The following is a 57,671-nucleotide window of genomic DNA, read 5'->3' as shown; positions in this document are numbered from 1 at the left end:
TGCGCGGGCACGACGTCGTGCGTGTCGTCCGCGCGCAGGACCTCGCCCTCGTCCACGGCGAGCGGGTCGACGACGCGCGGTCGCCGCGCGCCCCGGCCGCTCAGGTCGGGCGACCAGTCGCCACGATGCCCGGTGTGCGGACGTTCGTCGCGAGAGGCTACGGCGCGGGAGGTGCCGGTGCGCGACGACCCCACCTCCCTCCCTGCCGAACCCACGTCGCCCGACCCCCACAGGCGAGCCTTCTCGGCGTCCTTCTCGGCGGTCTTCGTCGCGATGGCGACCTCCTTGGCCTTCCGGTCCGCCGCGGGCGACGACGGGTCGGGGCCGCGCAGCGACCCCCAGCGCTCGATGGACTTGCTCCACGCGTCGGCCTGCCCGACGTCGTACCCGAGCGCCCGGGCCGCGTCGCGCACGGCCGACTTGGGCCGGTAGGAGATGACGTTCGCGACCTGCGCGGCGTGCGTGCGCCCGAACGTCGCGTAGACGTGCTGGATGACCTCCTCGCGCCGCGCCGACTCGATGTCGATGTCGATGTCCGGCGGCCCGTCGCGCTCGGGCGCGAGGAAGCGCTCGAACAGCAGCCCGTGCTTCACCGCGTCGACGGCCGTGATGCCGAGCGCGTAGCAGACCGCGGAGTTCGCGGCCGACCCGCGGCCCTGGGCGAGGATCCCGTTGACCCGGCAGAACTCGACGAGGTCGTAGACGACGAGGAAGTACCCGGGGAAGTGCAGGTCCTCGATGACCTCCAGCTCGTGGTCGATCTGCGCCCACGAGCCCGCGACGGTCTCCCGCCCGCGCGGGCCGTACCGGTCCTCGCCGCCGCGCCGCACGAGCTCGCGCAGCCAGGTCGCCTCGGTGTGCCCGGCCGGAACGGGGTACGGCGGGAGGTCGGGCGCGACGAGGTGCAGGTCGAACGCGCACTCGTCCCCGAGCGCGGCCGCGGTCGCGACGGCCTGCGGGTGCCGGTGGTGGCGCGCGAGCATCTCCGTCGCGGTCCGCAGGTGCGTCGTCGGGGCACCGGGCAGCCACCCGTCGAGGTCGTCGAGCGACGAGCGGGCGCGCACCGCGGCGAGCGCCCCCGCGAGGTCGGCGTCGCGCGGCGACGCGTAGTGGGCGGCGGTCGTCGCGACGAGCGGCAGCCGGGCCTCGGCGGCGAGATCGGCGAGCGCCGCGTGCAGGTCGGCGTCGCGCGGGTCGTCGGTCGCGGTGATCTCGACGGCCACGTTGTCCGCGCCGAAGACGGCGACGAGCCGGTCGAGCTCGCGGCGCGCCGCGGCGCGGCCGGACGTGACGAGCGCGCGGCGCACCGAACCCTTGCGACAGCCGGTGAGCACGAGCCACTGGCCCGCGGCCTCCTCGCCGAGCCGGTCGAGGCGGTAGTCGGCGGCCCCCTTGGTCCCGGTCGCGAGGTGCGCGGTGGCGATGGCGCGCGACAGGTTGCGGTAGCCCTGCGTGCCGCGCGCGAGGACGAGCAGGTGGGTCGAGCGCGGGTCGGGCACGCCGGTGGGCGGGTCGAGCACGGGCGCGCCCGTGGCCGTGGGCGCCGGCAGGTGCAGCTCGGCGCCGAAGACCGTGGGGAGCCCGACCTTGCGCGCCGCCTCGGCGAAGCGCACGACGCCGTACAGGCCGTCGTGGTCGGTGATCGCGAGCGCCGACAGCCCGAGCCGCGCGCCCTCGGCGGCGAGCTCCTCGGGGTGGGACGCGCCGTCGAGGAAGCTGAACGCGGAGTGGGCATGGAGCTCGGCGTACCGCGGCCCTGCCGTCCGGTCAGTCATAGAGGCCCTCCACGGTCCAGCGCCCGCGGGTGCTCGCGAGGAGGAGCCCGCGGCCGTCGTCGAGCAGGACCTGCACGTGCACCCGGCGCCGCGACGCGGGTGCCCACCAGCGCTCGGCGAGCGGCCACGGCCCGGCCCAGTCCACGACGGCGCGCCCGGCCCCGGCCCCGGGGCCAGTGCCGGGGCGCAGCGCCTCCCGTCCGGAGGCCCCCGCGCGGCGCGCCTCCTCCTCGGGTGCCGGGGCGACCCACCGCACGGTCGCGGGCTCGCCGCTCATCGCGAGCCGGGCGTCGACGACGACGGGCCGCCCGGCGGCGTCGAGCACGACGACGTCCTGCGGCTCGACGGGCACGACCGCCGGCGCGGGGCTCGGCAGCGCGCCGGGCCACGGCAGGGCCGGGTCGCGCGGGCGGGCGACGTCCTCCCCGAACGGCACGAGGTGCACGCGGTCGGTCGCGTCGCGCCCGCCCTGGACCTGGACGCGCAGGACGGCGTCGCCGCCGAGGATGCCCTGCACGCGCCCGAGCGCGCGGTGGGCGCGCGCGTCCTCGCCGCTCGACGCACCCCACAGGCGCGGTTGCTCGGCCCCCGCGGGGACGACCTCCTCGGCCGTGAGGGACAGGCGGGTCAGCGGCGCGACGTCGGGCACGACGTCGGCGCCGCCGGGCGAGCCGCCTCGCTCGCCACCACGCCTGCCACCGCGCGCGGACCGGGCCGCGCGCGCGGAGCGGATGCTCGTCGTGGTGAGCCAGCCCTCGAGCTGCCACCGGACCTTGTCCGTGAGGCGCGCGGGGCTCATCGCACCCGGCCCGTCGAGCCGCCAGGTGCGCTCGAGGTCGTCCCCCTCCGTGGTCCGCGCGGTGATGCGCAGGCGCCCGGCGACGAGCGAGCGCGCGACGAGCTGGTCGTGCAGGTCCTCGGAGAGCCGCCGCGCGGCGAAGGTCGCGACGTCGACGCGCTCGGCGGGCGGGTCGAGGTCGGCGCCCACCGCGACGTCGGGCTCGACGCGGCGCCGCGCGGGCGGGCGCAGGTCCTCGCCGCGCGCGAGCCGGTGCGCCCACGCGCCGAGGTCGCCGAACCGCCCCTCGACGGTCGCGGGCGGCAGTGCCGCGAGCGCCCCGAGGGTGCGCACGCCGAGCCGGCCCAGGAGGTCGACGAGCTCGTCGACCGCGACGGCGGCGTCGGGGCGGGCGGCGACGTGCGCGAGGTCGCGCGCGGGCCGCGGGGCGAGGAACGCGGCGGAGCCGCCGGGCGCGACGACGGCGGCGTCCCGCGCTGCGAGCACGGCCGCGAGGATGCCGTCGGCGACGCCCACCTGGCTCTCGTGCCCGGTGCGCTCGGCGACGCGCGCGACGAGCGCCTCCGCGAGCGCGACGTCCGACCCGTGATAGCGGCTCGCCCCGGCGGCCGGCAGGAGCAGGAGGCCGGGCCGGGTGATCTCCAGCCCCGCGACGACGGTCTCGGCCGCGAGGGCGACGGGCTCGAACTCGCGGGCGTCGCGCGCGTCGTCGACGTCGAGCAGCTCGAGCTCCGGGCAGCACTCCCGGGCCCGACGGCGGCGCATGCCCCGGCGCACGCCGTGGGCCCGCGCGGTCGCGGAGACGGCGACGACGCGACGGCCGTCGTGCGTCGCGGCGGGGACGTGCGCGGGGACGTCGCGCACCGCCATCGCCGCGAGCACCGGCCAGTCCGGCACCCACAGGGCGGCCGTGCGGGTCGGGCTCGTGCTCATCCGACGAGCCGGAGCCGGGAGGGCCGGTCGGGGTCGTCGACCCGGGCGGGGCCGACGGCGGTCCCGTGGGCGGTCTCATGGGCGGTCGCGGCGGTCTCGGCCACGGTGGCGCCGGTCCCGGCCGCGGGCCGGGTGCCGCGGGCGTCCTCGGCGAGGAACGCGGGCCAGTCCTCGTGGGCGAACGGGAGCTCGACCTCGACCCGCACGGGGCGCGCGGCGCCCCCGCGACCCGCCCGCTCGACGACGAGCGTGCGCCGGCGCAGCCAGCCCGCCCCGCGGTCGGCCCCGGACCAGCCGCCGCCCGTCACGGTGAGCACGACGTGCGCGCCCGGCCACGCCGTGGCCGCGACGAGCAGCGCCCCGCGCTCGCGCGCCCGGGCGGTGAGGCGACGCCGGTCGGTGTCGGTGAGGGCGGCGTCGGGCCCGACGACCACGACGTCCAGGCCGTCGACGAGCGCCGAGATCGCGAGCGCCGCGTCGGGGCCGGGGCGCGGGACGAGCACGACGCGGTCGAGGTCCGCGCCGACGTCGGCGGCCGCGAGCAGCCCGACCGCGGGGAACCCGACCGCTGCGGTCCATGCCCCGGACCGGGAGGGCCGCGCGACGAGCGCGAGCAGGAGGCTCGTCGAGCCGCGCACCGCCAGCGCGGTGCCACGCTGCAGGGCGCCGAGCGGGAGGAGCGGCGCGAGCGCGTCGTGCACCGGCCACACCCGCTCGTCCGTGCCCGCGTCCCGGCTCGGGTCCCGCATCGCGACGTGGCGGCCGCGGGCGCGCGCCGGGCGCTCGGCCGGCACGACAGGGGTCGGCCGGGCGACCGTCGGCGAGGAGACGTCGGCGAGCGGGACGTCGGCGCGCGGGACGTCGGCGCGCGGGACGGCGGCCGGTGCTGCCGGGACCGCGGGGGCGGCGACCGTGCGGTGTCGGCGGACGCCCGTACGCTCCTCCGCACGGCGCAGGACGGCGCGGGCGCGCTCGGCCTTGTCGACGGCCGCGACCGTCGGGTCTGGTGCCCCCGCCCGTTCGGCGGGGTCGGCGAGAAGGGTCATCTCGCCTCCCGGGATGCTGCTCGGACGGGACGCGCACCGCGCGTCGACTGCTGGGGGCGTCGTTCTGCACCCACCATCGTTCGAACAGGCGTTCGAACACTTCCAGTGAACGACCGCCGTCGCGGGGTGTCAACTCCGCAGGTGAGAGCCGTCGGCTTCGTCCGAGATGCCCGCCGCAACCCTCGACCGTCGCTCGAGGGTTGACCCGAACCCTCGACCTCTACCTGAACCTCTTCCTCCCGCCGAGCACGGAGTCGCAGCCCGTGCGGCGTGCAGAGCGAGCCACGACCGCATGCTCGGCAGCCGGTCCTCGCCGCACGATGCCCCGCCGGATGGCAGGCTGGCGCCATGGACGCCCGCACGACCCTGCCCACGCTCGGCTCGCTCACCTGGGAGCCCGCGCTCGACCACCTCGACCTCGTCGCCCCCGTGACCGCCGACGCGCTGCGCCGGTGGGCCGAGGCCGACCCGGACGTCGCGGCGCTCGTCGCCGTGACGGAGATCGACCCCGACCTCGCGGACACCGCGACGCTCAACGCCGCGTTCGACCTGCCCGTCGAGGCGTCGGCGAACTGCGTCGTCGTGGGCGGCGCGCGGGCGGGCGACGAGCGGGTCGCCGCCGCCGTGGTGCGCGCGCACACGCGCGCCGACGTCAACACGCGCGTCCGCAAGCTGCTCGACGTGCGCAAGGCGTCGTTCCTGCCGACCGACCGTGCGACGGCCGAGTCCGGCATGGAGTACGGCGGCATCACGCCCGTCGGGCTCCCGGACGGGTGGCGCGTCCTCGTGGACTCGCGCATCGTGACCGACGGCGCGCACGCGCTGATCGGCAGCGGCGTGCGGCGCTCGAAGCTGCTGCTTCCCGGCGACCTGCTGGGCCGCCTGCCCGGTGTCGAGGTCGTCGAGGACCTGGCCGTCCCGGTCGCCTGACCCGCCCAACCCGCCGAGCACGACATGAAGGTCGCCACAAGCTCCTTGGCGACCTCCATGTCGTGTTCGGCGGGCGATCGTCAGCGATCCAGGACGACGAGGCGCTGCGTCGCGCGCGTCATCGCGACGTAGCGGTCGACCGCGCCCTCGACGCCGTCGCCGAACGTCTGCGGGTCCACGAGGACGACGAGGTCGAACTCGAGTCCCTTCGCCGTCTCCGGCGTGAGCACCTGCACGCGCGACGCCCCGTCCTCCCCGAGCCGCGCCGCGACCGACTCGGTCGACGCCGCGACGGACCCCGCGCCGCCGATCACGCAGGCCGTGCCCTCGGCGTGCTCGGCGAGCCACGCGTCGAGGATCCCGTCGAGGTCCGCGACCGCCCCGTGGGCGACCGGCACGCCCGTGCTGCGCACCGACGTCGGGACGTTGGCGTCCGGGAGCGCCGCCCGGATGACGGGCTCCGCCGCCGCCATGACCTCCTGCGGCGTGCGGTAGTTGACGCTCAGCGACGCCTCCGCGACCCGGTCGAACCCGACGCGCCCGAGCCGCTCGCGCCAGCCCTCCGCGAACCCGTGGCGGGCCTGCGCGCGGTCCCCGACGACCGTGACGCTGCGTGACGGGCAGCGCCTCAGCACCATCTGCCACTCGGCGTCGGTGAGCTCCTGCGCCTCGTCGACGACGACGTGCGCGAACGGACCCGCGAGCCGGTCGGGCGTGGCCGTGACCAGCGCGCCGTCGTCGACGAGCGCGTCGCGCAGGTCCTGCCCCTTGAGCATCGTCATGACCATGAGCTCGCTGTCGTCGGACGCCACGAGGTGGTCGACGACGTCGTCCATCCGGGCCCGCTCGGCCGCCGCGGCGGCCTCGTTGCGGCGACGGCGTCGCGACGCCTCCGGGTCGCCCAGGCGCTGCCGCGCGGCGTCGAGCAGCGGCAGGTCCGCCGTCGTCCAGGCCTGCGCGTCCGCGCGCTGGAGCGCGCGCACCTCCGCGGGCGTGAGCGACGGCGCGCACAGGCGCAGGTAGGCGGGCACCGACCACAGGTCGGCCACGAGGTCCGTCGCCTCGACGAGCGGCCACGCGCGGTCGAACGCGGCGCCGAGCGCGCGGTGGCTGCGCAGGGCGCGGCGCACGTCGTCGGCCGACAGGTCCCCGGCGTCCTCCGCGGTCTCCTCGCCCACCGTCTTGTCCACGAGGATCTCGACCAGCGCTGCCCAGACGTCGTCACGCGCCTCGTTGTGCGGGGTGCCGGGGTCCACGGACTCGAACGCCTCCGCCCAGTCGGCGGTGGAGAGCCAGACGTCGGCCCACGGCGTCTCGACCTCCATGCCCTCGGTGGGCGGGCGCTCGGAGAACCGCACGGCCGGCTCGATCGCCGCGACGAGGTCGGCAGACGCCTTGAGCCGGGCGACCTCGGGGTCGGTCTCCGCGCGCGCCGTCGCGCCCTCGGGGACGAGGTCGCGCAGCGTGCAGGTCTGCACGCCGTCCTCGCCGAGCCCGGGCAGCACGTCGGCGACGTAGGAGAGGTACGGGCGGCTCGGCCCGACGACGAGCACGCCCCCGTGCCCCGCGCCCACCTGGGGGTCGGCGTACAGGAGGTAGGCGGCGCGGTGCAGCGCCACGACGGTCTTGCCCGTGCCGGGGCCCCCGTCGACGACGAGCGCGCCGCGCGAGCCCGCGCGCACGATCGCGTCCTGGTCCGCCTGGATCGTGCCGAGCACGTCGCGCATGCGCGGCGACCGGCTCGCGCCGAGGCTCGCGACGAACGCCGACTGGTCGTCGAGCGCCGCACCCGACCCGGCGCCGTCGGGCACGAGCTCCTCGTCCCAGTAGTCCGTGACGCGACCACGCGCCCACCGGTACCGACGGCGCGCCGCGAGGCCGAGCGGGTGCGCGGGCGTCGCGGCGAAGTACGGCTCCGCGGCGGGCGAGCGCCAGTCGACGAGCAGCCGCTCCCCCGCCGGGTCCGTGAGGCCCACGCGCCCCACGTAGACCGGGGCGGAGCCGTCGGCGAACGTCATGCGGCCCAGGCACAGGTCGACGCCGTAGCGCTGCAGGAGGTGCAGCCGCCCGCTGAGCCGGTGGATCTCCTGGTCACGCTCGAGCGCCTCCGTCCCGCTCCCGCCGGGCGCGCGGCGCGCCGCGTCGAGGCGCTGCGCGAGGTCCGCGACGGAGTGCTCGAGGCTCGCCGCGATCGCGGCGAGGTGCCGCTCGTCGGCGGCGACGAGCGCGGGGTCGGCCTTCGCTGCCAGGCGGTCGGGGAGGTCGAAGATCCGGGCGCCGCCCGGGGTCGGACGGGCGGTCGGGTCGGTCGTGCGGTCGGCGGTCACGGGGGCGTCGGGCAACGTCATCAGCTCCGGTCCGAGGTCGAGCGGGACGGCGCGGACCGACGACGGCCCGCGCACGAACGGAGATTCTGCGCCCCCAGGGGGCTCTTGCCGCAAGACCCCCCGTGCGCTATACCTTGGAAAGGGAGGCCGCTAGACCTCCTTTTCCGTTCCCCGCCGTCGACGGGCGGTGGCCCGGCCCGTGCGGCCGCGCCCACCAGCCGAGATGCGAGAAGTGGCCCGTCACCGCGCTCGGCGAGGGGCCACTTCTCTCGTCTCGTGGAACGTCAGCTCTCGGCGCGGCCCTCGCGCCAGTAGCCCATGAACGCGACGGCGCGTCGGTCGACGCCGAGGTCGGTGACGAGGTGGCGGCGCAGCGTCTTGATCGCGCTCGCCTCGCCCGCGAGCCAGGCATAGAGGACGGTGTCCTCCTCGAGCAGGCCGGGGACCTCCCAGAGGATCGACGCGTCGACGTCGACGTCCTCGAGGTCCTCGGCGGTGCGGCACTGGGCGGGCGGGTCGGTCCCGAGGACCCCCGCACCGAGGATGCGCGCGGCGGCCTCCTGGACGGCGGGCACGAGGCGCGCGCCGTGCGCGTCGTGCGCGTCGTGCGGACCGCCGGGGACGTCGTCGCGCGCGAGGAACGTCACGCGCACCCCCGGCGGCGTGACGAGGTCGCGCGCGTCGCCCACGTGCGGCACCTCGACGTAGACCTCGCCCCACGCGTCGGCGGGCAGGTCCTCGCAGATCGCGGCGATCGCGGGCAGCGCGGTCTCGTCGCCGGCGAGCAGGAGCGCGTGCGGGCGCGTCGGCGGGCGGAACTCGATGCCGCCGACGGGACCGTCGAACGACGCGTCCGGGCCGAGCAGGACGAGCGGCGTGCCGACCTCGGCGGCCAGGGCCCAGCGCGAGGCGGGACCGGCGTCGCCGTGCAGCACGACGTCCACGACGACCTCGCGCGCCTCGGGGCGCACCGCGACGGTCGTGTAGGTGCGCAGCGGGTTGCGGCGCTCCTCGGGCTGGTCGCGCCACGCGGCGTACCAGGACTCGGCGTCGCGCACGAGGTGCTCGTAGCCGCCGTCGGGCGCGGGCAGGACGAACTTGATCCGCACGTCGAGGCCGGGGTCGCCGAAGAGGTCGAGCTCCGGGCCGGTGAACGTGAACCGGCGGAAGCTGGGCGTGAGCTGCTCGACGCGCGCCACCTCGACGTCGAAGAAGCGCCACGGCGCGGTGGCGCGGGCGACGGGACGACGAGCGCGGGTGCGGGGTGCGGCGACGGTCTGGCTCACACAGGTGAGGCTAACCTACGCACCCTCGCCGGGGTCAACCCGTCCGGACCTCGGATCGTGCCCCGGCACGGTGAGACGCGTCACGCTCCCCGGCCGCGGCTGCGCCACAGCAGGTAGACGAAGTACGGCGCGCCCAGGAGCGCCGTGCCGAGGCCCGCGGGGATCTGCTCGGGGGCGATGACGACCCGCCCGAGCGTGTCCGCGACGGACACCAGGAGGGCGCCGAGCAGCATCGCGACGGGGACGACCCGGCCGTGCCGCGCCCCGACCAGCGCCCGGGCGGCGTGCGGCGCGACGAGCCCCACGAACGCGAGCGCCCCGATGGCGCACACGGCGGCGGCCGTGAGCAGCGCGGCGGCCGCGAGCAGGAGCAGGCGCGTGCGGTCGAGCGCGACGCCGAGGACGCGCGGGGTGTCGTCGTCGAGCGCCAGGACGTCGAGGTCGCGGCGGTAGACGGCGGCGAGCGGCGTGAGCACGAGCAGCGCGAGCGCGACGGGGATCAGCTGCTCGAGCGTGCGCCCGTACGTGGAGCCGGAGAGCCACGTGAGCGCGAGGTTCACGTCCCACGGCGCGACGACGACCACGAGGAGCGTGATGAGGGCCATGACCCCGGCCTGGGCGCCGATGCCGATGAGCACGAGCCGGTCCGAGCTGAGCCCGCCGCGGTAGGAGAGCCCGTAGACGAGCCCGAACACCGCGAACGCCCCGATCGCCGCGGCGGCGGACATGGGCCAGATCCCGACGCCGGGGACGAGGAGGATCATCGTCACGGCCCCGAGCCCGGCGCCCGACGTGACGCCGAGCAGGCTCGGCTCGGCGAGCGGGTTGCGGCACACGGCCTGCACGATCGTGCCGGCGAGCGCGAGCGCCGCGCCGGCGAGCAGCGCGGCGAGGACGCGCGGGAAGCGCTGGTCGAGGACGAACGTCACGTGGCGTCCGGCGAGGCCGTTCCACCAGTTCGCCACGTCGCCCAGCAGCACGACCCGGTCCCCGAGCAGCAGGCCCGCGACGGCGGCCGCGACGACGGCGAGCGCCAGCACGGCGACGACCACGAGCACGGCGCGCGACGAGCGCGGGCGGCTCAGCGCGCCGTGCGCGCCGCGCGACGACGCCGGCCCGGAGTCGCGCAGGCGCCGCGCGAGCCAGATGAGCAGGACCGCGCCGAGGACGGTCGTGACGATGCCGGTCGGCACGGCGATGGACAGCGTGCCCGGCAGCAGCAGGCGGAGCAGGACGTCGGCGCCGAGGACCACGATCACGCCGACGATCGCCGCGAACGGCAGGAGCAGCACGTGCCGGCCGAGCCCGGGCACCCGGCGCGCGACGAGCCGCGCGACGACCGGCGCCGCGAGGCCGACGAAGCCGACCGGTCCCGCGACCGTCACCGCGATCGAGGCCAGGAGGACGGCGACGAGGACGGACAGCACGCGCGTGCGGCGCACGTCGACGCCGAGCACGGTCGCGGCATCGTCGCCGAGGCCGAGGAGGTCGAGGCGGCGCGAGAGGAGCAGTGCGGCGATGACGCCGACCACGACGACGGGAGTCGCCAGCGAGACGGTGCGCGTGCCCGACTGGACGATGGACCCGCTCCCCCACGCGAACAGGCCCATCGTCTCCTGCTCGAACAGCACGAGGAGGACCATCGTCAGCGAGTGCAGCGCGAGCATGATCGCCGACCCGGCGAGCACGAGGCGCGTCGGGCCGTCGGCGCCGCCGCGCGCGAGGACGAGCACGAGCCCGGCCGCGGCGAGGCCGCCGAGGAACGCGAGCCCGCCCTGGAGGTAGAACGGGATCGAGATGCCGAACGCGGCGACGACCACGACCGTCAGGTACGCGCCCGCGTTGACCGCGAGCGTGTCGGGCGACGCGAGGGGGTTGCGCGCGACCGACTGCAGCACGGCGCCGGCGACGCCGAGCGCGACGCCGAGCAGGAGGCCCGCGAGCAGCCGGGGCACGCGCGAGGCGACGAGGACGGCGACGGTCTGGTCGACGCCGTCGCCGCCCGTGGCCAGGCGCAGCAGGTCGAGCGGGCCGACGTCGGCCGTGCCCTGGGTGAGGTGCACGGCGGCGAGCACCGCCGCGACCACGACCGCGACGACGAACACCCCCACGATCCCGAGGCGCGACGTCCGCACGCGGGGCGCGACCGCCGTCAGGCCCGCGGGCGCGCCGTCCCCCGCACCGGCGTCGCCGGTACCGCCCGGTCCCGGGACGACGGCCGGAGCCGGGTCCTCCAGGAGGAGGGTGTCCGGCTCCGCCGTCGTGCGCTGCTCCGGCCGCGTCACGATGTCCTCGTCAGCACTGTGGTTCTCGTCAGCCTTCTCGTCGGCCCGGGCGCAACCGCGCCCGGTGGTGGTGCGGACCGGTGTCAGGCCGCGGTGAGCGCCTCGACGACCGCGTCGGCGTAGGCCGCCGCGGACAGCGGGCCGCCGAACATCCAGATGCCGTCGGGCAGGCGGTGCACGTTCCCGGCCGTGACGAACGGGAGCTGCTCCCACACCGCGTTGCCGGCGAGGCCGTCCGTGAACGGGTCGGCCTCGGAGTCGCTCGCGACGTAGAGGAACTGCACGTCGCCGAGCTGGGTCAGGCCCTCGACGTCGGTCTGGGCGAGCCCGTAGTCGGGGTCCCCGCCCTCGGTCCACGCGTTGACGAGCCCGATCTCCTCGCCGATCGCGCCGAAGAACGAGCCCGGCGTGTACATGCGGACCGAGACGGCACCGTTGGTGACCCAGCCGTCCGCCATCGTGAAGTCGGCGCCGGCGAGCCCGGCCTCGTCGAGCGCCGCCGTGGCGTCGGCGATCTTCGCGTCGTAGGTCTCGAGCGCGGCGGCCGCCTCGTCCTCGTGACCGGTCACGGTGCCGAGCGTCTCCACCGTGGAGCGCATGTAGCCGATCGGGTCCTCGCCGTCGGAGCCGCGCAGCGCGAGCACCGGCGCGACCTCCTCGATCTGCGCGATGACGTTCTCCGGCAGGTCCGTCGTCGTGACGACGAGGTCCGGCTCGAGCGCGGAGATCGCGTCGAGGCTGGGCTCGCCGCGCGTGCCGACGTCCGGCGTGCTCGCGTCGATCGGCGCGACGGTGTCCCATGTGTTGTAGCCCTCGACGTCCGCCTGCCCGACGGGCTCGATGCCGAGCGCGACGAGGTTCTCCGTGAGACCCCACTCGAGCGAGACGATGTCGGTCGCCGGGGCGTCGAGCGTGACCTCGCCGCGCTCGTCGGTGACGGTGACCGGGCCGGACGCCGTGTCGGTCGTCGCCTCGGCGTCGTCGGCGGCCGCGGGGTCCTCGGTCGTGCCGCACGCGGTGAGCGCGAGCGCCGTGGCGAGCGCGAGGGCGCCCGCGGCGAGGGAACGGGTGGTCGAGCGCATGGGTGTCCTTCGGGGTCGGTCGGTGCCCGGGCCGTGCTCCGTCGGGCGGGCCGGTGGGCCGCGCGTCGGGGCCGGGCGGTGGGTCGGTGCGGAGTACGTCGTGGGGTGGTGCGTCGGGTGGTACGGGGTCAGACGAGGACGGCCGCGTCGAGCCGCGCGGCGTGCCGCCCGAGCGGCTCGCAGCACGTGCGCCCGGTGAGGGGGTGCGTGTAGACGTCGACGTGGATGCCGTAGACCTCGGTGAGCAGCTCGGACGTCAGGACCTCGTCGGCAGGCCCGGTGGCGCGCACGACGCCCGAGTGGAGCAGGACGACGCGGTCGGCGACGGCGGCCGCCTGGTTGAGGTCGTGCAGCACGACGCCGACGGCCACGCCGTGCTCCGCCGCGAGGTCGCGCACGAGGTCGAGCAGCTCGACCTGGTAGCGCAGGTCGAGGTACGTCGTCGGCTCGTCGAGCAGGAGCACCTGCGTGTCCTGCGCGAGGCACGTCGCGAGCCACACGCGCTGCAGCTCGCCGCCGGAGAGCTCGTCGACGCCGCGGTCGGCCATCGTCGTGATGCCCGTGACGTCCATGGCGTGCGCGATCGCGCGCGGGCCGTCGGGGTCGTTGGCGCGGAACCGGCCGCGGTAGGGGTGGCGCCCGTAGGCGACGACGTCGCGCACGCTCACGCCCGACGGCGTGGGCCGGCTCTGCGACAGGAGCGTCACCCGCCGCGCGAAGTCCTTGGGGTGGAGCGCGAGCGCGTCGGGCGCATCGTCGAGCGCGACCGTCCCGGCGTCGGGACGGTGCAGGCGCGCGAGCGAGCGCAGGAGCGTCGACTTGCCCGAGCCGTTGGGCCCGATCAGCGCCGTGACGGCTCCGGGCGCGAGCTCGAGCGCGGCGCCGTGGACGACCGTGCGCGCGTCGTAGGACAGCCGCAGGTCGTGCCCGGCGAGCGCCGGGGCGCCGGGCGCTCCGGCCGGGCTCGGGACAACTGAGGTTCCACTCACATAGGTGAGGCTAATCTATGCCGCCGGGTCCGAACCAGACCCTGCCACCCGTGTGACGCGGTTCACGAGGGGGCGCCGCGTCACCCCTCGGTCGTCGGTGCGGCGCGCCGGTGCCGGTCCCCCGCACCCGTCGTCGGGGGCGCGTGGTCCTCGTCCGCCGCGTGCGCCCGGGTCGGGGACGCGTGGCGCTCCCCGCCCAGAGCCACGGGGACGACCAGCGCGCGGTGGTCGGACAGGCCTGTGTCGACCGCCACCGCGGGCTCCGTCGCCCGGACCGCCCCGTGCGCGAGCACGTGGTCGAGCTGACGCGCGGGCTCGCCGACCGGGAACGTCGCGGCCGACGCGAGCGCCCGCCACCCGCTCGTCCAAGCCGCCTGGGGCGCGTCGACGTTGAGGTCGCCGAGCAGCACGACCGGTTCGCCGTCGGGGGTCTGGGCGACGAGCGACCGGGTCAGCCGCACGAGCTGGGTCAGGTTGCGCCCGGGCACGAAGGTCAGGTGCGTGCACGCGACGGTCAGGGGACCGCCGGGGGACTCGACCCGTGCCACGAGCGCCGCGCGCGGCTCGTCGCGCACGAGCGTCGGCAGCCGGCTGCCGGGGAACCGGACCGGGACGCGCGTGCGGGGGGCGGGGAGGAGGACGGTGCGCCAGTCCGTGACGGGGTACCGGCTCACGACCGCGATCCCGTAGGCGGCCCGGCCCGGCTGGTTCTCCCCGGTCGGCGCGGTCCACACGCCCGGCTCGCCGACGAGCGTCGCGACGAACCGGTGCTCGACGGCGCCCGCCGCCTCCGCCGCGACCGCCGTGAGGTCGGCGCGGTGCGAGCGCGGCTGGTCCCGGTCCACCTCCTGGAGCGCGAGGACGTCCGCGTCGAGGTCGCGGACGGCGCCGGCGAAGCGGTCGACGTCGACCCGGTCGTCGACGAGCGACCGCCCGTGCAGGATGTTGAACGTCGCGAGGCGCACCCTCCCGATTCTGGGTACGCGGGCTCCGGGTCGCACGCGCTCGACCACCGGCGACCCGTGCGACCGGGCCCGCGCGGTGACGTGCCAGCGCACCGGGGGTGGTGTAGACCCTGGGCATGGTGGACGACAGGGACGCGCTGCACGACGGCCTCCGCATGACCGCCGCGGCGCTCGCCGAGGCCGACATCCCCCACGCCCTGGTCGGCGGGTACGCCGCGTGGGCGCGCGGCGCGCCGGAGCCGAGCCACGACGCCGACTTCGCGATCCGCGAGGTCGACGTGGACCGCGCGCGCGAGGTGCTGCGGGCCGCCGGGCTCGAGATCACGGAGCCGACGGAGAACTGGCTCTTCAAGGCCCACCACGGCGGAGAGCTCATCGACGTCCTCTACCGGATGGTCGGCGAGCCGATCGACGACGACCTCCTCGCCCGCACCGACGAGATCGAGGTGCTCGCGGTCCGCATGCCCGTCCTGTCCGCGACCGAGATCATGACGTCGAAGCTCCGTGTCGTCGGCGAGCACTACTGCGACTTCTCGCGGCTGCTGCCGGTCGCGCGCGCGATGCGCGAGCAGATCGACTGGCCCGAGGTCCGTGCGCGGGTCGAGGACAACCCGTACGCGCGCGCGTTCCTCTTCCTCCTCGACGAGCTCGGTGTCGTGGACGCGGAGCAGATGGCGGACACCTCGCTCGGCGGGCGCCGGGCGTCGGCGGAGCCGGCGTCCGGGGACCCGTCGAACGCCCTCGAGTGAGCGGGGCGCGTTCGACGCGCGAGCGAACCAGACCCCCGACAGGGTGAAGAGGTACCGCCCGCTACCTCAGGAGGTCACACCGATGAGCACGGTCACCCAGTCGATCGACGTCGACGTCCCCGTCCGCAGGGCCTACGACCAGTGGACGCAGTTCGAGGAGTTCCCCCGCTTCATGGAGGGCGTGGAGGAGATCCGACAGCTCGACGCGACGCACACGCACTGGAGGACGAAGATCGGCGGCGTGGAGCGCGAGTTCGACGCGGAGATCACGGAGCAGCACCCCGACGAGCGCGTCGCGTGGAACAGCACGTCGGGCCCGGACCACGCGGGCGTCGTCACGTTCCACCGGCTGAATGACGCGCAGACCCGCGTGACCGTCCAGCTCGACTGGTCGCCCGAGGGTGTCGTGGAGAAGGTCGGCGACGTCCTCCAGCTCGACGAGCGCCGCGTCAAGGGCGACCTCGCGCGGTTCAAGGAGTTCATCGAGTCGCGCGGGACCGAGACGGGTGCCTGGCGCGGGGACGTCGGCTGACGTCCCGACGTGCAGCCCCGCCGGCCACCGGCGACGCCACGGAGCGGGTCCGGGTTCCCGGGCCCGCTCCGTCACGTGCGGCGGCGTCCGACGCGCGCGAGGCGGACTCCCCACGCCATCCTGGTGCGATGACCGCGCACGCCCCGGCCCGCCCGGGACCGGACACCGTCGACGCGGCCGTCCTGGCCGCGGGAGGGAGCGCGTGAGGGCGCCCCGGTGGGTGGGGACGCTGCGGCTGCGCGACCGCGCGGCGGACTACGCGTACGTGGCGGCACGCCAGGTCGCGGGCCTCGTCCGGTCGCGACGTCCCGTCCCACGCGGCCCGGGCGGCCGCGACCCCGTCGTGCTGCTGCCGGGCGTCTACGAGACGTGGCAGCTCCTGGCGCCGGTGGCGACGGCGCTGGCGCGGGCCGGGCACCCGGTGCACGCCGTGCCCGACCTCGGGTACAACCGGCGCCCGTTCGCCGAGGCGGCCGACCGCACCGCCGCCTTCCTCGTGGAGGCGGACCTGCACGACGTCGTCCTCGTCGCGCACAGCAAGGGCGGTCTCGTGGGCAAGCGCGTCATGCTCTCGCCCGCCGGGTCGCGCGTGGCCGGCATGGTGGCCGTCGCGACGCCGTTCAACGGCTCCAGCTACGCGCGCTACCTCCTGGGCCGCACGCTGCGCGCGTTCTCGCCGCGGGACGCGGCGCTGCTCGCGCTCGCCGCGGAGCGCGGCGTGGACGCCCGCATCACGGCCGTCTACCCGCGCTTCGACCCGCACATCCCCGAGACCGGGCGGCTCGAGGGCGGCCGGAACGTCGAGCTGCCCCTCGCGGGGCACTTCCTCCCGCTCGGCGACCCGGCGCTCGTCGAGGTCGTGGTGCGGGAGGTCGAACGGCTCGCCCGGTCGACCTCCCGCGACTGAGCGCGGTCCTCAGACCGAGCCGGACGACGCGCCCACCATGACGCGCGCGAGCTCCTGCGTGCACCGGGTCATCGCGACGTACAGGCCGTTCCAGCCGCGCGGCTCCGCGGCGATGCCCTCGGGGTCGACGACGACCACCGCGTCCCACTCGAGCCCCTTCGCCTCCGAGGTGCTGAGGACGGGGACGGCACCGACGGCCACGCCGAGGTGCCCCAGCCGGTCGCGCGGCGCCACGACGCCGACGGAACCGCCGTCGTACCGCTCCGCGAGGCGCGCGACCTCGGTCGCGACCGCCGCACCCAGGGTCACGTCCGACGCGCCTGCGGGCACGACGACGTCGCGCGGCGCGACCCCGGCGTCGCGCACCGCACGGGGCGGCACGTTGCGGCTGCCCGCCGCGCGCAGCACGGGCCCGACGAGCTCCATGACCTCGCGGGGCGTGCGGTAGCAGATCGTCAGGTTCGCGCGGTGCCAGCGCTCGCCGAAGACCGGGCCGACGACGTCCGCCCAGTCCGTGTGGCGGTGCGGCGCCTCGGTCTGGTCGACGTCCCCGACGGCGGTCACCGAACGCGTCGGGCAGCGACGCAGCACCATGTGCCACTGCATGGGCGAGAGCTCCTGCGCCTCGTCGACCACGACGTGCCCGTAGGCCCAGTCGCGGTGCGTCGCGGCCCGCTGCGCGAGGAACTCGCCCTGCTCGCCGGGGGCGTCCGGGGTGCCGAGCGCGTCGGCGAGCGCGTCGAGGAGCGGGACGTCGCTCGGCGCGAGCGCGGCAGGCTCGCGCGCCACGAGGGCGACCTCCGCGGCCGAGAGCTCCGGCGCGTGCCGCGCGAGGAGCACGGCGTCGCCCAGCAGGCCCGCGAGCGCCGCGCGCGCGTCGACGACGGGCCACCACGCGTCGAGGACCGCCGTGAACCCGGCGTCGCGCGCGAGCTCGCCGCGGAGCCGGTCGAGGTCGTCGTCCGTGAGCTCGCCGTCGACGTCGCCGCCGCGCGCGCCGGTCGTCGGGGCGCGGTCGTCGCGCGCGGCGAGACCGGCGTCGAGCTTCCCGAGCGCGTCCTCGAACCCCTCCTCGACCCGTTCGAGCATCTGCGCGTGCCGCGCCGCGGCCTCGTCGACGAGCGCGTCGAGCAGGAGGTCCACGGCCCGGCGCCGCGCGGCGCGCACGCTCCGGTCGCCCGCGCGGGCGGCCCGCAGGACCTGGGCGACCCGGTCCGCGCCGAGCGGGAGCGGCTCGCCGTCGAGGCGCACCGTCAGCGCCCGCGCGTCCGGGACGAGGGAGTCGGCGTAGCGGGCGACGACGTCCTGCCACAGCGCGCGGCCCTTGAGCTCGGCGATCTCGCGCACCTCGTCGCGCTCGGGCGCGACGCCGGGCACGAGCGTGTCGCACGTCGCCGACACGACCGCCGTCTCCCCGAGCGCGGGCAGCACCTGGGCCACGTACTCGAGGAACCGCGACGACGGGCCGAGCAGGAGCACGCCGCGCTCCGCGAGGTGCGGGTGCGTGAAGAGCAGGTACGCCACGCGGTGCAGCGCGACGACCGTCTTGCCCGTCCCCGGGCCGCCTTGCACGACGAGCGTCTGCTCCGCCGGGGCGCGCACGATCGCGTCCTGCTCGACCTGGAGCGTCGCGACCGCGGTGCCCATGCGGCCCGTGCGGCGCTCGGACAGCGCCGCGAGCAGCGCGCCCTCGCCGACGAGGCCGTCCTCGTCGTCCGCCCCGGTCGCCGACCCGTCGAGCGGCTCGTCGTCCACGCCCGTGACCCGCTCCCCCGCGGTCCGCACGTGCCGGCGCCGCGCGAGGCCCTGCGGCTCGCGCGCGGTCGCGGTGTAGAAGGCGCGGGCGCCGTCGGCGCGCCAGTCGAGCACGAGCGGGTCGGCGTCGGCGTCGGACGCCGCGATCCCGACGCGCCCGACGTGGCGCGTCACGCCTTCGACGGTGTCGACGCGGCCGAACACGAGCCCGCTCTCCGCGCGCTCGAGCTCGGTACGCCGACGGCGCAGCCCGGCCCGCCGGGAGCGCTCGACGACGGCCTCGGCGCCGGGGCGGTCCGGGTCGGTCGGCACGGCGAGCTGCGCGTCGAGCTCCGCGAGGAGCCGGGTGCGGCGCGCGAGCGCGACGTCGAGGTGCCGCTGCTCCTCGGCGACGGCGTGCGCGAAGGGGTCGCGGTGGCCGCGATGATCGCGGTGATCGCGGTGATCGGTGGCGGGCAGGGACGGAGAGGGCTGGACCGGCACGGAACCTCTTCTCGTACGACGTACGGACACGGGCCCAACGCACCGTCCCGCCCGATTGTTCCCGGCGGCGGGGCGTCGTCTCGAAGGAGGGCTCGCCGAGGTCAGGGCACGCGCGTCGCCCAGAACGCGACGGCCGACGCCGCAGCGACGTTGAGCGAGTCCACTCCCCCGGCCATGGGGATCGTCACGACCCGGTCCGCCGCCGCGATCGCGCCGCGCGAGAGCCCGTCGCCCTCCGTGCCGAGCACGAGCGCGAGCCGCTCGGGCGGGTCGGCCACGACGTCGTCGAGGCTCACCGCGTCGTCGGCGAGCGCGAGCGCGGCGACGGTGAAACCCTCCTCCCGCAGCAGGTCGAGCCCGCCCGGCCAGGTCTCGAACCGCGTCCACGGCACCTGGAACACCGTGCCCATGCTCACGCGCACCGAGCGGCGGTAGAGCGGGTCCGCGCACCGCGGGGAGACGAGCACGGCGTCCACGCCCAGCGCGGCGGCGGAGCGGAAGATCGCGCCGACGTTCGTGTGGTCGACGACGTCCTCCAGCACGGCGACGCGCCGGGCCCCCGTGCCGCCGCGGGCCGCCGAGAGCAGGTCGTGGACGGTCGCGAGCGGCGGACGGTGCATCGCCGCGAGCGCCCCCCGGTGCAGGTGGAACCCGGTGATCGCCTCCAGCACGTCGGGGGCGCCGACATAGACCGGGACCTGTTCACCAGTCCCGCCGGGGGCGTCGTCGACCGGAAGGGCGGCGATGTCGTCGGCCAGGTCGTCGAGCCAGCGCTCGGCCATGAGGAACGACCGCGGCCGGTGCCCCGCGGCGAGCGCGCGCCGGATGACGGTCGAGCTCTCCGCGATGTAGAGGCCCTTCTCCGGCTCGTGCTTGGACCGTAGCGCGACGTCGGTCAGTCGGTTGTAGTCCGCGAGGCGGTCGTCGGTGGGGTCGGTGACGTGCACGACCCGCAGGTCGGGCCGAGTGCTGGTGTCGCTCACGCGTCGATTCTTCCAGCACCGCCACGCGCCTTGGCTCCGCCGAGAACGTCCGTCTAGACTGTCCAGACAGAACGAGGTGGGGAGGTTCGTGTGAGCTGGCAGGTGCAAGACGCGAAGCAACGCCTCAGCGAAGTCCTGCGAGAGGCCGAGAACGGCCCGCAGGTCATCACACGGCACGGCAAGGAGATCGCCGTCGTCGTCGGGATCGACCTCTACCACGAGCTCGCCGGGGTCCGCGTGGAGCTCGCCGACTACCTCCTCCAGGCGCCCACGACGGACGACCTCGAGATCGTCCGCGACCGGACTCCGATGCGTGAGCTCGATCTCGGGATCGACGCGTGAGGTACCTGCTCGACACGAACGTCGTCTCCGAGCTCGTACGGCCCCGCGCGGACCAACAGGTCGTCGCGTGGCTCCGCGGGCTCCGGACCCATCAGATCTACCTCTCGGTGCTGACCATCGGCGAGATCCGCACAGGTGTCCAGCGCCTCATGTCTCGCGACGCCGCGCGGGCGACCGCGCTCGAGACGTGGGTCCACGGTCTCGAGGAGACGTACGGGGACCGCATCCTCCCCGTCACGCTCGAGATCGCGCAGCGATGGCCGGCCGTGCACGCGGCGCGCCCGCTGCCCGTCGTCGACTCCCTGCTCGCGGCGACCGCGCTCGCCCACGGGCTCACGGTGGCGACACGGAACACCCGGGACTTCGTCGACAGCGGCGTCCCCGTCGTCAACCCGTTCTCCTCACCCTGACCGCTGACCGCCGGCCGCTGGCGTGTCGCGGGTCACGGTCCTTCGCCCCTCGCGCGATCCGGGCATCGGGGGTCGAATAGGGGCATGGGATCCGCGCCGGACGCTGCACCGACCCCCGCCACGGCGGCCTCCTCGACCTCGGCGAGCACGACCGAACGGTCGCTCGACGCGCCGTGGTCGCGCCCGCCCGACGCCGTCCTCGCCGAGCTCGGGACGGATGCGGGCGGCCTCTCCAGCGCCGACGCCGCGACGCGGCTCGCAGAGGTGGGGCCCAACCGGCTGCCGCCGCCGCAGCGCGACCCGCTGTGGAAGCGGATCCTCGTCCACTTCGACGACGTCCTCATCTACATCCTGCTCGTCTCGGCGGTGCTCAAGGCGATCCTCGGCGACTGGGTCGACTTCACGGTGATCCTCGCGGTCGCGGTGATCAACGCGGCGATCGGGTTCATCCAGGAGGGGCGCGCGGAGAGCGCGCTCGAAGGCATCCGGAACATGCTGTCCGTCAACGCCGAGGTGCGACGCGACGGTGCGTGGGCCCGCGTGGACGCCGACGACGTGGTGCCCGGCGACGTCGTGCGCGTGCGCTCGGGCGACCGTGTGCCCGCGGACGTGCGGCTGATCCAGGCGACGAACCTACGCGTCGAGGAGTCGGCGCTCACGGGCGAGTCCGTCGCGGCGGCCAAGAAGGTCGACGCGGTCGCTGCGGACGCGGGCGTGGGCGACCGGTCGAGCATGCTCTTCTCGAGCACGCTCGTAGCGGCGGGACAGGGCGTCGGGGTCGTCACCGCGACGGGCACGGCGACGGAGATCGGCCGCATCCAGACGATGATCTCCGAGGTCCGCAGCCTCGCGACGCCGCTGACGCGCCAGCTCGACCGGTTCGGCAAGCTCCTCGCGGTGCTCATCCTCGCGATGGCCGTCGTCATGGTCATCATCGGCCGGGTCTTCCACGACTTCACCGTCCCGGAGCTGATCTCGGCGTCCATCGGCTTCGCGGTCGCCGCAGTGCCGGAGGGTCTGCCCGCGCTCGTGACGATCACGCTCGCGCTCGGGGTGCAGCAGATGGCCCGCCGCCGCGCGATCACGCGCAAGCTGCCCGCGGTCGAGACCCTCGGGTCCGTCACGACGATCTGCTCGGACAAGACGGGGACGCTCACCAAGAACGAGATGACGGCGCGCACGGTCCGAACGAGCGGGCGGACGTTCACCGTCGCCGGAGCGGGGTACGCGCCCGTCGGAGACGTGACCGTGCCCGACGACGCGTCTCGCCCCGGGGCGACCGGCGCACCGGGCGAGGTGGACGGCTCGGGCGACGCACCGGCGTCGGGCACGAGGCACGCCGACCTCGCCGACGACCGGGACCTCGCGGCCCTGGCGACCGTCATGATGCTCTGCAACGACGCGCGGATCGTCCCCGACGAGTCCGACGCCGACGGCTGGCGGCTCGTGGGCGAGCCGACCGAGGGCGCGCTGCGCACGCTCGGCATGAAGGCGGGCGTCGACCCCACGGGGTGGCGGCGCGTCGCCGTCGTGCCGTTCGAGTCCGAGAACAAGTTCATGGCGACGCTCGACGCCGACCCCGACGGCGGCCTGCACGTGCACGTCAAGGGTGCGCCGGACCGCGTGCTCGACCGCTGCGCGACCCAGGTGGCCGAGGACGGCGGCACCGACCCGCTCGACCGCGCGTTCTGGGACGCGCAGATCGACGCGCTCGGCGGTCGCGGGCTGCGCGTGCTCGCCGCCGCCCGGCGGACCGCCGCGGACGGCACGGCCGACCTGGACGTCGACGACGTCGCGGACGGGCTCGAGCTGTGCGGGCTCGTCGGCATCGTGGACCCGCCGCGGCCGGAGGCGATCGAGGCCATCGCCGAGTGCCGCGACGCGGGCATCCGCGTGAAGATGATCACGGGCGACCACGCGGGCACGGCCCTCGCGATCGGCCGCGAGATGGGCATCGTGGACCCGCACGACGAGACCGGGCAGGCCGCGGCGCCGGACGTGCTCACGGGCCCCGAGCTCGAGGAGATGAGCACGGAGCGGCTGCGGCAGGTGGTGCGCGACGTCGACGTGTACGCGCGCACGAGCCCCGAGCACAAGATCCGGATCGTCTCCGCGCTCCAGTCGCACGGCGAGGTCGTCGCCATGACGGGCGACGGCGTGAACGACGCCCCCGCCCTCACCCAGGCGGACGTCGGCGTCGCGATGGGCATCAAGGGCACGGAGGCGACCAAGGAGGCCGCGGAGGTCGTGCTCGCGGACGACAACTTCGCGACCATCGAGCGCGCGGTGAAGGAGGGGCGACGGATCTACGACAACATCCGCAAGTCCGTGCTCTTCCTCCTGCCGACCAACGGCGCGCAGTCGCTCGTCATCCTCGTCGCGGTCCTGTTCGGCCTCACGCTGCCGCTGCAGCCGGTCCAGGTCCTGTGGATCAACATGATCACCGCCGTCACGCTGTCCCTCGCGCTCGCGTACGAGAAGGCGGAGCCCGACGTCATGCGCCGCGCCCCGCGCGACCCCAAGGCGTCGATCCTCGACGGTGCCTACGTGCGGCGCATCCTGCTCGTCTCGCTCCTCATCGGCGGCGCGACGATCCTGCTGTTCTACGTCGAGCGGGCCCAGGGCGTCCCGATCGCCGAGGCCCAGACGACCGCCGTGACGATGCTCGCGCTCGGCCAGCTCGCGTACCTGTTCAACTGCCGGTTCCTCGACCGGTCGAGCCTCACGCTCGACGTGCTCCGCGGCAACCGGGTGATCTGGATCTCGGCCGTGACGCTCCTCGCCCTCCAGGCCGTGTTCGTCTACGCGCCGTTCATGCACTCCTGGTTCGACTCGGCCCCCATCGACGTCGTCGAGTGGGGCAAGACGCTCGGGCTCGCGCTCGTCGTCTTCCTGCTCGTCGAGGTCGTCAAGTGGGTCGGCCGGCGCTGGACCGCGCGCGACCACGTGCCCGCCCTCGTCGAGCGGCACGACCCCGGTCAGCGCGCCGTCCAGGGGTGAGGCGAGCGAACACCACCCGCCGCTGCACCTCGTAGCTCGTCGCGAACAGCGCGGCGTCGGTGCCGACCTTCGCCGCGAGGAGCGGGACGCCGAGACCGGTCAGCAGCGCGAGCAGCCCGTAGCTCGCCGCGAGCAGGACGGCCGCGAGCGCCGCGTAGCGCACGACGGCGGCGCGCAGCGGGACGTCGCGCCCGCCGGCGAAGACGACGCGACGGTTCACGGCGAAGTTCACGCCCGCGCTGAGCAGGCGCGCGCCCACCACGCCCGCGAGGAGCGACCCGGTGAGCGCGTGCAGCACGAGCAGCGCGACGACGTCGACCGCGGCCGACCCGAGCGACGACGCGGCGAACCGCAGCAGCGGCGCCCACACGCGCAGGGAGTCCGCGACGGGCCGGAAGTGCGAGGACGCGTTGTCGTCGAGGTAGACCGTCGCGACGTCCACCTCGACGATCCGGCGGCCCGTGCGGGTCGCGTCGAGGAGCGCGCGCAGCTCGTACTCGTACCGGTCGCCCCGCACGGCGAGCAGGGCGTCGAGCAGGCCCGGCCCGTAGGCGCGCAGCCCGGTCTGGGTGTCGCGCACGCGCGTCCCCGTCGCGGCCGTGAACGCCCAGCGTGTCGCGGCGTTGCCCACGCGGCTGCGCAGCGGGACGACACCGGCGAAGCGGCGCGCGCCGAGCACGACCGCGTCGGGTTCGGCCTGCGACCGCGCCGCCACGCGCAGCACGTCGAGGACCGTGTGCTGCCCGTCCGCGTCGGCGCACACGACGCCGTGGCCGGGCAGGCGGTCGCGCACCCACCGGATCCCCGTGCGCAGCGCGTGGCCCTTCCCGCGGTTGACCGGCACCGCGAGCACGACCGCGCCCAGCGCGCGCACCGCGCGGAACACTCCCCCGCACCGCCGGTCGCTGCCGTCGTCGACGATCACGACCGGCAGCCCGGGGACCGCGACGCGCAGCGCGTCCACGAGGGCGACGAGGCGCGCGTCGGGCTGGTACGCGGGGACGACGACGGCGGTCCGGGCGGCGCCCGCGCCGGGCAGCGCTGCGGGGGCGTGCGTGGTCGCGGCGGCCATCACGCACCGTCGGCGACGTAGAGGACGTCGGACGTGCCGCGCTCGCGTCCCTGCGACGGGCTGTTGACGACCTCGCCGTCGAAGTACAGCGTCGAGGACCCTCCGCCGTCGAGGTTATACGCGGTCGTCGCGCCGAGGTCCTGCAGGATCTCCGCGAGCCCGGTCATGGTCACGCCCCGCGAGTAGCCCTCCTGACGGCCGTCCACGACGACGAGGACGAGGTGGTTCTCGTCGACCACGCCGATCGCGGTGCGCGGCTGCTCCCCCTGGATCGAGTGGTTCCCGACGTTCGTGTCGACCTCGACGTCCTCGATCCCGGCCACGACCTCGCCGTCCTCGACGAGCGCGGGCCCGAACGACAGCGTGTTCCACACGCCGGCGTCGACGAGGCTCTGCGCGTCGGTCGTCGTCTCGTCGTAGACCTCGACGTGGCCGTCGCGGTAGAGCGCGAGGCCCTCGCGCGCGCCCTCGTCCCGGTACACGACGCCGTTGCGGATGACGGTGCCCGTGTCGCGGAACCCGTAGTAGTCGCCGTTGATCGCGAGGACCGCGTCGTGGTCGGCGGCGATGTCGGACGTCGTCTCGGTGATGTTCGTGCCGAACGCGTCCTGCGCGAACGCGGAGCGCAGGTCCGTCATGTCGGAGAGCACGACGTCGGCCACGTAGTACGTCACGGTGTCGTCGCCCGAGCCGGTGGTCACCCGGGAGACCGTGATGCTCGTGCCGTCGGACGTGTACGTGTCGCCGTCGATGCTCGCGCCGCTGTCCGAGGTGCCGGTCGAGCCGCCGTCCGGTGCGCCCGCGCTGCCGTCCGCCGTCGTGCCCTGCTCCGACGTCCCGTCGGCGTCGGCACCCTGCGACGCCTCGTACGCCGACACGTCGGCGATCTCGACGTGCTCGACGACGAACCGGTCCAGCGCCCACGCCGTCGCGCCTCCCAGCGGGAGCACCACGGCGAGGGCCGCGACGAGCGCGACGCGCCACCGTCGTCGGCGTCGGGCGGCGGGCGGGTCGTGCGGGGTCGGGTCCTGCGGGGTCGGGGCCGGGGTGCTCGTCGAGGTCGGGGTGCTCATGGTCCGTGTCTACGGAGCGGGTGTGTGCCACTCGGATGGCGTGGCTGTTCGTCGGCTGTGAGCGGCCGCACCCGCCGCCCAGGACGTCCCGTGACGGACCTCTCAGCCCGTCGGTTTGCGTCGAACGATACCCCCGGGGGTATCGTGGAGCCATGATCACCTCGACTCCTGCTTCGACGACCCGTCCGTCCGACACCCACGGCGCACGCCGTGTCGTGATCGTCGGGGGCGTCGCGGGCGGCATGAGCGCCGCCGCGCGCGCCCGGCGCCTCGACGAGCACGCGTCGATCGTGGTGCTCGAGCAGTCCGACCACGTCTCGTTCGCGGGCTGCGGGCTCCCGTACCAGGTGTCCGGCGAGATCGCGGACCGCGACGCCCTCCTGCTGCACTCCCCCGCGTCGCTGCGCGCCAGCCTGGACCTCGACGTGCGCACCCGGCACCGCGTCACCGCGATCGACCGCGCCGCGCGCACCGTCACCGTCGCCACCGAGGACGGGACGTACGAGCTCGGCTACGACGCGCTCCTCCTGGCGCCCGGCGCGACCACCGTGCTCCCGCCGGTCCGGGGGATCGACCACCCGGCCGTGCACACGCTGCGGACGATCACGGACCTCGACGCGCTCGCCGAGCGGCTCGCGCACCTCGAGGCCGACGTCGCCGCCGGCCGCACCGCACCGGTGCGGGCCGCCGTCGTGGGCGCGGGGTTCATCGGCCTGGAGGCGGTGGAGGCGCTCGTCGCGCGCGGGCTCGTGGTCGACGTCGTCGAGCGCGCCGAGCAGGTCCTCCCGCCGCTCGAGCCCGACCTCGCACCGCTGCTCGCGGACGAGCTGCGCGACCACGGCGTCGGGCTGCACCTCGGGACCTCCGCGACCGCCGTCGTGCCGCAACCGACCGGCGCCGCCCACGCCGTCACGCTCGAGCTCGAGGACGGCACCGCGCTCGACGCGGACGTCGTGCTCGTGAGCGTGGGCGTCCGGCCCGCGAGCGACCTCGCCGCGGCTGCCGGGCTCGCCCTCGGGGAGCGCGGCGCGATCCGCGTCGACGCCGACCAGCGCACGTCCGACCCGCACGTGTGGGCCGTCGGCGACGCCGTCGAGGTCGTGCACGCGGTCACCGGCGCGACTGGCCCCGTCCCCCTCGCCGGACCGGCCAACCGCCAGGGCCGACGCGCGGCGGACGCCATGCTCGGCCACCGGACGACGCCGCAGGCACCCGTGCTCGGCACCGCCGTCGTGCGCGTGTTCGGCCTCACGGCCACGGTCACCGGGCCGAGCCACGCGACCCTGACGTCGGTCGGCGTCGCGCACGAGCAGGTGCGCGTCCACGCGGCCCACCACGCGGGCTGGTTCCCCGGGGCGGAGCCCGTGCACGTGACGGCGAGCTTCGCGCCCGACGGCCGCCTGCTCGGCGCCCAGGCCGTCGGCCGTGCCGGGGTGGACAAGCGCATCGACGTGCTCGCGACGGCGCTGCGCGCCGGGCTCACGGCCGACGACCTCGCGGAGCTCGAGCTCGCGTACGCCCCGCCCTACGGCGCCGCCAAGGACGTCGTCAACATGCTGGGGTTCGTCGCGCAGAACGTGCTCGACGGCACCATGCCGCAGTGGCACGCGGCCGACCTCGACGAGGTCGTCGCGTCGTCGCTCGTGCTCGACGTCCGGTCGCGCGCCGAGCACGCCGGCGGCCACCTCGACGGCGCCCTCAACGTGCCGCACACCGAGCTGCGCGAGCGGCTCGACGAGGTGCGCGTCGCCGCGGCGGGGCGCCCCGTCGCCGTGCACTGCGCGAGCGGCGTGCGGTCCTACCTCGCCACCCGTGTCCTGCTCGCCGCCGGGCTCGACGCGCGCAACCTCTCCGGCGGCTGGCTCACCCTGACCACCACGCCGCGCGCCGCGCGCACCCTCGAAGGAGTCCCCGCATGATCGACCGCCTCCGCCGCCTCTTCTCCCGCTCGCCCGACGACGGCGGTGTCCGCCCGACGATCGACGCCGCCACGGCGGTGCAGCTCGTCCGGGACGGCGCGACGCTCCTGGACGTGCGCGAGCGCGACGAGTGGCGCGCCGGGCACGCGCCCCAGGCCGTGCACGTGCCGCTCGCCGACGTCCCGTCGGCCGCGCCGCGGCGCCTGCAGGACGGCGCGACCGTCGTCGTGGTGTGCGCGTCCGGGATGCGCTCGCGCACCGCCGCCCGCCAGCTCCGCTCGCTCGGCTACGCCGCGACGAGCCTGTCCGGCGGGCTCGGCGCGTGGCAGGCCGCGGGCGGAGCCGTGCGACGCTGATCCTGCACCACCCGACCGAGCCCCCGCCCCCGAGGGCGGCCCCGACACCCGCACCCAAACCTCCGAAACCCCCGAACCCCCGAACCCCCGAAACGAGGAGACACACCGTGTGCAGTCCCGCCCTGTGCCGCACGTGCGGCAAGACCACCTGGACCGGCTGCGGCATGCACGCCGACGAGGTCATGGCCGAGGTGCCGCCCGAGCAGCGCTGCACCTGCGCCTGACGCAGGCCCGCCGACCCCGGCCCTGACGCGGGCCGTCCGGCAGACGCCGGCCCTCCGGCAGCACGCTCGCTGCCACCCTTCCGAGACGAACGCAGGAGAACACCCGTGGAGCTCGACCGCACCGACATGGACAAGGTCGTCAACCGGCTCAAGCGCGCCCAGGGCCAGCTCGCGGCCGTCGTGCGCATGATCGACGAGGGGCGGGACTGCGAGGACATCGTCACGCAGCTCTCCGCCGTGTCGCGCGCGCTCGACCGCGCGGGCTTCGCGATCATCGCGTCCGGCATGCGCCAGTGCCTCACCGAGCCGGCCGAGGATGGCGAGGACCCCACGCTCGACGTGGCGAAGCTCGAGAAGCTGTTCCTCTCGCTCGCCTGAGCGCCGGGCGGGTCGCCGGCCCTGGTCGCCCCCGCACGCGGCCCGCGGCGGTCCGCCCTCCGGTGGACCGCCGCGGGCCGAGCCGTGTCAGGCGCCGGCCGGCCGGCCGGCAGGGGCCGCGGCCGCGTCCACCGCGTCGTCCTCCGCCTCGGCGCCGACGGGCGCCGCGAACTGGCTCTCGTACAGCCGCGCGTACGCGCCGCCGGCCGCGAGCAGCTCGTCGTGCGAGCCCTGCTCGACGATCGAGCCGTGCTCCATGACGAGGATGGTGTCCGCGTCGCGGATCGTGGACAGACGGTGCGCGATGACGAACGACGTGCGGCCCTCGCGCAGCGCGTTCATCGCCTGCTGCACGAGCACCTCCGTGCGCGTGTCGACGGAGCTCGTCGCCTCGTCGAGGACGAGGATCGCCGGGTCGGCGAGGAACGCGCGCGCGATCGTGAGGAGCTGCTTCTCCCCCGCGCTCACGCTCGACCCCTCGTCGTCGATCACCGTCGCGTAGCCGTCGGGCAGCGTGCGCACGAACGGGTCGACGTGCGTCGCGCGCGTCGCCGCGAGGAACTCCTCCTCGCCCACGTCGCGCCCGTCGCGCACGCCGTAGCGCAGGTTCTCCTCGATCGTGCCCTTGAACAGCCACGTGTCCTGGAGCACCATCCCGATGTCGGAGCGCAGGTCGTCGCGCGTCATGGCGCGCGTGTCCACGCCGTCGAGCGTGATCCGGCCGGAGTCGACGTCGTAGAACCGCATGAGCAGGTTGACCAGCGTGGTCTTGCCCGCGCCCGTCGGCCCGACGATCGCGATCGTCTGGCCCGGCTCCACGACGAGGTCGAGGTGCTCGATGAGCGGCGTGTCGGGGCTGTAGGAGAACGACACGTCCTCGAACGCGACGCGGCCGCGCACCGGGTCGACCGTCTTCGCGGGCGACGGGTCCGGCGTCTGCTCCTCGGCGTCGAGCAGGTCGTAGACCCGCTCGGCCGACGCGACGCCCGACTGGAGCAGGTTCATCATCGACGCGATCTGCGTGATGGGCTGCGTGAACTGGCGCGAGTACTGGATGAACGCCTGCACGTCACCGAGCGTCATGGTGCCCGACGCGACGCGCAGACCGCCGACCACCGCGACGATCACGTAGTTGAGGTTCGCGATGAACCCCATCGCCGGCTGGATGGTGCCGGAGATGAACTGCGCCTTGAAGCTCGCGTCGTACAGGTCGGCGTTCTCACGCTCGAAGTCGTCGATCGCGGCCTGCTGGTGACCGTAGACCTTGACCAGCGTGTGCCCGGTGTACATCTCCTCGATGTGGGCGTTGAGGCGCCCCGTGGCGGCCCACTGCTGGATGAACTGCGGCTGCGAGCGCTTGGCGATCTGGGCCGTGACGATCACGGACAGCGGCACCGTCACGAGGGCGACCACCGCGAGCAGCGGCGAGATCCAGAACATCACGCCGAGCACGCCGAGCACGGTGAGGACCGACGTCACGAGCTGCGAGAGCGTCTGCGTCAGGGTCTGGGAGATGTTGTCGATGTCGTTCGTCACGCGCGAGAGGATGTCGCCGCGCGGGTTTCGGTCGAAGTACGACAGCGGGAGGCGTCCGAGCTTGGCCTGCACCTCGCCGCGGAGCCGGTAGACGGTGCGCTGCACGACGATCGCCGTGATGCGCCCCTGCAGCCAGCCGAACAGGAACGAGCCGACGTAGACCGCGAGCACCCACGCCAGCACGGTCGCGAGCGCCGTGAAGTCGATGCCCTCGCCCGGGACGAGGCCGGGGACGCCCGAGACGAGGTCCGCGATCTGGTCCTGCCCCTGGGCGCGCAGCGCGTCGACGGCCTGGGCCTGCGTCACGCCCGCGGGGAGCTGGGACCCGACGACGCCCGCGAAGATGATGTTCGTCGCGTTCCCGAGGAGCTTGGGTCCGGCGACGGCGAGCGCCACCGAGACGACGCCGAGGATCACGACCGCGACGATCGGCACGCGCTCGGGCCGCAGCGAGGCCGCGAACCGGCGCAGGGAGCCCTTGAAGTCGAGCGCCTTCTCCCCGGGCACGCCCATGCCGCCCATGGGGCCGTGCCCACCGCCGCCGCGGGGACGTCCGGCGAGCCGGGTGCGGGCGACGTCGCCACCCTTCGCGGTGGGCGTGTCGGAGCCGGGCGCGGGAGCGTCCCGGCCCGACGGCGCGGGCGTGCGCGAGGCGTCCTGCTCGCCGCTCATGCTGCCTCCTCGATCGAGAGCTGGGAGTAGACGATCTCCTGGTACGTCTCGTTGGACTCGAGGAGCTCGGCGTGCGTGCCGCGACCGACGATGCGGCCGTGGTCGAGCACGAGGATCTGGTCGGCGCCACGGATCGTCGCGACGCGCTGCGCGACGACGATCACCGTGGAGTGCCGGGTGCGGGGCGCGAGGGCCGCGCGCAGGCGCGCGTCGGTCGCGTAGTCGAGCGCGGAGAACGAGTCGTCGAACAGGTAGACCGCGGGGTCGCGCACGATCGCGCGGGCGATCGCCAGCCGCTGACGCTGTCCGCCCGAGAAGTTCGTCCCGCCCTGTGCGACGGGCGCGTCGAGCCCGCCGTCCAGCGCCTCGACGAACTCGCGGGCCTGGGCGACGTCGAGCGCCGCCCACATCTGCTCCTCGGTCGCGTCGGGGCGGCCGTAGCGGAGGTTGTCCGCGACGGTGCCGGAGAACAGGTACGCCTTCTGCGGCACGAGGCCGAGGAGCGAGCCGAGGTCCGCGCCGGTGAGGTCGCGCACGTCGGTGCCGTCGATGCGCACGGACCCGCCCGTGACGTCGAACAGCCGCGGCACGAGGTTGAGCAGCGTCGTCTTGCCGGACCCCGTCGAGCCGATGATCGCGGTCGTCTGCCCCGGCTCCGCGACGAACGAGACGTCGTGCAGCACCGGGTCCTCCGCCCCCGGGTAGCGGAACTCGACGCCGTCGAGCTCGACGCGCCCGGTCCGGGAGGTGAGGGCGACGGGACGCTCCGGCTCGACGACCGTGGCGGTCGTGCGCAGGACGTCCGTGATGCGCTCGGCGGAGACCGCGGCGCGCGGCACCATCATGAACATCATCGTCGACATCATCACGGCCATGAGGATGTACATGAGGTAGGACAGGAACGCGGTGAGCGCCCCGACCTCCATGTCGCCCGCGTCGATCTGGCGCCCGCCGAACCACAGCACCGCGACGCTCGACGCGTTCATGACGAGCATGACGGTCGGGAACATGAGCGCCATGAGCTTGCCCGCCTTGAGCGAGACGTCGAACAGGGCGTCGTTCGCGACGTCGAACCGCTCGGCCTCGCGCCGCTCGCGGACGAACGCGCGGATCACGCGGATGCCCGTGATCTGCTCGCGCAGGACGGCGTTGATGCCGTCGATCTTCTTCTGCATCTGCCGGAAGTACGGGACCATCCGCCAGATGATCAGCCCGACGCTCACGCCGAGCACGGGCACGATGACGAGGAGCAGGCCGGAGAGCTCGACGTTCTCCTGCAGGGCCATGACCACGCCGCCGACCAGCATGATCGGCGCCATGACCATGATCGTCAGGGAGAGCAGCACGAGCATCTGCACCTGCTGCACGTCGTTCGTCGTGCGCGTGATGAGCGACGGCGCGCCGAACTGGCCCATCTCCTGCGCGGAGAAGCGCTGCACGTTGGTGAACAGCCCGGCGCGCACGTCGCGGCCGAACGACATCGCGACCCGGGCGCCGAAGTAGACGGCCCCGACCGCGCACACGACCTGCCCGAGGCTCACGAGGAGCATCAGGCCGCCGGTGCGCATGATGTAGGCGGTGTCGCCCTGCGTGACGCCCTGGTCGATGATGTCGGCGTTGAGGCTCGGGAGGTACAGCGACGCGAGCGTCGCCACGAGCTGGAGGCCGAGGAGGATGAGGATCGGTGTCAGGTAGGGACGCAACCGCGTCTTCAGGAGGCTGACGAGCATGGGTTTCCTGTCCGGGTGGGGGCTACGGGACGGACGGTCGAGGCCGTGGACGCCCCCGGCGTGCGGGGGGCTCGAACCGGGGCGGGGCCGGGCGAGGGCTGCCGCGGGGCATGGGCGGAGCGCCCCTCAGGGCGAGGGGTCGGTGGGGACGTCCGCCCCGATGCCGCCCAGGATCAGGTCGGCGAGCTGCACGGCGTCGAGCCTGTCACCGCCCGACAGGTGCGGCAAGGCGTTTCCGAAGACGAGGGAGAAGACGGCGCGGGCCGCGAGCCCGGGCTCCACGCGCAGCTCCGCGCGGTGGGCGGCGAGCTTGTGCTCGATCGCCGCGACGATCTCGCGTGCGGAGCGCTCGCGCGCGTCGAACCCCGCCCGGCGCGCGTCCGGGCCGTGCCCGGCGCGTATCCGCCGCACGGTGTCGGCCCGGTCCTGCCGCTCCGTGCGCGGGTCGTCGGCGCCGGCCGCGCGCGTGGCGCCCCGGTGCGGGTCGAGCACCTGGTGCGCCGCGGCGAAGATCCGCATCCCGACGCGCTGGGCCTCCAGCAGGAACTCGACGATGCTCACCACGAGCGGGCGCAGGCCGTCGTCGTCGGGGAGGCAGTCGATCGCGGCGACCGCGGGCGCCGGGTCGAGCGAGCGCACCACGGCGGCGTGCAGGATCTCGTCCTTGTCGGCGAAGGCGCGGAACAGCGTCCCCTCGGCCACCCCGGCGGCGTCCGCGATCTGCCGGGTCGTCACGGCCGCGCCGTGCTGGACGAGCAGCGGGATGGTCGCGGCCGCGATCGCGTCGCGCCGCTCCTCGCGCGAGAGCGGGCGGGCGCGCGTGCGCTCGGGAGCGGGCACGCCCGGGGGCGCCTCGGGCACCACGTCGGGCATCGCGTCCGACATCGAGTCGGACGGCGTGTCGGGCGGTGCGTCCGACGGGACGGGGAGCGGTGTCACGAGGGCGACGCTAACTGAGTGAGCACTCACTCGCAATGCCGTCCGCTCGTGGCGAAACCCTCGCGCGACCGACGACGCGTCCCCCGACGGGACGCGCGAGAGCCCCGCACCCGGGAGGTGCGGGGCTCTGCGGTGCGGCCTGGCGTCCGCCGCGCGTCACCAGGACGGTGCGGACGACGCGGGCGTCAGCGCCGCGATGCCGTCGGCGTCGACCGCGTGTCGTCGACCAGGGGGTCAGCGGTGCGGCGGGAACGACGGCGGCTGCTCGTCTGCGGGCGGCTCGTCCGCCCCGGGCGCGTCCTCCACGGGCGTCGGCGGCGGTGCGTACTGCGAGGGGCCGCCCAGCGGGCGCGGCGTCGCAGCACCCGGCTCCGGCGGGCCCGCGCGGTGCTCGCCCGCACCGCCCGGGTGCTGGCCGCGCTCGGTCTGCGGGTCGAACGGGAGACCTGAGCGCGTGCCCGCGCTCGTGGCGTCCGCCGTGGCCGCCTCGGCCTGACGGCGCGCCTCGGCCAGCGCCTCCGACGGGTCGGTAAGCGACGGCACGCCGAACTTCACGCGGTCGCGCTCGCGCTCGCGGCGCGCCTCGGCGCTCGCCTCGGCCGCCTCCGCGTCCTCGGCGGGCGTCGCGCTCGGCACGCCCCCGCCGTCGATCCCCGGCACGCCGCCGAAGCCCTTGGCGATGGACCCGAGCGCGGCCGTGAACTCCGTCGGCACGACCCACAGCTTGCTGGCGCTGCCGTTCGCGATCTGCGGGAGCATCTGCAGGTACTGGTATGCGAGCAGCTTCGGGTCGGCGTCGCCCTCGTGGATGGCGTCGAACACCTGGAGGATCGCGCGGGCCTCGCCCTCCGCGGTGAGGATCTTCGACTGCGCGTCACCCTCGGCCCGCAGGATCGCCGCCTGCTTCTCGCCCTCGGCCGTGAGGATCTGCGACTGCTTGACGCCCTCGGCCGTGAGGATGGCCGCACGGCGGTCACGCTCGGCGCGCATCTGCTGCTCCATCGAGCCCTGCACGCTGGGCGGCGGGTCGATCGACTTGAGCTCGACCCGGTTCACGCGGATGCCCCAGCGGCCGGTCGCCTCGTCGAGCACGCCGCGGAGCTGGCCGTTGATCTGGTCGCGGCTCGTGAGCGTCTGCTCGAGGTCCATCGAACCGATGACGTTGCGCAGGGTCGTCACGGTGAGCTGCTCGATCGCCGTGATGTAGTTCGCGATCTCGTAGACCGCCGACTTGGGCTCGGTGACCTGGAAGTAGATCACCGTGTCGATGCTGACCACGAGGTTGTCGGACGTGATCACGGGCTGCGGCGGGAACGAGACGACCTGCTCGCGCAGGTCGACCGACGCGCGCACGCGGTCGATGAACGGCACCAGCAGGTGCAGGCCCGGCTCGAGCGTGCGCGAGTACCGGCCCAGGCGCTCGACGATGATCGCGACCGCCTGCGGCACGATGCGCACCGCCTTGACGAGCGCGACGACCACGAAGATCAGGATCAGCGCGAGGACGACGTACGCGAGGATCGTTCCGGGACTGGGGTCGTTCATCGACTACCTCCTGGTCGTCGGCGCGACCGGTCGCCCGGCGGCGCGGTGCGGGTCGTGCCGGTCGGTCACGACCCGGTCGGGTGCTGCGCGGGCAGCGGCGCGACGACGGCCGTCGCGCCATCGATCCGGACGACGCGCACCTCCGTCCCCACGGGGATCTGGGGGGCGTCGGGCTCGGTCCGCGCGGTCCAGACCTCGCCGACGAGCTTCACGCGGCCGCCGAACTCGCTCACGCGGTCGACGGCGAGCGCCGTGCGGCCGACGTGGGCGGCGACGTTCGTCTCCGTGAGCGGCACCCGCGAGCGCAGGTGGCGCAGGAGCCACGGCCGCAGGGTGAGCAGCAGGATGGCGCTCACGACCGCGAATGCCACGATCTGCAGCCACAGGGGCCCGCCGGCGGCGTTGACGCCGGCCGCGGCGAGCGAGCCGCCGGCCAGCATGATGAGCACGAGGTCGAGCGAGATGATCTCCACGAGTGCGAGGAGAAGCGCCGCTCCGACCCACCACAGCCAGTCCATCTCGACCCCCGTTCCCACGTGCGCGCTTTACGTGTACTTTACCGAATTTCCGCCCGCGGTGCACGCGTCCTGGCGCACCCGGTGCGAGACGGGTGCGTCACACCCGCGCGGCGCGCGCCATCCAGCGTCCCCCACCGTGCGCGACGAGGAGCGGCAGGCCGAACGCGTCGCTGAGGTTCTCGGCCGTGAGGACCTCCTCGACCGGGCCGGCCGTGTGCACGACGCCGTCCTTGAGCAGCAGCAGGTGCGTGAACCCCGGCGGGATCTCCTCGACGTGGTGCGTGACGAGCACGAGCACGGGAGACGCCGGGTCGCCCGCGAGCTCGGACAACGCGCCGACCAGCTCCTCGCGCCCGCCGAGGTCGAGCCCGGCGGCCGGCTCGTCGAGGAGCAGGAGCTCGGGGTCGGTCATGAGCGACCGCGCGATCTGGGTGCGCTTGCGCTCGCCCTCCGAGAGGGTGCCGAACAGGCGGTCCGCCAGGTGGTCCACGCCGAACGCCGCGAGCAGGTCGCTCGCGCGCTCCGCGTCGAACTCCTCGTACTCCTCGCGCCAGCGGCCGGTGACGCCGTACGCGGCCGTCAGGACGACGTCGCGCACCGTCTCGCCGCCCGGGATCCGCTCCGCCAGCGCCGCGGACGCGAGGCCGATGCGCGGGCGCAGCTCGAAGACGTCGACGCGGCCGAGCCGCTCGCCGAGGATGTCCGCCGTGCCCGCGGTGGGGTGCATGCGTGCGGACGCGATCTGCAGCAGCGTCGTCTTGCCGGCGCCGTTGCGGCCCAGCACGACCCACCGCTCGCCCTCGTTCACCTGCCAGTCCACCGCGTCGAGGATGGTCTTGGTGTCACGGCGGACCGTGACGCCCTTCAGGTCGAGAACCGCGCTCATGGTCACCGACCCTATAGGTTGGCCGACGTGGTCTCACACTCGTCCGAGGGCCCGCACGACGCGACCGGCCCCGCCTCCGGTCCCGGCTCTGCGTCGAGCGCGGGCGCCCTCCCCCGCAGCGCGCTCCTCGCGCTCTGGCTGCGCGCGGCGCGCCTGGGCGACGACGACGGGCTGGCCCGCCTGCTCCGCGCGGTGCAGCGCGACGACGAGCCGCACGTCGTGTCGGGGGCGCTGGGCGACCTCCGCCTGGAGGACCTGGCCGGGGCGTGGGCCGGCGACGCGCGCGAGGTCGTCGCGCTGGCACCGGTCCCCGGCGACGTCGCGGGCGTCCCGCCCGAGGCCGCCGCGCGCGCGACCGACGCCGGGGAGTGCGTCGTGGTCACCACGTCGTCCGGGTCGTGGGCGCTCGTGCCGGAGGTCACCGAGTTCGGCAGCGACCTCGAGCCGGGCCACCTCGTGACGTGGCACGTGACGTCGGTCGGTCCGTGGAGCACGCGCGTCCTCGGCGCGCTCGGCTCGCTCGCGGAGGCCGAGCGCGACCTGCGCACCGCGCTGCTCCTCGCGACCCGCGCCCTCGACGAGCTCGACGTCGCGCGCTGGCGCGACGACGCGGCCGGCGCCCTCGCAGACCTCCGCGCGGGCGGTGTCCCCGCCTGGCAGCTCCCCGCGTCCGTCCCCCCGCGCGCCGTCCAGGTCCTCACCCAGGCAGCCCGCCTCCGCGCCATCGTCGACCTCGCCACCGCCGACGACGGCGGGTCCGTCAACCTCTGGCAGGCCGACCAGCGCTCCACCGCCCTGCGCGAGGTCGACCGCGCCTCCCGCCACGCCCTCGGCGCCGCCACCCTCTGGATCGCCGCCTCCTGACCCTCCGCGAGATCGACCCGCACGTCGCGAGATCGGCCTTCTGAGGGTCGATCTCGACCGTTCGGGTCGATCTCGCGGGGGGTCCGCTGCGCGGAGGGCCGAGGTGTGGATCGGCGCGACGGTGTCGGAGTGCCGGCGTGCGGTGCGCGACGGTGTCGGAGTGCCGGCGTGCGGTGCGCGACGCCGTCCCGCGTCCGGCGGTGAGCAGCCCGTGGGGGGCGGGGTGCCCGACGCCGGTCGCACGTCTGGCGTGCGGGTGTCAGTCGGGCAGGTTGTCGGTGACGAGGCGTGATCGGGCTTCGTAGACGCGTAGCGGGTCGGCGGTGCTGGTGGTGGTGGCGGTGCCGGTGACGTCGGTCCAGGTGGTGGTGCCGGTGATGCGGAACTGTCCGGACCAGGTCGTGGTGAGCGTGATCTGGACCTGCTCGGCGGGCTGGTCGTAGGTGTGCGCGACGGTGTGGTGCGGGTAGGCCGCTCCCGGGTCGGTCGTGGAGACCGGGGCGGTGCCGTCGCCGTAGTCCCACGCGTACGTGCGCGGGGTGGCGCGGATCTGCACGGGGATGCCGAGCAGGGTCGTGTCCAGGACCTGCTCCCCGGGCTGGGTGTAGGTGATGGTGGGGACGTTGACCAGGGTCCACCCGTCCGGGGGCTGCACGATCACCGGGGACGGGGAGATGGTCAGGGTGCGGAACGCGGACTCGGCCTCCGCGGCCAGGTCGACGGCGCCGAGGCAGGAACCGTCGGCGACGAGCTCCCAGGCCGAGACCGCGGTCCGGGTGCCGTCCGGGGTGTTGGTCCAGGTCTGGCGGAACAACGGCTCCAACGCGACCTGGTCCGCGGTGCAGGCGGGGTCGAACCCGGCCGGGCTCTGCCCGTCCGGGCACGCAGGTACGAGCCCGGGCAGCGTCGTGGCGTGGTCGCCGTCGTAGCACCGGTACGCCGGCCCGCGCCGGTACGCCTCCGACGCCGGACCACCACCCGACGCCGTTGAAGTGGCGTCACCGCCGTCACTGGGGCTCGAGTCGGTGGCTCGTGTCGTGATCCGATCACCGCTTGCCTCCGTCGTGATGCCCACGTCAGGCGGCGGGGTCCCGTTCGCTGCCGCACGATCGCCAAGGAAGCCCGTCACGGAGAGGCAAACGCTCAGGAGAAGCCTCGTCGCGCCGCTCACGACTCTTCTCCTGTACCACCGACTTCGATCACCGACCAGTGAGCATCCGACCAGACAAGCCCGAGCTCGAAGACTCCGGACTGTGCTTCGTACTCGGCGACCGTGACCCCAGAAGCGTCCGCCAGGCTAGCTTTCAGTTGGTCGTAACTGACATCGATCGGAAAAGCTCCGACGAGGTCGTCGAACGGCCATACCTTCGCGACCTCGGTGGTGATCTCGCCGCCCGAGTACTGATATCCCGACGAGCGTAACTCTTGCGCTTTCGTTGAGTTCGCTGTGCAGAAGGTGCACGTGTCCGTCCAGGTCATCGCGTCCCACTCGGCTGTATCGCCGGTGGACATGATGTATGGGTACAGGGACACGAAGTACTTCGCCGCCGCGGCGGCACCCTCGGCGTCGTCGCGGTCCATCGCCGCGGGACGTTCCGGCTTCACCGGTCCGGTCTCGGTCGGCGACGGCACGGGCGACTCCGACGGCGACGGCACGACCGGCTCGTCGACCGACGGCGAGGGGCCGGGGCCGCTGCCACCGGTGCACCCGGCGACAACCCACCCGACCGCGACGACGACGCCCACGACGAGCGACCGCCGTCGGGCACGGAACAGCACACGAGAACGACGCACGAGACCCCCTGCAGATCGATGCGAACCACCCCGCACGCCACCTCGACGAGGCGTGCGGGCTGTCCAGCAACCTAGCGAAACCGCCCGGCCGACGGAACCGCACGTCCCGCCCTGTGGACGACGAGGGCGCGTCGACCCGCTCCGCGCGAGCGGGCGAGGCGGACCGGCGGGTCACGGGCGACGTCACCTCCGTCGCGGGGTGAGAAGCGAGACGTGGCCCCTCGTAGGGCGACCCGGAGGGCCACTTCTCACGGCTCGCCGGCTGCTCGGCTCCCCGACGCCCCGCGCGACCCCGCCGTCAGGTGCGCGACGTCACGTGCGCGTCGAGGTGCGCGAGGGAGGACGCCAGCCCGGTGGCGTGGTCCTCCGGGGAGATGCCCGACGGCACGCCCGTCGCCCGGACGGTGACGCGCGCGCCGTCCCCGGCGGGCTCGACGGTCCAGGTCATCGTCATGGTCCCGGCGAACGCCGGGTCGTCGGACTCGAAGTCGACCTGCTGCACGACCCTCCGGCCCGGGACCAGGTCGACGATCGCGACGTCGACGACGTCGGTCCCCGCGCCGGTCTTGCCGGGGTCGGCCTGCGGGTCGTCGTAGGCGAGGACCATGCGGTAGCCGCCTCCGGGGCGCAGGTCGAAGCGCTCGAAGCGGCCCGTCATGCCGTCGGGGGGCAGCCACGCGGCGAGCGCGTCCTGGTCGACGAGGGCCTGGTAGACGTCGCGGGGCGCGGCGGCGACGAGGCGCGACGCCTCGTCGACCCGGCCGGCTCCCGCGCTGGTCACGACTGCCCCAGCACCGTCCGGTAGACCTCGAGGGTGCGCTCCCCGATCGCGTCCCACGCGAAGTGGTCCTCGACGCGCTGCCGCGAGGCGCGGCCCATCTCGGCGGCGCGCTCGGGGTCGCTGACGACCTGCGTGAGCGCGCCCGCGAGGTCCGCGACGAACCGGTCGGGGTCGAGCGGGGTGCCCGTGCCGTCGTCCGCCTGGTCGATGGGCACGAGGAGGCCGGTGACGCCGTCGTCCACGACCTCGGGGATGCCGCCCGTGGCGGTCCCGACGACGGGCAGCCCGACGGCCATGGCCTCGAGGTTGACGATGCCGAGCGGCTCGTACACGGACGGGCACACGAACACCGTGGACGCGGCGAGCACCGCGACGAGCTCGGCACGCGGGAGCATCTGCTCGATCCAGACGACGCCGCTGCGCTCCTTCTGCAGCTCGGCGACGGCGCCGCTCACCTCGGCGGCGATCTCCGAGGTGTCGGGCGCGCCGGCGCACAGGACGAGCTGGACGTCGTCGGGCAGCGAGCGCGCGGCGCGCAGCAGGTAGGGCAGACCCTTCTGCCGCGTGATCCGGCCGACGAACACGACGGCCGGGCGGTCGGGGTCGATGCCGAGGCCGCGGACGACGCCGTCGGCGCCACCACGCTGCGTCTCGGACTCCGGGCGCCGCCAGCCGGCGAGGTCGATCCCGTTGTGCACGACGTGGACCTTCGCCGGGTCGACCTGCGGGTAGACGCGCAGGATGTCGTCGCGCATGCCGCCCGAGACGGCGATGATCCCGGCCGCGCCCTCGTACGCGGTGCGCTCGGCCCAGGACGACAGCGCGTACCCGCCGCCGAGCTGCTCGGCCTTCCACGGGCGCAGCGGCTCGAGCGAGTGCGCGGAGAGCACGTGCGGGACGCCGTGCAGCAGGCCCGCCAGGTGGCCGCCGAGGTTCGCGTACCAGGTGTGGGAGTGCACGAGGTCGGCGCCCGCGACGTCGTCGGCCATCTGCAGGTCGACGCCGAACGTGCCGAGCGCGGCGTTCGCGCCAGACAGCACGCCCGGGACGGAGTAGCCGGTCACGCCGTCCTCGCCGCGCGGGCCGTCGAAGCAGCGCACGCGCACGTCGACGTGGCGGCGCAGGACCGCGGACAGCTCGGCGACGTGCACGCCGGCCCCGCCGTAGACGTGCGGCGGGTACTCACGGGTCAGCAGATCCACTCTCACGCGCCACACCGTAGCCGAGTCGCCCGCCGCGGTCCCGCGATGGCCGACGGTGCGGGACGCCTCGGACGCGCCGCGCCCAGGATGCGGGTCCCTGCTGCGCGGTGCCGCCCCGAGGGGCTACCGTCTGGGCATGGCCGCCGCACCACGAGTCCTCGCCATCGTCCTCGCCGGGGGCGAGGGCAAGCGCCTCATGCCGCTCACCGCGTCCCGGGCCAAGCCCGCGGTGCCGTTCGGGGGCATCTACCGCCTCGTGGACTTCGCGCTGTCCAACCTGGTGAACTCGCACTACCTGCACATCATCGTGCTCACGCAGTACAAGTCCCACAGCCTCGACCGGCACATCACCAAGACGTGGCGCATGTCGTCGCTCCTGGGCAACTACGTGGCGCCGGTGCCCGCGCAGCAGCGCGTCGGCAAGCACTGGTACCTCGGCAGCGCGGACGCGATCTACCAGTGCCTCAACATCATCGACGACGAGCGGCCGGACATCGTCGTCGTGGTCGGCGCGGACCACGTGTACCGCATGGACTTCTCCCAGATGGTCGACGCGCACGTCGAGTCGGGCGCACAGCTCACCGTCGCGGGCATCCGCCAGCCGATCTCGATGGCGGACCAGTTCGGCGTCATCGAGACCGACCCGAAGGACCCGACCAAGATCGCGGCGTTCCGCGAGAAGCCCAAGGACCCGGTCGGCCTCGCGGACTCGCCCGACGAGGTGCTCGCGTCGATGGGCAACTACGTCATCGACACGGACGCGCTCGTCGAGGCCGTGACGTCGGACGCCGCGAACGCGGACTCGCGCCACGACATGGGCGGCGACATCGTGCCCGCGTTCGTCGAGAAGGGCACCGCGGCGGTCTACGACTTCATCCGCAACGACGTCCCGGGCTCGACGGACCGCGACCGCGACTACTGGCGCGACGTGGGGACGATCGACTCGTACTACGACGCCAACAAGGACCTCATCGCGGTCACCCCGGTCTTCAACCTCTACAACGAGGAGTGGCCGCTGCACACGGGCTACACGGGCCTGCCGCCCGCGAAGTTCGTGCACGCGGGCCGGGGGCGCCTCGGGCACGCCGCGGACTCGATCGTCTCCCCCGGCGTGATCATCTCGGGCGCGACGGCGGTCGGCTCGGTCCTCTCCCCCGGCACCTACCTGCACTCGTGGTCGTCCGTGTCGGACTCCGTGCTCATGGACGGGGTGCAGGTGCACCGCCACGCGCAGGTCCACCGCGCGATCATCGACAAGAACGTCGTCGTGGGCGAGCAGGCGCGCATCGGTCTGGACCCGGAGCAGGACCGCGCCCGCGGGTTCACGGTCACCGAGTCCGGCATCACCGTCGTCCCCAAGGGGACGGTCGTCGAGTGACGCCCTCCCCCGCCGGCGTCGTGCCCGACGCCGTCCGCGTCGCGCTGCCCGTCGACGCGCCCGCCGAGGTGCCCGCCCCGGGCGCCGACGAGACCGACACCGCGAGGAGCCCCCGCGTGACCCCCGACCCCACGAGCGGCCCCGTCCGGCTCCTCGTCATGGACGTGGACTCGACGCTCATCGAGCAGGAGGTCATCGAGCTCCTCGCCGACCACGCGGGCACGCGCGCCGAGGTCACCGAGGTGACCGAGCGCGCGATGCGCGGCGAGATCGACTTCGGGGCGTCGCTGCGCGAGCGCGTCGCGACCCTCGCCGGGGTGCCCGTCGAGGCGTTCGCCGACGTCCGCGCCCGCGCGACGTTCACGCCGGGCGTGCGGGAGCTCGTCGCGGAGGCCCACCGCCGCGGCTGGGAGGTGGGGCTCGTGTCGGGCGGCTTCGAGGAGATCGTGGCCGACCTCGCCGCCGAGCTGGGGATCACGCGCTTCCGCGCGAACCGGCTCGAGGTCTCCGGCGGCCGGCTCACCGGCCGCACGACCGGCCCGGTGATCGACCGCGCCGCGAAGGAGGTCGCGCTGCGCGAGTTCGCGGCAGAGCTCGGCCTGCCGATGACCGCGACGATCGCCGTGGGCGACGGCGCGAACGACCTCGACATGATCGGCGCCGCCGGCATCGGCGTCGCGTTCGCCGCGAAGCCGGTCGTGCGGGCCCAGGCCCCCTACGGCGTCGACGGCCCCCGCATCGACGCCGTCCTCGACGTCGTCGACCAGGTGGACGCCGCGCGCTGAGCCGCGTCCCGCACGTGGAAGAGCCCTGGTCCGGACGGACCAGGGCTCTCTCGCCTCACGAGCCGGACGCGGCCGTCAGGACGGGCGGCCCACGTAGGTGAGCAGGGCCCCGCGGGGCACCCAGGCGTCCCAGGCCGTCGCCGACTCCAGCACGGAGTACGTCGCGGTCGGCACACCGACGCGCACCTGGGCGAGCGCGCCGCCGTCGGACGCGGGGTCGGCCAGGTGCGACGCCGTCGCCGCCATCGTGGGCTCGTGCCCGACGACGAGCAGCGTGCGCACGCGCGAGTCCGTCGTCCGGACGAGGTCCAGCACGTCAGTCACGTCCGCCGCGTAGAGGTCGTCGCTCACCAGGACCTCCGGGTCCACGTCGCCCAGGTGGGCGGCGAGCAGATCCCAGGTCTGGCGCGTGCGCAGCGCCGACGAGCACAGGACGCGCTCGGGGACGAGCCCCGTCTCGCGCAGTGCGCCGCCGACGCGGACCGCCTGCCGCCGCCCGTTGAGGGCGAGAGGACGCAGCACGTCGTCGACGCTCCCGCCGCCGGGCTCCGCCTTGGCGTGGCGCAGGAGGACGAGGCGGCGCACGCCGCCGTCGATGGTCTCCGCGCCCATGCTCTCCTCCTGAGTCACTGCCCCATGGCGTGCACGCCGCCGTCGACGTGCACGATCTCACCGGTCGTCGCCGGGAACCAGTCGGACAGGAGCGCGACGACCGCGCGCGCGGCGGGCTCCGCCGTCGTCTGGTCCCAGCCGAGGGGGGCGCGCTTGGGCCAGCCGTCCTCCATCTGCTCGAACCCGGGGATCGACTTGGCGGCCGTCGTGCGGATCGGGCCCGCGGAGACGAGGTTGGCGCGGATGCCGTCGGGGCCGAGGTCGCGCGCGAGGTAGCGGTTCGCGGACTCGAGGCCCGCCTTCGCGACGCCCATCCAGTCGTAGACCGGCCAGGCGAACTGCGCGTCGAACGTGAGGCCGACCACGGCACCACCGTCCGTCATGAGCGGCTTCGCGGCGACCGCGAGGGACTTGTACGAGAACGTGGAGACCTGGAGCGCGGTGGCCACGTCCTCCCACGTCGCGGAGAGGAAGTTGCCGCCCATGACGCTCTGCGGGGCGAAGCCGATGGAGTGCACGACGCCGTCGAGCCGATCCGTGTGCTCGCGCACCGCGTCGGCGAGGCCGGCGAGGTCGTCGTCGTCCGTCACGTCGAGCTGCACGACGGGCGCCTCGACGGGCAGGCGCTTGGCGAAGGCCTGCGTGAGCTTCATCTGGCGGCCGAACGAGGAGAGCACGACCTCGGCCCCCTCCTCCTGCGCGAGGCGCGCCGCGTGGAATGCGATCGAGGAGTCGGTGAGCACTCCGGTGATGAGGAGCTTCTTGCCGTCGAGCAGACCCATCGGTTTCCTTCCGTCGTGCACCCGCCGTGCGGGCGCGCTGAGGCTGAGCGTACTGAAAGAGAGGGGGTGCGGGCGCGCGGGTGACCCGTGGGCGTGACCGTCACCATGAGGAGCCCACGTGCGGGCCCGGTCGCGGGTCCGCTCAGTGACCCATGCCGAGGCCGCCGTCGACGGGGATGACCGCCCCGGAGACGTACGCGGCGTCGTCGGACGCGAGGAACTGCACGACCCCGGCGACCTCGTCGGCCTGGGCGAAGCGCCCGGCGGGGATCGCGGCCTTGTAGGCGGCCTGGCGCTCCTCGGGCAGCTCGGCCGTCATCGCGGTGTCGATGAAGCCGGGCGCCACGACGTTCGCCGTGATGTTGCGCGACCCGAGCTCGCGCGTGATGGAGCGCGCCATGCCGACGAGCGCGGCCTTGGACGACGCGTAGTTGACCTGACCGGCGCCGCCGTAGAGGCCGATCACGGACGACACGAGCACGATGCGACCACGGCGCAGGCGGATCATGCCCTTGCTCACGCGCCGCACGCAGCGGAACGTGCCGGTGAGGTTGACGTCGATCACGGACTCGAAGTCCTCGTCGGTCATGCGCAGCAGGAGCTGGTCGTGCGTGACGCCCGCGTTCGCGACGAGCACCTCGACCGGCCCGAGCTCCTTCTCGATCTCGGTGAACGCGGCGTCGACGGCCGCGGTGTCGGTGATGTCCGCCACGGCGCCGAACACGCCCTCGGGCAGGTCGCCACCGCGGTAGACGGTCGCGACCCGGTCGCCGTTCGCCACGAACCGCTCGGCGATCGCGCGGCCGATCCCCCGGTTCGCGCCGGTGACGACGACGGTGCGCGGGGCGGGTGCGGTGGCTTCGGACACGGTGCGGCTCCTCGGGACGGTCGGGTGGGTCGGCGGCCGGGGACGGGTCCCGCACGGCCGGTGCCGGGTGGGCCTGGCGCGGGCTCGTGACAGGCCCGCGCGAGCACGCCGCACCGACCGTACCGTGCGCCGACGCCGTCGTGCGCGGTGCGCCACGGTCACAGCGCTCCCCCACACTTTGTGGGGTCCCGACAAACGTAGACTGGAGGGGTGAGCACACGACGCACGGCCCGGAGGTCGGCCGAGGCGGTCCCGAGCATCACGTCAGCCCCGGAGCCGCTGGCCGCCGACCAGTCGCGCCGCGAGCGCAAGTACCTCATCCAGATGGGCATCCGCATCGCGTGCTTCGTGGCCGCGATCCTCGTCGCGCCAAGCTGGCTGACCTGGGTGTTCGCCGCCGCGGCGATCGTCCTGCCGTACAGCGCGGTGCTCATCGCCAACGCCGGGCGCGACCAGGCCCACTACGACACCTCGCCGATGGAGCACCGCGCGCTGCCCGCGGCCGGGGTGCCGGGATCCCACGGGATCGCCGGCGCAGGACCGCGCGACGACGAGCAGGACCACGAGGAGGACGACCGGTGACCGATGTGCTGGGCCTCGCCGACCCCGTCGGCGAGGAGGACCTGGTGTGCAGCGCCAAGGGCTGCCGTGAGGCGGCCGTGTGGGGGCTGCTGTGGAACAATCCCAAGATCCACACGCCCGAGCGGCGCAAGGTCTGGCTCGCGTGCGACGCGCACCGCGAGCACCTGGAGACGTTCCTCGGTGCCCGCTCGTTCTGGCGCTCGACCGTGCCGGTCGACGAGCTCGAGCGCCGGGCGGCCCCGTGACGCAGGCCACGCCCCCGGGGAGACCGGGGGGCCTGGTGGGAGGCGACCCCGGCGGCCCGACGCCGGAGCGCGCCACCGCGGAGGCCCACCAGCCGCGCACGCCGCGCCAGTGGGTGACCCTCGCGGTCGGGGTCGTCGTCCTCGTCGCGCTGTGCCTCGTGGCGGGGCGCTGGCAGTGGAACCGGTACGTCTCGCGCGAGGCGGAGATCGACCGCATCGAGACGAACTACACGTCCGAGCCCGTCCCGGTCGACGACGTCCTGGACGGTCCGGGCGCCACGCTCGACGAGGCCGACCTCTGGCGCCCCGTGACGCTCGTCGGCCGCTACGAGACCGACGCGACCGTCCTCCTGCGCAACCGCCCCGTCGGCGGCAGCCCCGGGTTCCACGTGCTCGTCCCGTTCGTGACGGACCCCACGCCGTCCGCGCCCGACGGGCTCGTCGTGGTCGTCGACCGGGGGTTCGTGCCGCTCGGCAGCGACGCCGTCACGCCGGGTGACGTCCCCGTGCCCCCGGAGGGCGAGGTCGAGGCGACCGTCACGCTGCGGGGCGACGAGCCGCCGTCGGGCCGGGACGCTCCCGACGGGCAGGTCCAGGCGATCGCGACCGACCAGGTGCTCGCCGCCGGGCCCGACGGCACCGCGTGGGCCGAGGGCCGGACCGTCGGCGCGTACGGCCAGCTCCGCACCGAGGTGCCGCCCGCGGCCGAGGCGCTGGAGGCGCTGCCCAAGCCCGACACCGACCCGGGGTCGCACCTGTCGTACGCGTTCCAGTGGGGCGTGTTCGCGATCGGCGCGGTCGCCGGGTTCTGGCTCCTGGTCCGCCGCGACCGCCGCGACGCGCGCGGCGAGGAGACGACGCTCACGGCAGGCGACCTGCTCGCCGCCCAGGACCCCGCCGGCACCCGCGCACGTCGCGAGCCGCGCAGCCGCCGGCCAAGCGCCGAGGACGAGGAGGACGCCCTCGTCGACGCCCAGCTCGGCGCGGGCCGCGAGACCGCGCAGGACCGGCCCGCTCAGGCCAGCGAGACGAGCTCCGCGTAGTCGTCGCTCCACAGGTCCTCGTCGCCGTCCGGCAGCAGCAGGACGCGCTCGGGCTCGAGCGCCTCGACCGCGCCGTCGTCGTGCGTGACCATGACGACCGCGCCCTCGTACGTCTTGAGCGCCCCGAGGATCTCGGCGCGCGAAGCCGGGTCGAGGTTGTTCGTCGGCTCGTCGAGGAGCAGCACGTTCGCCGCCGAGACGACGAGCGTCGCGAGCGCGAGGCGCGTCTTCTCCCCGCCGGACAGCACGTTCGTCGGCTTGTCCGCGTCGTCGCCGGAGAACAGGAACGACCCGAGCACGGAGCGCACCTGCGTGTCGGTGAGGTCGGGCGCGGCGTGGCGCAAGTTCTCGACGACGGTCGCGTCCATGTCGAGCGTGTCGTGCTCCTGGGCGTAGTAGCCGATCTTCAGACCGTGCCCAGGGTGGACCTCGCCCGTGTCCGGCTTCTCGACGCCGCCGAGGATCCGCAGGAGCGTCGTCTTGCCGGCGCCGTTGAGGCCGAGCACGACGACGCGGCTGCCGCGGTCGATCGCGAGGTCGACGCCCGCGAACACCTCCTGCGACCCGTACGCCTTGGACAGCCCGCTCGCGGTGAGCGGCGTGCGTCCGCACGGGGCCGGCTTGGGGAACCGCAGCTTGGCGACCTTGTCGGTCTGACGCTCGCCCTCGATGCCCGCGAGCATCTTCTCGGCGCGGCGCATCATCTGCTGCGCGGCCACAGCCTTGGTGGCCTTGGCGCGCATCTTCTCGCCCTGGGCGAGCAGCGCGCCCGCCTTCTTCTCGGCGTTCTGCCGCTCGCGACGGCGGCGGCGCTCGTCGGACTCGCGCTGCGCCAGGTACGCGTCCCACCCGAGGTTGTACTGGTCGAGCTCCCCGCGGTTCGCGTCGAGGTGGAAGACCTTGTTCACGGTGGCGCGCAGCAGCTCGACGTCGTGGGAGATCACGACGAACCCGCCGCCGTACGACTTGAGGTAGTCGCGCAGCCAGATGATCGAGTCCGCGTCGAGGTGGTTGGTCGGCTCGTCGAGGAGCAGCGTCTCGACCCCGGAGAACAGGATGCGCGCGAGCTCGATGCGGCGGCGCTGACCGCCGGACAGCGTGCTCAGCGGCTGCCCGAGCACCCGGTCGTCGAGGCCGAGGTTGCTCGTGATGCGGTGCGCCTCGCTCTCGGCCGCGTAGCCGCCCGCGGCGAGGAAGCGCGCCTCGAGCTTCGGGTAGCGCTCCATCGCGGCCTCGTGCGTCTCGACATCGGCGCTCGCCATCGCGCCCTCGGTCTCGCGCATCTGGCGCACGATCTTGTCGAGGTTGCGGGCCGAGAGCACGCGGTCCATCGCGATGACGTCGAGGTCTCCCGTGCGCGGGTCCTGCGGCAGATAGCCGATGTCGTTGCCGCGCGTGATCTTCCCGGCCGTCGGCTGGGTCTCCCCCGCGAGCGTCTTGGTCAGGGTCGTCTTGCCGGCGCCGTTGCGCCCGACGAGTCCGATCCGGTCGCCCGAGGCGATCTGAAAGTTCGCCTCGTGCAGCAGGACGCGGGCGCCGACGCGCAGCTCGACGCCGTGAGCGGTGATCACGGGAGGGTCCTCTCGGGTGGTGCGGGTGCCCGACGACGGCCCTCTCCCGGCCGGTCGGCCGGCGGCTCGTCGTGGGGCCGGGGCGCGTGCGCCCCGGCGTCCGGGCCTCGTCGATTCTACGGGGGCCCGGCGTCGCGTCCCACCCCATTCCGCCAGGGGCCCGTGCGAGAGCGGTGCTCGGCACCGGGATCGTGCTCGCGCGCCGGCCGGGCACCCGCACCAGGACGCCTGGCGCACGGCCCGGCGGTAGCGTTGACCTGTGACTTTCCAGGAGGGTGGCTCGTTCGAGGGCGGACGGGTCCGCAAGGGCGGCGGTCGGCGCGGCACGATGATCGCGGGCGGCGGGATCGGGGCCGTGCTCGTCGCGCTGCTCATCGCGTTCGTCGGCAACCAGACCGGTGTCGACCTCAGCGCGCTCACGGGCGGCGACGGGTCCGACTCGGGCGCGTACGGCGAGGGCCAGCAGGAGTACATCGACGCGTGCACGGCCGAGGAGGCGAACACGACGCGCGAGTGCCGCCTCAACGGCACCGTGCAGTCGCTCGACGCGTACTGGACCGACGCGCTCCCCGAGCAGGCGGGCGTCACGTACGACCTGCCCGAGGTCGTGAGCTTCACCGGGCAGGTCTCGACCGGCTGCGGCGCGGCGACGAGCGCCGTCGGGCCGTTCTACTGCCCGCCCGACCAGACCGTCTACATCGACCTCGGCTTCTACGACGACCTCACGAGCCGGTTCGGCGCCAACGACGGCGGCCTCGCGGAGATGTACGTCGTCGCGCACGAGTTCGGCCACCACATCGAGCAGCTCGTCGGCGCGATGGACGCGGCGAACCGGCAGGGCACCGGCCCCGAGTCCGACTCCGTGCGCATCGAGCTCATGGCCGACTGCCTCGCCGGCATGTGGGCCGGCCACGCCGCCAGCACCCCCGACCCGGACACCGACGTCATGTTCCTCGCCCCCATCACCGAGCAGGAGCTGAACGACGCCCTGTCGGCTGCGTCCGCCGTCGGCGACGACCGCATCCAGGAGGCCGCGACCGGCCAGGTGAATCCCGAGGGCTGGACCCACGGGTCGAGCGAGCAGCGCCAGCGCTGGTTCACCATCGGCTACAACGGCGGCACGCTCCAGGACTGCAACGCGCTGTCCGCGTCGACCCTCTGACCTCGGTCAGGATCCGTCGACCAGCGTCCCCAGCCGTGCGAGGCAGTCGCGCCAGCCCTCGGCGTAGGGGTCCCGGTTCTCCTCTGCCGTCTCGTGGACGACGCGCACGAGCGTCCTCGTGCCCGACGGCTCGAACGTCACGGTGACGGGGTCGGGACCGCCGTCGTCGGCGCCGTGGTCGAGCCACGTCCAGGTGAGCACGAGGCGGTCCGGGCGGTCGGCCGCGACGACGTCACCGCGAGCGCCGAACCCGCCGGTCGCCGTCTCGAAGCGGTAGCTGCCGCCGGGGCGGGGGTCGAGGTCGTAGACCGTGTCCGGGAACATGGGCCACCACCAGGTCGCGAGCCGGTCGGGCCGCGTCCAGGCCTCCCACGCCCCGTCCGGGCCGAGCGGCACGAGCGTCTCCACGGCCACCTCGGGCATCGTCGCCACCTCCTCCGGCGTCGCACGCCGGTCCCGGAGCCCGGCCGGGGCTCGCTAGAGCTCGATCGAGTACATGCGCGAGCCTGTCACCTTCTCGTAGCCCAGGCTCGCGTAGAGGCCGTGCGCGCCGGACGGGTTCTCGGTGTCGACGTCGAGCGCGGCGTACTGCATGCCGTCCGCGGCGAAGGCGCGCATCCCGGCCGCGAGCGCCGCGACGGCGACGCGACGCCCCCGGTACGCGCTGCGCACGCCGAGGATCTCGGTGTAGCCGAACGTGTAGCCGCGCACGGGGAAGTCCTCGTCGTAGCGGCCGGCCATCTCGTAGCCGACGACGAGCGGCTCGCCGGCGCGCAGGGCCGCGGCGGTCTCGGCGTCCGTCGTCGGGTCGGCGAGGAGCGCGTCGACGTCGGGCGCATCGTCGACCACGAGGAAGGACCACTGGGGCGCGAACTCGCTGCGCCCGTGCGTCCACGCCTCGGCGGTGCGGGGCTCGCTCCCCCAGTGGTCGCGGAACGCGTCGTTGTGCGCGAGCCTGGTCGCCTCGTCGAGCTCGTCCGACCACGGCACGAGGCGCAGCGACCCGTCGAGCGGCACGTCGGGGAGGGGCGCGGACAGGTCGCGGCGCAGGTCGGAGTAGAAGCGGCGGGTCTCGAGCCCGAAGCGCGCGTAGAGCCGCGCCTTCGCCGGCGGGTCGGTGTCCTCGCCGTAGGTGAGCAGGCGCCCGGGCAGCTCCTTGCCGCTCGCTGCGAGCAGCTGGCGCCCGCGCGCGATCTCCCACGCGAACAGCTCGCGCCCGACCCCGCGCCCGCGATGGGTGGGATGGACGCCGCCCCAGAGGAACGCGCGCACGGTGTTCGCGTCCCCCGGGTTGGTGTCGACCAGCGCGTACGCGCGCAGCGTGCCGTCGGCGTCGACCCCGACGAGCGAGTCGGTCGCGAGGTCGCGCCACGGCGCGGTGAACAGCTCCTCGACCTCGCCGATCGTCTCGCGGTACGGCTCCTGGTCCGCCGCGGCGATGCCGTTGCGCAGGACGAGCAGCGCGGGCGCGTCGGCCGGCACGGCATGCCGCCAGGTCAGGTCGCCCGCCGTGACGGCCGGGAGGGTCGACGGCGCGGCGGCGCGCTCCGCGATCGGAGCGAGCGTCGCGGGGGCCGGGTTCTCGACCTGGTCGGTCGCGGGAGAGGACATGCCGACCACGGTAGGTGCGTCCGCGCCGTCGGGCACGCGCTTTTCGTGTTCCCCGTCACCCGGTCACCCGGTGAGGGATGCACCGCCGCGCGAAGGACGCACGTCGAGGTGCGACTCTCGATCGGGAGTGCATCCCTCGCCGAGCACGGCGGTCCGCTGAGACGGCTCCCCACGACCGGGCGGGCGCGATCTACGCTGCGTAGCATGCCGATCGTCGTACCCCAGGACCTCGCCGACGCCCGTTCCCGGGCCCTTGCCGACGCGCTGCGCACGCGCGTCGTCGTCGCCGACGGCGCGATGGGAACGATGATCCAGGAGCAGGACCCGACGCTCGAGGACTACCAAGGGCTCGAGGGCTGCAACGAGATCCTCAACGTCTCGCGGCCCGACATCATCGCCGCGGTGCACGACGCCTACCTCGAGGTCGGCGTCGACGCGATCGAGACGAACACGTTCGGCGCCAACTGGTCGAACCTGTCGGACTACGACATCGACGACCGGATCCGCGAGCTCGCCGCGGCCGGGGCGAGGATCGCGCGCGAACGGGCCGACGCGTTCGCGACCGACGAGCAGCCGCGCTGGGTGCTGGGCTCGATGGGGCCGGGGACCAAGCTGCCGAGCCTCGGGCACACGACGTACGCGCACCTGCGCGACACGTTCGCCGAGCAGGCCGCGGGGCTGCTGGAGGGCGGGGTCGACGCGATCCTGGTCGAGACGAGCCAGGACCTGCTCCAGGCGAAGGCCGCCGTGACGGGCTCCCGGAACGCGATGCGCGACGTCGGGCGCGAGGTCCCCGTCATCGTCCAGGTCACGGTCGAGACCACGGGCACGATGCTCATGGGCTCGGAGATCGGGGCCGCGCTCACGACGCTCCAGGCGCTCGACGTCGACGCGATCGGGCTCAACTGCGCGACCGGCCCGGCGGAGATGAGCGAGCACCTGCGCCACCTGTCGCGGCACGCCGAGATCCCCGTGACGTGCATGCCGAACGCCGGGCTGCCCGTGCTGGGCCCGAACGGCGCGACGTACCCGCTCACGCCCGACGAGCTCGCAGCCGCGCACACGCAGTTCGTCACCGAGTTCGGCCTGGGGCTCGTCGGAGGCTGCTGCGGCACCACGCCCGAGCACCTGCGCCGCGTCGTCGAGGCGGTGCGTGCGCGGCCCGTCGTCGAGCGGCACCCGGAGCGGGAGAACGGCGTCGCGAGCCTGTACTCGCACACGGACCTGCACCAGGACGCGTCGTTCCTCGCGATCGGCGAGCGGACGAACGCCAACGGGTCGAAGGCGTTCCGCGAGGCGATGCTCGCGGAGAACTGGGACGAGTGCGTCGAGATCGCGCGGGCGCAGACGCGCGACGGCGCGCACCTGCTCGACGTGTGCATCGACTACGTGGGCCGCGACGGCGTCGCGGACGTGAAGCAGGTCGTCTCGCGCCTCGCGAGCGCGTCGACGCTCCCGCTCGTCATCGACTCGACCGAGCCCGAGGTGATCGCGGCGGGGCTCGAGCTCGTCGGCGGGCGCGCCGTCGTGAACTCGGTGAACTTCGAGGACGGCGACGGCCCGACGTCGCGGTTCGCGCGGATCATGCCGCACGTCGTCGAGCACGGCGCGGCCGTCGTCGCGCTGACGATCGACGAGGAGGGCCAGGCGCGCACCGCGTCGGGAAAGGTGGAGATCGCGACCCGGCTCGTCGAGACGCTCACGCGCGACTGGGGCATGCGCGTGGACGACATCATCGTCGACGCCCTGACGTTCCCCATCGCCACGGGCCAGGAGGAGACGCGCCGCGACGCGATCGAGACGATCGAGGCGATCCGCGAGATCACGCGCCGCTACCCCGGCATCCACACGACGCTCGGGGTGTCGAACGTGTCGTTCGGGCTCAACCCCGCGGCGCGCACCGTGCTCAACTCCGTGTTCCTCCACGAGGCCGTCGAGGCCGGCCTGGACTCCGCGATCGTGCACGCCGCGAAGATCCTCCCCCTCGCGCAGATCCCCGCCGAGCAGCGCGAGGCCGCGCTCGACCTCGTGTGGGACCGGCGGCGGTACGACGACGAGGGGAACCTCGTGCACGACCCGCTCGCTCGGCTCCTGGAGCTGTTCGAGGGCGTGGACTCGGCGGCGCTCAAGGACCAGCGCGCCGCGGAGCTCGCCGCGCTGCCGGTCGGCGAGCGGCTCGAGCGCCGGATCGTCGACGGCGCACGGAAGGGCCTCGAGGAGGACCTCGACACCGCGATGGCGTCCGGGCTCAAGGCCCTCGACATCGTCAACGACCACCTGCTCGAGGGCATGAAGGTCGTGGGCGACCTCTTCGGGCGCGGCGAGATGCAGCTCCCGTTCGTGCTCCAGTCCGCCGAGGTCATGAAGACGGCCGTCGCCTACCTCGAGCCGCACATGGAGAAGATCGAGGGCTCGACCGGGTCCAAGGGCACGATCGTCCTCGCGACCGTGCGCGGCGACGTGCACGACATCGGCAAGAACCTCGTCGACATCATCCTCACGAACAACGGCTACACCGTCGTCAACATCGGCATCAAGCAGCCGATCTCGGCCATGATCGAGGCCGCGGAGCAGCACGACGCCGACGTGATCGGCATGTCCGGCCTCCTCGTGAAGTCGACGGTCGTCATGAAGGAGAACCTCGAGGAGCTCGCGTCGCGCGGGCTCGCCGGGCGCTGGCCCGTGCTCCTCGGCGGCGCCGCGCTCACGCGCACCTACGTCGAGGACGACCTCGCGGGCCAGTTCCCCGGCGTCGTCCGGTACGCGCGCGACGCGTTCGAGGGCCTGCGCCTCATGGAGCCGCTCGTCCGCGTGGCGCGCGGCGAGTCGCCCGACGCCGTCGGGCTGCCCGCGCTCAAGACGCGCCGCCACGCCGTGGTCACCGTGACCGAGACGCCCGTCGAGGACCTGCCCGCGCGGTCCGACGTCGCGGCCGACAACCCGGTGCCCGCTCCCCCGTTCTGGGGCACGCGCCTCGTCAAGGGCGTGCAGCTCGCCGAGTACGCGGCGTTCCTCGACGAGCGCGCGACGTTCATGGGCCAGTGGGGCCTGAAGCCGGGGCGCGGCGACGAGGGCGCGTCGTACGAGGAGCTCGTCGAGACCGAGGGCCGCCCCCGGCTCAAGTCCTGGTACGAGCGCATCCGCACCGACGGCGTCGTGAACCCGTCGGTCGTGTACGGGTACTTCCCGGTCTGGTCGGAGGGCGACGACGTCGTCGTCGCGCACCACGGCGCCGGGCTCGCAGGGATCGGTGCGCCCGACGGCGGGTCGGGCGGCGAGCCGGGGACCGAGCGGCTGCGCTTCACGTTCCCGCGCCAGCGCCGCGACCGGCACCTGTGCCTCGCCGACTTCGTCAAGCCGCGGTCGTGGGTCGAGGAGACCGGCCGGTACGACGTGCTGCCCGTCCAGCTCGTCACGATGGGTGCGACCGTCGAGCCCTACACCGCGAAGCTCTTCGCCGCGAACCAGTACCGCGAGTACATGGAGCTCCACGGCCTGTCCGTGCAGCTGACCGAGGCCCTGGCGGAGATGTGGCACACCCGCGTCCGCGACGAGCTCGGGTTCGCCGACGAGGACCCCACCGAGGTCGAGGGCATGTTCAAGCTCGAGTACCGCGGCGCCCGCTTCTCCCTCGGCTACCCCGCCTGCCCGGACATGGAGGACCGCACCAAGGTCGTCGAGCTCCTGCGCCCCGAGCGCGTGGGGGTCGAGCTCTCGGCGGAGCTCCAGCTCCACCCGGAGCAGTCGACCGACGCGTTCGTGTTCCACCACCCCGAGGCGAAGTACTTCAGCGTCTGACAGCCTCAGGGTTCTGGAGCTCACGGGCAGGAGGTCAGGCCCACCTCCAGGTACTCACGACCTGCTCGATGAGTTCGTCGCCGTTGTCGTAGGGGGTGCGATCCCGATCACGAAGAACTGGACCGCGTCGTCGCCCGGCGTGAACGGCTCTGGTGCGAACGCGGTGATGAAGGCCTTCGTCCGCGTCTCCGCGAAGGTGCCTTCGACCCGCGTGATGTTCGCCGGGACACCGCCGAGGGTGGTCGGTTCGTGCAGACTGAGGATCGTGCCGTTCTCCGCGAAGTACGAGTCCGCGAGGGCGTCGACGGCGCGGTCGAGGTCGGTCCCGACTCCCCACGCGTCGGACGTCGAGACGCGCACTGGTTCGACCTTCACCCGACCGTAGACCGCTCCGACTCCCGTCGGCACCACTGCGCCATCGGTGACCTCTCCCCAGAGCTCGAGTGCGCCCAGGCACAGGTTCTCGTCGTCGGACGAGATGTTGTTCACGAACGTCCGCGGGCCCTCGTAGGACCAGCACGGCGTCGCGATCGGCTGGCCCGAGACGATCGAGAAGTCCTGGTCCGTAGGAAGTGCGGAGGTCGTCGGCGCACCCTCGCTCTGTGCCGGCACCGCATCACCCGAGTCGTCGTGGGTCGCGATGTCGTGGGGGAAGGCGCAGCCGCTCAGCGCAAGGAGCAGGCCGACGAGGGCGAGGCCCGCGATCCCGTGGCCGACGGATGTCGTCCGGCCGGGCGCAGCCGGCTCGCCGGAACGGTGCCGCGCGACATCGGTCGTGGTCGTGTGCTCGTGCAGGGTGTGCAAGTTGATCCTCCAGGCCGTGTGTGCTCCTGGCTCGAACGCTAGACGGCACGGCGGCGTGAGCACGGGTTGTCCACAGGTTTGGAGATGATCGACCGGGCGAGCGCGATGAGTTCTTCGACGGCCACCGGTCTACCCCTCGACCCAGACGACGAGCACACCGGAGCGGGCCATGGGATCGATCGAGATCGAGCTGTTCACGACTCTCGACCTCGTCGGGCAGGCGCCCGGCGGGCCGGAGGAGGACCCGGAGGGCGGGTTCGCGTTCGGCGGCTGGCAGGCGCCGCTGATCGACGACGTCGCGGGCGCGCAGATCGCCGCGGCGTACGAGGGCACGGACGCGCTGCTGCTCGGACGGCGCACGTACGACATCTTCGCGTCGTACTGGCCGTTCCAGGAGGGCGGGCAGGACGACGACTTCGCGGCACTGTTCAACCGCGTCCCCAAGTACGTCGCGTCGCACGGCACGCCTGACCTGCCGTGGGACGGGTCGACGTTGCTCGGCCCGGACCTGCCTGCCGCGGTGCGCGAGGTGCGCGACCGGCACGAGCACGTCAAGGTCGTCGGCAGCCTCGACCTGGTGCAGACGCTGCTGCACGAGAGGCTTTTCGACCGGCTCGACCTGTGGGTGCACCCCATCGTGCTCGGCACGGGCAAGTCGGTGTTCGACGGCGGCGCCGTCCCCACGAACCTCACCCTCCTCGAACCACCGGCACCCAGCCCCCACGGGACCGTCCTGCTGCGCTACGGCCTCGCCGCCGGCACCCCAGGGACGGGTGACATGAGCGAGCCGGGACGCGGCGTCGGGCAGGACGCCTGATCCAGGAGCGCCATCGGGCACGAGAGCCCGTCGGCGCCCGGCGGCTCGGAGCCCATGCACCCCGGACCCACGAGTCCGCACCCCAGGAAACCGACCTCAGGAGACGTGCCCATGACGATCCAGCGACTCGACAACGTGGCGGTCGTCGTCGACGACCTCGACGCGGCCGTCGCGTTCTTCGCCGAGCTCGGGATGGAGCTCGAGAACCGGATGACGATCGAAGGCCGGTGGGCCGAGCGCGTCGTCGGGCTCGACGGCCTGCGGTCGGAGATCGCGATGATGCGCGTCCCCGACGGGCACGGGCGCCTCGAGCTCACCCGGTACCACGCGCCAGCGCCGCTCGACCTCGCCCTGAGCACGGCCCCGCCGAACGTGCTGGGCCTGCACCGGGTGATGTTCGCCGTCGACGACATCGACGACACGGTGCGGCGCCTCGGGCCCCACGGCGGCGTGGTGATGGGGGAGATCGTCGAGTACGAGGGCGTCTACCGGCTCTGCTACCTCCGCGGACCCGGCGGCGTCATCGTGGGGATCGCGGAGCAGCTC

At 74.4% G+C, this 57,671-nt stretch carries 50 protein-coding genes (2 of these 50 cut by a window edge); 20 read left to right on the top strand and 30 right to left on the bottom strand.

The genetic code is table 11. The features are described from left to right. The 3 genes in view from ACFC2L_RS14110 to ACFC2L_RS14100 are tightly spaced (each overlapping or abutting the next) and all read right to left on the bottom strand, a layout consistent with a single transcriptional unit that may run on beyond the window. A protein-coding gene (locus ACFC2L_RS14110) for an error-prone DNA polymerase (RefSeq protein ID WP_375824914.1) crosses the window boundary here: on the bottom strand, positions 1-1,775 show its 5' portion. 1,918 nt of this gene lie to the left of the window's left edge; the window shows 1,775 of its 3,693 coding nt (coding positions 1-1,775); the start codon lies at positions 1,773-1,775; its stop codon lies beyond the left edge, outside the window. Then, positions 1,768-3,507, bottom strand: coding sequence for a DNA polymerase Y family protein (locus tag ACFC2L_RS14105; RefSeq protein WP_375824913.1), 1,740 nt, complete (start codon positions 3,505-3,507; stop codon positions 1,768-1,770). Before ACFC2L_RS14105 ends, ACFC2L_RS14110 begins: the two co-directional genes overlap by 8 nt. Beyond that, positions 3,504-4,553, bottom strand: a complete 1,050-nt coding sequence (locus ACFC2L_RS14100) for a hypothetical protein (protein ID WP_375824912.1) — start codon at positions 4,551-4,553, stop codon at positions 3,504-3,506. Before ACFC2L_RS14100 ends, ACFC2L_RS14105 begins: the two co-directional genes overlap by 4 nt. 348 nt (positions 4,554-4,901) lie before the next feature. On the opposite strand from ACFC2L_RS14100, the gene ACFC2L_RS14095 reads away from it, so the two are divergent. Beyond that, the gene (locus ACFC2L_RS14095; RefSeq protein ID WP_375824911.1) at positions 4,902-5,483 is read left to right on the top strand and encodes a YbaK/EbsC family protein; all 582 of its coding nucleotides are present in this window, start codon (positions 4,902-4,904) and stop codon (positions 5,481-5,483) included. Positions 5,484-5,563: 80 nt separating this feature from the next. On the opposite strand, the gene helR is transcribed toward ACFC2L_RS14095, so the two are convergent. The 6 genes from helR to ACFC2L_RS14065 form a co-directional block, all read right to left on the bottom strand. Continuing rightward, the gene (gene helR, locus ACFC2L_RS14090; RefSeq protein WP_375824910.1) at positions 5,564-7,885 is read right to left on the bottom strand and encodes an RNA polymerase recycling motor ATPase HelR; all 2,322 of its coding nucleotides are present in this window, start codon (positions 7,883-7,885) and stop codon (positions 5,564-5,566) included. 209 nt (positions 7,886-8,094) lie between these two features. Continuing rightward, positions 8,095-9,096, bottom strand: coding sequence for a siderophore-interacting protein (locus tag ACFC2L_RS14085; RefSeq protein WP_375824909.1), 1,002 nt, complete (start codon positions 9,094-9,096; stop codon positions 8,095-8,097). A gap of 80 nt (positions 9,097-9,176) precedes the next feature. Then, a complete protein-coding gene (locus tag ACFC2L_RS14080; protein WP_375824908.1) occupies positions 9,177-11,381 on the bottom strand; it encodes an iron ABC transporter permease in 2,205 nt (734 codons plus the stop codon). A gap of 83 nt (positions 11,382-11,464) precedes the next feature. Continuing rightward, the gene (locus tag ACFC2L_RS14075) at positions 11,465-12,463 is read right to left on the bottom strand and encodes an ABC transporter substrate-binding protein (protein WP_375824907.1); all 999 of its coding nucleotides are present in this window, start codon (positions 12,461-12,463) and stop codon (positions 11,465-11,467) included. A 128-nt stretch (positions 12,464-12,591) separates the two neighbouring features. Beyond that, positions 12,592-13,452 carry an ABC transporter ATP-binding protein gene (locus ACFC2L_RS14070; RefSeq protein ID WP_375824906.1) on the bottom strand — a complete coding sequence of 287 codons (861 nt, stop codon included), beginning with the start codon at positions 13,450-13,452 and terminating at the stop codon, positions 12,592-12,594. 80 nt (positions 13,453-13,532) lie between these two features. Beyond that, positions 13,533-14,417, bottom strand: coding sequence for an endonuclease/exonuclease/phosphatase family protein (locus ACFC2L_RS14065; protein ID WP_375824905.1), 885 nt, complete (start codon positions 14,415-14,417; stop codon positions 13,533-13,535). A 116-nt stretch (positions 14,418-14,533) separates the two neighbouring features. Here ACFC2L_RS14065 and ACFC2L_RS14060 point away from each other — a divergent pair, with 116 nt between their 5' ends. The 3 genes from ACFC2L_RS14060 to ACFC2L_RS14050 all read left to right on the top strand — a co-directional run bounded on the left by ACFC2L_RS14060 (position 14,534) and on the right by ACFC2L_RS14050 (position 16,605). Further along, entirely contained in the window at positions 14,534-15,166 is a 633-nt protein-coding gene (locus ACFC2L_RS14060) for a nucleotidyltransferase family protein (RefSeq protein WP_375824904.1), read from the top strand. Between the two features lie 82 nt (positions 15,167-15,248). Then, entirely contained in the window at positions 15,249-15,698 is a 450-nt protein-coding gene (locus ACFC2L_RS14055) for an SRPBCC family protein (protein ID WP_375824903.1), read from the top strand. Between the two features lie 202 nt (positions 15,699-15,900). Further along, entirely contained in the window at positions 15,901-16,605 is a 705-nt protein-coding gene (locus ACFC2L_RS14050; RefSeq protein ID WP_375824902.1) for an esterase/lipase family protein, read from the top strand. A gap of 9 nt (positions 16,606-16,614) precedes the next feature. Here the strand turns inward: ACFC2L_RS14050 and ACFC2L_RS14045 are convergent, their stop codons facing one another. Further along, positions 16,615-18,843, bottom strand: coding sequence for a HelD family protein (locus ACFC2L_RS14045; RefSeq protein ID WP_375824901.1), 2,229 nt, complete (start codon positions 18,841-18,843; stop codon positions 16,615-16,617). 101 nt (positions 18,844-18,944) lie between these two features. Next, a complete protein-coding gene (locus ACFC2L_RS14040) occupies positions 18,945-19,826 on the bottom strand; it encodes a TrmH family RNA methyltransferase (protein WP_375824900.1) in 882 nt (293 codons plus the stop codon). 90 nt (positions 19,827-19,916) lie between these two features. Here ACFC2L_RS14040 and ACFC2L_RS14035 point away from each other — a divergent pair, with 90 nt between their 5' ends. The 3 genes from ACFC2L_RS14035 (at position 19,917) to ACFC2L_RS14025 (ending at position 23,578) form a co-directional block, all read left to right on the top strand. Continuing rightward, on the top strand, positions 19,917-20,168 hold the full coding sequence (locus ACFC2L_RS14035; RefSeq protein ID WP_087472263.1) for a type II toxin-antitoxin system Phd/YefM family antitoxin: 252 nt from the start codon (positions 19,917-19,919) through the stop codon (positions 20,166-20,168). Beyond that, positions 20,165-20,578, top strand: a complete 414-nt coding sequence (locus ACFC2L_RS14030) for a type II toxin-antitoxin system VapC family toxin (RefSeq protein WP_375824899.1) — start codon at positions 20,165-20,167, stop codon at positions 20,576-20,578. The genes ACFC2L_RS14035 and ACFC2L_RS14030 overlap by 4 nt, the downstream gene beginning before the upstream one ends. Positions 20,579-20,662: 84 nt before the next feature. Next, positions 20,663-23,578 carry a cation-translocating P-type ATPase gene (locus tag ACFC2L_RS14025; protein ID WP_375824898.1) on the top strand — a complete coding sequence of 972 codons (2,916 nt, stop codon included), beginning with the start codon at positions 20,663-20,665 and terminating at the stop codon, positions 23,576-23,578. On the opposite strand, the gene ACFC2L_RS14020 is transcribed toward ACFC2L_RS14025, so the two are convergent. Together ACFC2L_RS14020 and ACFC2L_RS14015 are read right to left on the bottom strand one after the other, a co-directional pair. Beyond that, entirely contained in the window at positions 23,487-24,650 is a 1,164-nt protein-coding gene (locus ACFC2L_RS14020) for a glycosyltransferase (RefSeq protein ID WP_375824897.1), read from the bottom strand. The two genes, ACFC2L_RS14025 and ACFC2L_RS14020, sit on opposite strands and share 92 nt — an antisense overlap. Further along, a complete protein-coding gene (locus ACFC2L_RS14015) occupies positions 24,650-25,723 on the bottom strand; it encodes a phosphodiester glycosidase family protein (RefSeq protein WP_375824896.1) in 1,074 nt (357 codons plus the stop codon). Before ACFC2L_RS14015 ends, ACFC2L_RS14020 begins: the two co-directional genes overlap by 1 nt. Positions 25,724-25,875: 152 nt before the next feature. Here ACFC2L_RS14015 and ACFC2L_RS14010 point away from each other — a divergent pair, with 152 nt between their 5' ends. The 3 genes from ACFC2L_RS14010 to ACFC2L_RS14000 all read left to right on the top strand — a co-directional run bounded on the left by ACFC2L_RS14010 (position 25,876) and on the right by ACFC2L_RS14000 (position 28,600). After that, complete coding sequence (locus ACFC2L_RS14010; RefSeq protein WP_375824895.1) at positions 25,876-27,642, top strand: FAD-dependent oxidoreductase; 1,767 nt, start codon at positions 25,876-25,878, stop codon at positions 27,640-27,642. Continuing rightward, on the top strand, positions 27,639-27,998 hold the full coding sequence (locus ACFC2L_RS14005; RefSeq protein ID WP_375824894.1) for a rhodanese-like domain-containing protein: 360 nt from the start codon (positions 27,639-27,641) through the stop codon (positions 27,996-27,998). The genes ACFC2L_RS14010 and ACFC2L_RS14005 overlap by 4 nt, the downstream gene beginning before the upstream one ends. A 329-nt stretch (positions 27,999-28,327) precedes the next feature. After that, positions 28,328-28,600: a metal-sensitive transcriptional regulator gene (locus ACFC2L_RS14000; RefSeq protein ID WP_087472270.1), complete on the top strand. Its 273-nt coding sequence runs from the start codon at positions 28,328-28,330 to the stop codon at positions 28,598-28,600. 87 nt (positions 28,601-28,687) lie between these two features. On the opposite strand, the gene ACFC2L_RS13995 is transcribed toward ACFC2L_RS14000, so the two are convergent. The 6 genes from ACFC2L_RS13995 to ACFC2L_RS13970 form a co-directional block, all read right to left on the bottom strand. Next, positions 28,688-30,808, bottom strand: coding sequence for an ABC transporter ATP-binding protein (locus ACFC2L_RS13995; RefSeq protein WP_375824893.1), 2,121 nt, complete (start codon positions 30,806-30,808; stop codon positions 28,688-28,690). Then, positions 30,805-32,538, bottom strand: coding sequence for an ABC transporter ATP-binding protein (locus tag ACFC2L_RS13990; RefSeq protein ID WP_375824892.1), 1,734 nt, complete (start codon positions 32,536-32,538; stop codon positions 30,805-30,807). The genes ACFC2L_RS13995 and ACFC2L_RS13990 overlap by 4 nt, the downstream gene beginning before the upstream one ends. Before the next feature lie 126 nt (positions 32,539-32,664). Then, complete coding sequence (locus ACFC2L_RS13985) at positions 32,665-33,477, bottom strand: TetR/AcrR family transcriptional regulator (RefSeq protein WP_375824891.1); 813 nt, start codon at positions 33,475-33,477, stop codon at positions 32,665-32,667. A 234-nt stretch (positions 33,478-33,711) separates the two neighbouring features. Next, positions 33,712-35,022: an SPFH domain-containing protein gene (locus tag ACFC2L_RS13980; protein ID WP_375824890.1), complete on the bottom strand. Its 1,311-nt coding sequence runs from the start codon at positions 35,020-35,022 to the stop codon at positions 33,712-33,714. Between the two features lie 65 nt (positions 35,023-35,087). Beyond that, a complete protein-coding gene (locus tag ACFC2L_RS13975) occupies positions 35,088-35,558 on the bottom strand; it encodes an NfeD family protein (protein WP_375824889.1) in 471 nt (156 codons plus the stop codon). Between the two features lie 79 nt (positions 35,559-35,637). Then, on the bottom strand, positions 35,638-36,426 hold the full coding sequence (locus ACFC2L_RS13970) for an ABC transporter ATP-binding protein (RefSeq protein WP_375824888.1): 789 nt from the start codon (positions 36,424-36,426) through the stop codon (positions 35,638-35,640). Between the two features lie 27 nt (positions 36,427-36,453). Here ACFC2L_RS13970 and ACFC2L_RS13965 point away from each other — a divergent pair, with 27 nt between their 5' ends. Then, positions 36,454-37,290 (top strand): hypothetical protein, encoded by an 837-nt coding sequence (locus tag ACFC2L_RS13965; RefSeq protein WP_375824887.1) that lies wholly within the window; start codon positions 36,454-36,456, stop codon positions 37,288-37,290. A gap of 259 nt (positions 37,291-37,549) precedes the next feature. On the opposite strand, the gene ACFC2L_RS13960 is transcribed toward ACFC2L_RS13965, so the two are convergent. The 4 genes from ACFC2L_RS13960 to glgA all read right to left on the bottom strand — a co-directional run bounded on the left by ACFC2L_RS13960 (position 37,550) and on the right by glgA (position 41,073). After that, positions 37,550-38,104 carry a hypothetical protein gene (locus ACFC2L_RS13960; RefSeq protein ID WP_375824886.1) on the bottom strand — a complete coding sequence of 185 codons (555 nt, stop codon included), beginning with the start codon at positions 38,102-38,104 and terminating at the stop codon, positions 37,550-37,552. A gap of 353 nt (positions 38,105-38,457) precedes the next feature. After that, complete coding sequence (locus tag ACFC2L_RS13955) at positions 38,458-39,069, bottom strand: DUF6318 family protein (RefSeq protein ID WP_375824885.1); 612 nt, start codon at positions 39,067-39,069, stop codon at positions 38,458-38,460. A 313-nt stretch (positions 39,070-39,382) separates the two neighbouring features. Continuing rightward, complete coding sequence (locus ACFC2L_RS13950; protein ID WP_375824884.1) at positions 39,383-39,865, bottom strand: SRPBCC domain-containing protein; 483 nt, start codon at positions 39,863-39,865, stop codon at positions 39,383-39,385. Further along, complete coding sequence (gene glgA, locus ACFC2L_RS13945; protein WP_375824883.1) at positions 39,862-41,073, bottom strand: glycogen synthase; 1,212 nt, start codon at positions 41,071-41,073, stop codon at positions 39,862-39,864. Before glgA ends, ACFC2L_RS13950 begins: the two co-directional genes overlap by 4 nt. Before the next feature lie 130 nt (positions 41,074-41,203). Between glgA and glgC the strand changes: the two genes are divergently transcribed. Both glgC and serB read left to right on the top strand, forming a co-directional pair. After that, the gene (gene glgC, locus ACFC2L_RS13940; RefSeq protein ID WP_253049960.1) at positions 41,204-42,445 is read left to right on the top strand and encodes a glucose-1-phosphate adenylyltransferase; all 1,242 of its coding nucleotides are present in this window, start codon (positions 41,204-41,206) and stop codon (positions 42,443-42,445) included. A gap of 116 nt (positions 42,446-42,561) precedes the next feature. Beyond that, positions 42,562-43,230, top strand: coding sequence for a phosphoserine phosphatase SerB (gene serB / locus ACFC2L_RS13935; RefSeq protein ID WP_375824957.1), 669 nt, complete (start codon positions 42,562-42,564; stop codon positions 43,228-43,230). A 75-nt stretch (positions 43,231-43,305) separates the two neighbouring features. Here the strand turns inward: serB and ACFC2L_RS13930 are convergent, their stop codons facing one another. From ACFC2L_RS13930 to fabG, 3 genes are all read right to left on the bottom strand, one after another. Then, positions 43,306-43,842 (bottom strand): histidine phosphatase family protein, encoded by a 537-nt coding sequence (locus tag ACFC2L_RS13930; RefSeq protein ID WP_375824882.1) that lies wholly within the window; start codon positions 43,840-43,842, stop codon positions 43,306-43,308. Between the two features lie 14 nt (positions 43,843-43,856). Next, a complete protein-coding gene (fabI, locus tag ACFC2L_RS13925) occupies positions 43,857-44,624 on the bottom strand; it encodes an enoyl-ACP reductase FabI (protein ID WP_375824881.1) in 768 nt (255 codons plus the stop codon). 142 nt (positions 44,625-44,766) lie between these two features. Further along, positions 44,767-45,492, bottom strand: a complete 726-nt coding sequence (gene fabG / locus ACFC2L_RS13920; RefSeq protein ID WP_047233142.1) for a 3-oxoacyl-ACP reductase FabG — start codon at positions 45,490-45,492, stop codon at positions 44,767-44,769. A 210-nt stretch (positions 45,493-45,702) separates the two neighbouring features. On the opposite strand from fabG, the gene ACFC2L_RS13915 reads away from it, so the two are divergent. From ACFC2L_RS13915 to ACFC2L_RS13905, 3 genes are read left to right on the top strand one after another with little or no spacing between them, the layout of a single operon-like run. After that, entirely contained in the window at positions 45,703-46,074 is a 372-nt protein-coding gene (locus ACFC2L_RS13915; protein WP_375824880.1) for a DUF3099 domain-containing protein, read from the top strand. Further along, positions 46,071-46,319 (top strand): hypothetical protein, encoded by a 249-nt coding sequence (locus ACFC2L_RS13910; protein ID WP_237842974.1) that lies wholly within the window; start codon positions 46,071-46,073, stop codon positions 46,317-46,319. Before ACFC2L_RS13915 ends, ACFC2L_RS13910 begins: the two co-directional genes overlap by 4 nt. Before the next feature lie 35 nt (positions 46,320-46,354). After that, complete coding sequence (locus ACFC2L_RS13905; RefSeq protein WP_375824879.1) at positions 46,355-47,362, top strand: SURF1 family protein; 1,008 nt, start codon at positions 46,355-46,357, stop codon at positions 47,360-47,362. On the opposite strand, the gene ACFC2L_RS13900 is transcribed toward ACFC2L_RS13905, so the two are convergent. Further along, a complete protein-coding gene (locus ACFC2L_RS13900; protein ID WP_375824878.1) occupies positions 47,335-48,933 on the bottom strand; it encodes an ABC-F family ATP-binding cassette domain-containing protein in 1,599 nt (532 codons plus the stop codon). The two genes, ACFC2L_RS13905 and ACFC2L_RS13900, sit on opposite strands and share 28 nt — an antisense overlap. A 259-nt stretch (positions 48,934-49,192) precedes the next feature. Here ACFC2L_RS13900 and ACFC2L_RS13895 point away from each other — a divergent pair, with 259 nt between their 5' ends. Then, on the top strand, positions 49,193-50,095 hold the full coding sequence (locus ACFC2L_RS13895) for a neutral zinc metallopeptidase (RefSeq protein WP_375824877.1): 903 nt from the start codon (positions 49,193-49,195) through the stop codon (positions 50,093-50,095). A gap of 6 nt (positions 50,096-50,101) precedes the next feature. On the opposite strand, the gene ACFC2L_RS13890 is transcribed toward ACFC2L_RS13895, so the two are convergent. Together ACFC2L_RS13890 and ACFC2L_RS13885 are read right to left on the bottom strand one after the other, a co-directional pair. After that, positions 50,102-50,518 (bottom strand): SRPBCC domain-containing protein, encoded by a 417-nt coding sequence (locus tag ACFC2L_RS13890; protein WP_375824876.1) that lies wholly within the window; start codon positions 50,516-50,518, stop codon positions 50,102-50,104. Positions 50,519-50,572: 54 nt separating this feature from the next. After that, positions 50,573-51,706, bottom strand: a complete 1,134-nt coding sequence (locus tag ACFC2L_RS13885; RefSeq protein ID WP_375824875.1) for a GNAT family N-acetyltransferase — start codon at positions 51,704-51,706, stop codon at positions 50,573-50,575. Positions 51,707-51,910: 204 nt separating this feature from the next. On the opposite strand from ACFC2L_RS13885, the gene metH reads away from it, so the two are divergent. Then, entirely contained in the window at positions 51,911-55,504 is a 3,594-nt protein-coding gene (gene metH / locus ACFC2L_RS13880) for a methionine synthase (protein WP_375824874.1), read from the top strand. 54 nt (positions 55,505-55,558) lie between these two features. On the opposite strand, the gene ACFC2L_RS13875 is transcribed toward metH, so the two are convergent. Further along, positions 55,559-56,308: a hypothetical protein gene (locus ACFC2L_RS13875; RefSeq protein ID WP_375824873.1), complete on the bottom strand. Its 750-nt coding sequence runs from the start codon at positions 56,306-56,308 to the stop codon at positions 55,559-55,561. Positions 56,309-56,477: 169 nt separating this feature from the next. Between ACFC2L_RS13875 and ACFC2L_RS13870 the strand changes: the two genes are divergently transcribed. Both ACFC2L_RS13870 and ACFC2L_RS13865 read left to right on the top strand, forming a co-directional pair. Next, positions 56,478-57,125, top strand: coding sequence for a dihydrofolate reductase family protein (locus ACFC2L_RS13870; RefSeq protein WP_375824872.1), 648 nt, complete (start codon positions 56,478-56,480; stop codon positions 57,123-57,125). Positions 57,126-57,236: 111 nt separating this feature from the next. Further along, positions 57,237-57,671: the 5' portion of a VOC family protein gene (locus ACFC2L_RS13865; RefSeq protein WP_375824871.1), read on the top strand. 6 nt of this gene lie beyond the right edge of the window; the window shows 435 of its 441 coding nt (coding positions 1-435); it begins with the start codon at positions 57,237-57,239; its stop codon lies off the right edge, out of view.

The sequence above is a fragment of the Cellulosimicrobium sp. NPDC055967 genome (genome assembly GCF_042269845.1).
Taxonomy (GTDB): domain Bacteria; phylum Actinomycetota; class Actinomycetes; order Actinomycetales; family Cellulomonadaceae; genus Cellulosimicrobium.
This window is presented reverse-complemented; position numbering and strand designations above follow the sequence as displayed.

Excerpts from the sequence above, each read along its gene's own strand:
- ACFC2L_RS14010 (WP_375824895.1), top strand. The coding sequence starts at position 25,876 with ATGATCACCTCGACTCCTGCTTCGACGACCCGTCCGTCCGACACCCAC.
- ACFC2L_RS14020 (WP_375824897.1), bottom strand. The coding sequence starts at position 24,650 with ATGGCCGCCGCGACCACGCACGCCCCCGCAGCGCTGCCCGGCGCGGGC.
- ACFC2L_RS14075 (WP_375824907.1), bottom strand. The coding sequence starts at position 12,463 with ATGCGCTCGACCACCCGTTCCCTCGCCGCGGGCGCCCTCGCGCTCGCC.
- ACFC2L_RS13995 (WP_375824893.1), bottom strand. The coding sequence starts at position 30,808 with ATGAGCGGCGAGCAGGACGCCTCGCGCACGCCCGCGCCGTCGGGCCGG.
- glgC (WP_253049960.1), top strand. The coding sequence starts at position 41,204 with ATGGCCGCCGCACCACGAGTCCTCGCCATCGTCCTCGCCGGGGGCGAG.
- ACFC2L_RS13970 (WP_375824888.1), bottom strand. The coding sequence starts at position 36,426 with ATGAGCGCGGTTCTCGACCTGAAGGGCGTCACGGTCCGCCGTGACACC.
- ACFC2L_RS14060 (WP_375824904.1), top strand. The coding sequence starts at position 14,534 with ATGGTGGACGACAGGGACGCGCTGCACGACGGCCTCCGCATGACCGCC.
- ACFC2L_RS14025 (WP_375824898.1), top strand. The coding sequence starts at position 20,663 with ATGGGATCCGCGCCGGACGCTGCACCGACCCCCGCCACGGCGGCCTCC.
- ACFC2L_RS14005 (WP_375824894.1), top strand. The coding sequence starts at position 27,639 with ATGATCGACCGCCTCCGCCGCCTCTTCTCCCGCTCGCCCGACGACGGC.
- ACFC2L_RS14100 (WP_375824912.1), bottom strand. The coding sequence starts at position 4,553 with ATGACCCTTCTCGCCGACCCCGCCGAACGGGCGGGGGCACCAGACCCG.
- ACFC2L_RS14105 (WP_375824913.1), bottom strand. The coding sequence starts at position 3,507 with ATGAGCACGAGCCCGACCCGCACGGCCGCCCTGTGGGTGCCGGACTGG.
- ACFC2L_RS13885 (WP_375824875.1), bottom strand. The coding sequence starts at position 51,706 with ATGTCCTCTCCCGCGACCGACCAGGTCGAGAACCCGGCCCCCGCGACG.
- ACFC2L_RS14055 (WP_375824903.1), top strand. The coding sequence starts at position 15,249 with ATGAGCACGGTCACCCAGTCGATCGACGTCGACGTCCCCGTCCGCAGG.
- ACFC2L_RS13980 (WP_375824890.1), bottom strand. The coding sequence starts at position 35,022 with ATGAACGACCCCAGTCCCGGAACGATCCTCGCGTACGTCGTCCTCGCG.
- ACFC2L_RS14095 (WP_375824911.1), top strand. The coding sequence starts at position 4,902 with ATGGACGCCCGCACGACCCTGCCCACGCTCGGCTCGCTCACCTGGGAG.
- ACFC2L_RS13990 (WP_375824892.1), bottom strand. The coding sequence starts at position 32,538 with ATGCTCGTCAGCCTCCTGAAGACGCGGTTGCGTCCCTACCTGACACCG.
- ACFC2L_RS13870 (WP_375824872.1), top strand. The coding sequence starts at position 56,478 with ATGGGATCGATCGAGATCGAGCTGTTCACGACTCTCGACCTCGTCGGG.
- ACFC2L_RS14015 (WP_375824896.1), bottom strand. The coding sequence starts at position 25,723 with ATGAGCACCCCGACCTCGACGAGCACCCCGGCCCCGACCCCGCAGGAC.
- metH (WP_375824874.1), top strand. The coding sequence starts at position 51,911 with ATGCCGATCGTCGTACCCCAGGACCTCGCCGACGCCCGTTCCCGGGCC.
- ACFC2L_RS13930 (WP_375824882.1), bottom strand. The coding sequence starts at position 43,842 with ATGGGCGCGGAGACCATCGACGGCGGCGTGCGCCGCCTCGTCCTCCTG.
- fabI (WP_375824881.1), bottom strand. The coding sequence starts at position 44,624 with ATGGGTCTGCTCGACGGCAAGAAGCTCCTCATCACCGGAGTGCTCACC.
- ACFC2L_RS13890 (WP_375824876.1), bottom strand. The coding sequence starts at position 50,518 with ATGCCCGAGGTGGCCGTGGAGACGCTCGTGCCGCTCGGCCCGGACGGG.